Annotated in this window: 28 protein-coding genes and 3 pseudogenes (2 of these 31 cut by a window edge); 15 read left to right on the top strand and 16 right to left on the bottom strand. The window is 71.5% G+C overall.

Features of this window, described 5'->3' with window-relative positions:
• The 3 genes from PV734_RS03485 to PV734_RS03475 form a co-directional block, all read right to left on the bottom strand.
• Positions 1–2,032, bottom strand: partial view of a type I polyketide synthase gene (locus PV734_RS03485; RefSeq protein WP_319288728.1) — the 5' end (the start) only. 12,974 nt of this gene lie to the left of the window's left edge; the window shows 2,032 of its 15,006 coding nt (coding positions 1–2,032); the start codon lies at positions 2,030–2,032; its stop codon lies off the left edge, out of view.
• A 14-nt stretch (positions 2,033–2,046) separates the two neighbouring features.
• Positions 2,047–16,479: a type I polyketide synthase gene (locus tag PV734_RS03480; protein ID WP_319288727.1), complete on the bottom strand. Its 14,433-nt coding sequence runs from the start codon at positions 16,477–16,479 to the stop codon at positions 2,047–2,049.
• Between the two features lie 101 nt (positions 16,480–16,580).
• Entirely contained in the window at positions 16,581–25,169 is an 8,589-nt protein-coding gene (locus PV734_RS03475; protein WP_319288726.1) for a type I polyketide synthase, read from the bottom strand.
• Between the two features lie 277 nt (positions 25,170–25,446).
• Between PV734_RS03475 and PV734_RS03470 the strand changes: the two genes are divergently transcribed.
• The 3 genes from PV734_RS03470 (at position 25,447) to PV734_RS03460 (ending at position 30,362) form a co-directional block, all read left to right on the top strand.
• Complete coding sequence (locus tag PV734_RS03470) at positions 25,447–26,409, top strand: ACP S-malonyltransferase (RefSeq protein WP_319091998.1); 963 nt, start codon at positions 25,447–25,449, stop codon at positions 26,407–26,409.
• Positions 26,406–27,503 carry an arylcarboxylate reductase gene (locus tag PV734_RS03465; protein WP_319091997.1) on the top strand — a complete coding sequence of 366 codons (1,098 nt, stop codon included), beginning with the start codon at positions 26,406–26,408 and terminating at the stop codon, positions 27,501–27,503. The genes PV734_RS03470 and PV734_RS03465 overlap by 4 nt, the downstream gene beginning before the upstream one ends.
• 90 nt (positions 27,504–27,593) lie before the next feature.
• The gene (locus PV734_RS03460; RefSeq protein WP_319288725.1) at positions 27,594–30,362 is read left to right on the top strand and encodes an AAA family ATPase; all 2,769 of its coding nucleotides are present in this window, start codon (positions 27,594–27,596) and stop codon (positions 30,360–30,362) included.
• 99 nt (positions 30,363–30,461) lie between these two features.
• Here PV734_RS03460 and PV734_RS03455 read toward each other — a convergent pair whose 3' ends face one another.
• Together PV734_RS03455 and PV734_RS03450 are read right to left on the bottom strand one after the other, a co-directional pair.
• A complete protein-coding gene (locus PV734_RS03455; RefSeq protein ID WP_319288724.1) occupies positions 30,462–31,601 on the bottom strand; it encodes a hypothetical protein in 1,140 nt (379 codons plus the stop codon).
• 204 nt (positions 31,602–31,805) lie between these two features.
• Positions 31,806–32,345 (bottom strand): hypothetical protein, encoded by a 540-nt coding sequence (locus tag PV734_RS03450; protein WP_319288723.1) that lies wholly within the window; start codon positions 32,343–32,345, stop codon positions 31,806–31,808.
• A 299-nt stretch (positions 32,346–32,644) separates the two neighbouring features.
• Between PV734_RS03450 and PV734_RS03445 the strand changes: the two genes are divergently transcribed.
• From PV734_RS03445 to PV734_RS03435, 3 genes are all read left to right on the top strand, one after another.
• A complete protein-coding gene (locus PV734_RS03445; RefSeq protein ID WP_319288722.1) occupies positions 32,645–34,330 on the top strand; it encodes a ribonuclease J in 1,686 nt (561 codons plus the stop codon).
• 284 nt (positions 34,331–34,614) lie between these two features.
• Positions 34,615–36,231, top strand: a complete 1,617-nt coding sequence (locus PV734_RS03440) for a hypothetical protein (RefSeq protein ID WP_319288721.1) — start codon at positions 34,615–34,617, stop codon at positions 36,229–36,231.
• A gap of 216 nt (positions 36,232–36,447) precedes the next feature.
• Entirely contained in the window at positions 36,448–37,953 is a 1,506-nt protein-coding gene (locus PV734_RS03435) for an MFS transporter (protein ID WP_319288720.1), read from the top strand.
• A 235-nt stretch (positions 37,954–38,188) separates the two neighbouring features.
• Here PV734_RS03435 and PV734_RS45770 read toward each other — a convergent pair.
• Both PV734_RS45770 and PV734_RS03420 read right to left on the bottom strand, forming a co-directional pair.
• Positions 38,189–38,682 (bottom strand): annotated as a pseudogene (locus PV734_RS45770) (LLM class flavin-dependent oxidoreductase); the annotation flags it as partial.
• Between the two features lie 56 nt (positions 38,683–38,738).
• The gene (locus tag PV734_RS03420) at positions 38,739–39,083 is read right to left on the bottom strand and encodes a hypothetical protein (RefSeq protein ID WP_319091990.1); all 345 of its coding nucleotides are present in this window, start codon (positions 39,081–39,083) and stop codon (positions 38,739–38,741) included.
• Positions 39,084–39,353: 270 nt separating this feature from the next.
• Here PV734_RS03420 and PV734_RS03415 point away from each other — a divergent pair, with 270 nt between their 5' ends.
• Positions 39,354–40,115 carry a ZIP family zinc transporter gene (locus tag PV734_RS03415; protein WP_319288719.1) on the top strand — a complete coding sequence of 254 codons (762 nt, stop codon included), beginning with the start codon at positions 39,354–39,356 and terminating at the stop codon, positions 40,113–40,115.
• An 86-nt stretch (positions 40,116–40,201) separates the two neighbouring features.
• Here the strand turns inward: PV734_RS03415 and PV734_RS03410 are convergent, their stop codons facing one another.
• Complete coding sequence (locus tag PV734_RS03410) at positions 40,202–41,719, bottom strand: MFS transporter (protein ID WP_319288718.1); 1,518 nt, start codon at positions 41,717–41,719, stop codon at positions 40,202–40,204.
• 216 nt (positions 41,720–41,935) lie between these two features.
• Between PV734_RS03410 and PV734_RS03405 the strand changes: the two genes are divergently transcribed.
• Together PV734_RS03405 and PV734_RS03400 are read left to right on the top strand one after the other, a co-directional pair.
• Positions 41,936–43,852, top strand: coding sequence for an SMI1/KNR4 family protein (locus PV734_RS03405; protein WP_319288717.1), 1,917 nt, complete (start codon positions 41,936–41,938; stop codon positions 43,850–43,852).
• A gap of 156 nt (positions 43,853–44,008) precedes the next feature.
• Positions 44,009–44,447 (top strand): annotated as a pseudogene (locus PV734_RS03400) (DUF5063 domain-containing protein); the annotation flags it as partial.
• Here the strand turns inward: PV734_RS03400 and PV734_RS03395 are convergent.
• Positions 44,422–44,817 carry a hypothetical protein gene (locus PV734_RS03395; protein ID WP_307628471.1) on the bottom strand — a complete coding sequence of 132 codons (396 nt, stop codon included), beginning with the start codon at positions 44,815–44,817 and terminating at the stop codon, positions 44,422–44,424. The pseudogene PV734_RS03400 and the gene PV734_RS03395 overlap by 26 nt on opposite strands.
• Positions 44,818–45,194: 377 nt before the next feature.
• Here PV734_RS03395 and PV734_RS03390 point away from each other — a divergent pair.
• Positions 45,195–45,368, top strand: a pseudogene (locus PV734_RS03390) (transposase); the annotation flags it as partial.
• A gap of 73 nt (positions 45,369–45,441) precedes the next feature.
• On the opposite strand, the gene PV734_RS03385 reads toward PV734_RS03390, so the two are convergent.
• Entirely contained in the window at positions 45,442–46,560 is a 1,119-nt protein-coding gene (locus PV734_RS03385) for an endonuclease/exonuclease/phosphatase family protein (protein ID WP_319288716.1), read from the bottom strand.
• Between the two features lie 86 nt (positions 46,561–46,646).
• Here PV734_RS03385 and PV734_RS03380 point away from each other — a divergent pair, with 86 nt between their 5' ends.
• On the top strand, positions 46,647–47,342 hold the full coding sequence (locus PV734_RS03380) for a response regulator transcription factor (RefSeq protein WP_319288715.1): 696 nt from the start codon (positions 46,647–46,649) through the stop codon (positions 47,340–47,342).
• On the top strand, positions 47,335–48,465 hold the full coding sequence (locus tag PV734_RS03375; RefSeq protein ID WP_319091984.1) for a HAMP domain-containing sensor histidine kinase: 1,131 nt from the start codon (positions 47,335–47,337) through the stop codon (positions 48,463–48,465). Before PV734_RS03380 ends, PV734_RS03375 begins: the two co-directional genes overlap by 8 nt.
• Positions 48,466–48,484: 19 nt before the next feature.
• On the opposite strand, the gene PV734_RS03370 is transcribed toward PV734_RS03375, so the two are convergent.
• A complete protein-coding gene (locus PV734_RS03370) occupies positions 48,485–49,123 on the bottom strand; it encodes a nucleotidyltransferase domain-containing protein (protein WP_319288714.1) in 639 nt (212 codons plus the stop codon).
• Positions 49,124–49,248: 125 nt separating this feature from the next.
• Here PV734_RS03370 and denD point away from each other — a divergent pair, with 125 nt between their 5' ends.
• The 3 genes from denD to PV734_RS03355 all read left to right on the top strand — a co-directional run bounded on the left by denD (position 49,249) and on the right by PV734_RS03355 (position 53,649).
• Entirely contained in the window at positions 49,249–50,271 is a 1,023-nt protein-coding gene (gene denD, locus PV734_RS03365; protein WP_319288713.1) for a D-erythronate dehydrogenase, read from the top strand.
• A 407-nt stretch (positions 50,272–50,678) separates the two neighbouring features.
• Positions 50,679–52,349 carry an allantoin permease gene (locus tag PV734_RS03360; protein ID WP_319091981.1) on the top strand — a complete coding sequence of 557 codons (1,671 nt, stop codon included), beginning with the start codon at positions 50,679–50,681 and terminating at the stop codon, positions 52,347–52,349.
• A gap of 358 nt (positions 52,350–52,707) precedes the next feature.
• The gene (locus PV734_RS03355; RefSeq protein ID WP_319092030.1) at positions 52,708–53,649 is read left to right on the top strand and encodes a L,D-transpeptidase; all 942 of its coding nucleotides are present in this window, start codon (positions 52,708–52,710) and stop codon (positions 53,647–53,649) included.
• Positions 53,650–53,683: 34 nt separating this feature from the next.
• Here PV734_RS03355 and PV734_RS03350 read toward each other — a convergent pair whose 3' ends face one another.
• From PV734_RS03350 to PV734_RS03330, 5 genes are all read right to left on the bottom strand, one after another.
• On the bottom strand, positions 53,684–54,955 hold the full coding sequence (locus PV734_RS03350; protein WP_319091980.1) for a PP2C family protein-serine/threonine phosphatase: 1,272 nt from the start codon (positions 54,953–54,955) through the stop codon (positions 53,684–53,686).
• 216 nt (positions 54,956–55,171) lie between these two features.
• Positions 55,172–55,978 carry a PAQR family membrane homeostasis protein TrhA gene (trhA, locus tag PV734_RS03345; protein ID WP_415924140.1) on the bottom strand — a complete coding sequence of 269 codons (807 nt, stop codon included), beginning with the start codon at positions 55,976–55,978 and terminating at the stop codon, positions 55,172–55,174.
• Between the two features lie 74 nt (positions 55,979–56,052).
• A complete protein-coding gene (locus PV734_RS03340) occupies positions 56,053–56,385 on the bottom strand; it encodes a MerR family transcriptional regulator (RefSeq protein ID WP_319091978.1) in 333 nt (110 codons plus the stop codon).
• 275 nt (positions 56,386–56,660) lie between these two features.
• Positions 56,661–57,107 (bottom strand): ATP-binding protein, encoded by a 447-nt coding sequence (locus PV734_RS03335; RefSeq protein WP_319091977.1) that lies wholly within the window; start codon positions 57,105–57,107, stop codon positions 56,661–56,663.
• 151 nt (positions 57,108–57,258) lie between these two features.
• A protein-coding gene (locus tag PV734_RS03330) for a PP2C family protein-serine/threonine phosphatase (RefSeq protein WP_319288711.1) crosses the window boundary here: on the bottom strand, positions 57,259–57,671 show its end. It continues 781 nt past the right edge of the window; the window shows 413 of its 1,194 coding nt (coding positions 782–1,194); its start codon lies beyond the right edge, outside the window; it ends in the stop codon at positions 57,259–57,261.

Below are 57,671 nucleotides of genomic sequence, written 5' to 3'. Positions count from 1 at the left end.
CGACCTTGGCGCCGTCCTCCAGGGTGAGGGCCCCGGCGACGACGGCCGCGGCGATCTCGCCCTGCGAGTGGCCGAGGACGGCATCCGGCTCCACCCCGGCGGAGCGCCAGAGCGCGGCCAGCGAGACCATCACGGCCCAGAGCACCGGCTGGACCACGTCCACCCGTTCCATGGCCGTCGCGGAGGTCAACGCCTCGGTCAGGGACCAGTCGACGTGTGGGGCCAGAGCCTGTTCGCATTCGGCCATGCGGGCGGCGAAGACCGGTGAGGAGTCGAGCAGTTCGAGCGCCATGCCGGTCCACTGGGATCCCTGGCCGGGGAAGACGAACACGGTACGCCCTGCGGGTCCCGCGAGACCGCGGGTCACGTTGGCTGCCTCGCTCCCGGTCACCAGTGCGGTGAGTCCCGTACGGAAGGCGTCCCGGTCGCCCGCGACCACTACGGCGCGGTGTTCCATCGGCGTACGGCCGGTGGCGAGGGCCCGTGCGACGGCGCCGGGGCTCAGGCCGGGCTCCGCCTCGACAAGGGAGAGCAGCTGCCGGGCCCGCTCGGTGAGCGCGTCCTCTCCGCGCGCGGAGAGGATCCACGGCACCAGCGGCAAGGGGGCGCCGGTCTCCGGGACTTCGGCGGGGGTGCTGTCCTCGGCGGGCGGCGCCTCTTCCAGGATCACGTGGGCGTTGGTGCCGCTCACCCCGAACCCGGACACGGCGGCGCGACGGGGTCGGTCGGGGTCGGCGGGCCAGGAACGCTCCTCGGTCAGGAGTTCCACCGCGCCCGCCGACCAGTCGACCTGCGGGCTCGGCGCATCCACGTGCAGCGTCCGGGGCAGCACCCCGTGCCGCATCGCCTCCACCATCTTGATGACCCCGCCCACCCCGGCAGCGGCCGAGGTGTGCCCGACATTCGACTTCAACGAGCCCAGCAGCAGCGGCCGGTCGGCAGGCCGGTCCTGGCCGTACGTCGCCAGCAACGCCTGCGCCTCGATCGGATCCCCCAGCCGCGTCCCCGTGCCGTGCGCCTCCACCGCGTCCACGTCACCGGGCAGCAGCCGGGCGTCGGCCAGCGCCGCCCGGATGACTCTCTGCTGCGAAGGACCGTTCGGCGCGGTCAGACCATTGCTCGCCCCGTCCTGGTTCACCGCACTGCCACGCACCACCGCCAACACCCGATGACCGTTACGGCGCGCGTCGGACAGCCGCTCCACCAGCAGCACGCCGACGCCCTCGGACCACGAGGTGCCGTCGGCCCCGGCCGCGAAGGCCTTGCAGCGGCCGTCGGGGGCCAGGGCGCGCTGACGGCTGAAGGCGACGTAGGGGTCGGGGTGCGGCATGACGGTGACGCCGCAGGCGAAGGCGAGGTCGCACTCGCCGGAGCGCAGCGCCCGTATCGCGAGATGCAGAGCGACCAGCGAGGACGAGCACGCCGTGTCGACGGTCACCGCCGGGCCCTCCAGGCCCAGGGTGTAGGAGATCCGGCCGGAGATCACGCTGCCCGCGGTTCCGGTGTGGAGCAGGCCCTGGACGTCGGACTGGTCGCGTGAGCCGTCGCCGTAGCCGTTGGTCATGGCGCCGACGAAGACGCCGGTCGCCGTGCCCTTCAGGGCCGCCGGGTCGATGCCGGCGCGCTCCAGCGTCTCCCAGGAGGTCTCCAGGAGCAGTCGCTGCTGCGGGTCGGTGGCGAGGGCCTCGCGCGGCGACATGCCGAAGAACGCGGCGTCGAACTCCCCGGCCTCGTGCAGGAATCCACCGTGCCGGGTGTAGGAGGTGCCGGGCCGGTCCGGGTCCGGGTCGTAGAGGTTGGCCGTGTCCCAGCCCCGGTCGGCCGGCCACTCGGAGATGGCGTCGGTGCCGGAGGAGACCATGTCCCACAGCTGTTCGGGCGTGTCGGCGCCGCCCGGATACCGGCAGCTCATCGAGACGATCGCGATCGGCTCGTGCCTGGCGTCCTCCTCCTCGCGCAGCCGCTGACGCGCCTGTCCGAGGTCCGCGGTCGCCCGCCTGAGGTACTCAAGAAGCTTCTGTTCGTCCGGCATCGTCGCGACGCTCCTCAGGCCATTCCGAAGTTGTTGTCAAGAAGGTCGAACAGTTCGTCGGCGCTGGCCGAGCCGATGACGTCGGCGTCCGCCGGTCCGTCCTGCGGCGCGGTGCGCCCGGCCCAGACCCGTACGAGGTTCTGCAGCCGCGCGCCGATGTCGTCGGCGCCCCCGGCGCGGGGGTCGGCGGCCGTCAGAGCCGCCTCCAGCGCCTGGAGTTCGGCCAGCGCGGGGGTGGCCGGCCCTGGTCGGCCGTACAGACCGTCGTACAGGTGGTCGGCGAGGTCGGTGGGGGTGGGATGGTCGAACACCACGGTCGCGGCGATGGCGACGCCGGTCGCCGTGCGCAGCCGGTTGCGGAACCGCACGGCGAGCATCGAGTCGAACCCGACGGCGGAGAACGCCTGGTCGGCGGGGACGGCCTGGCGGCCGGTGTGGCCGAGGACGGCGGCGGCGTGGTCGCGGACCAGGTCCAGCAGCAGTCGGCGCCGGGCGGGTTCGTCCAGCGGTGCGAGGCGGCCCGCGAGTTCGGTGGCCGCGCCGTCCGACCCGTCGGCGGCCTCGCCGGAGGCGCCTGTGGCGGCGGTCGCCTCCGGCAGCTCGCTGAGCAGCCGGAGCGCGCGGGGGTCGGGCACGGCGGCCACGATGCGGTCCCAGCGGACGTCGGCGAGGATCGCGGCGGGTTCGTCGTGGTCCAGGGACCACTGCAGTGCCGCGGTGACCGTGTCCGCCTTGAGCGGGCCTTCCGCCGCCTCGGCGCCGACGGGCACGGGTTCCTGTCCGCCGAGTGCGAGGGTGACCCAGTGCTGTCCCTCGTCGCGGCGGCTGCGGGCAAGGGCTTCGAGGGCGGCGTACGCGCTGCCGGCGGCGCCCCTGCGGGCGGCCCCCCAGACGGCGCTCAGCGGGAACAGTACGGCGACGGAGTCCGGGGCCGGATGTCCGTCGAGCAGGGCGTCGAGGTCGAGCACCGGGCCGAGGGCGGAGCGCAGGGCCTTGTCCAGGTTCTCGGGGGTGAGTTCGGCGAGCGAGGCCCCGGGATCGCGGGCGCGGGCGAGGTGGACGACGGTCGTGAGCGGTGCGTCGTCGCCCCCGTCGGCCAGCGACGCGGCCAGTGCCTCCCGGCCGACGGGCAGCGTCAACTCGGCTCCCAGTGAGGCGAGTTCGTGACGCAGGGCGGTCAGGGAGCCCTGGTCCGGGGTCGGGTCGCCGTGCAGGACGATGCGCAGGGCGCCCCGCCGGGCCAGCCGGCGGGCGATGTCCGGGCCCAGTGTCCCGGTGTCGCCGGTGATCAGGGCGGTGCCCCCGGCCGGGGTCCGGTCGCGGCGTGTCGGCGCGTTCGTGGCCGGGGCGTGGACCAGTCGGCGCGCGTGGGCGCCGGTGGGCCGTACGGCGACCTGGTCCTCCTCGTAGCCGCCCGCGAGAAGGGCGGCGAGGCGGCGTACGTCGTCGGGGCCCGGAGCGGGGGGCAGATCGGCGATGCCGCCCCAGCGTTGCGGCTGTTCCAGCCCGATTACCCGGCCGAGCCCCCAGAGCTGGGCACCGCCCGGGCGGACGAGCCGTTCCTCGGGGCGGACCGCGACAGCGCCGCCGGTGACGCACCACAGCGGGGTGTCGATCCCGAGTGCGTCCAGAGCTCTCAGCAGTTCGAGGGTCGCGGCGGTTCCGGCGAGCACCAGGGACCCTTCCGCGGCCGGACGTTCGTCCAGGGCGAGCAGGGACAGCACACCGGAGGGCGGGAGGGGTGTGTCCGCGACGGCTGCGGCGAGGTCCTGCGCCGTACGGGCGGCATCGCTCGCGTCGACGGTGACCGTACGGGTCCGCGCGCCACCGAGGCGCAGCGCGTCGTGGCATGCGCCGACGAGCGGGTCGTCGGCGTACCGCTCGGGTACGACGAGGAGCCAGTCGCCGTGGAGGGGTGCGGGGGGCGGGTCGGCCACCGGCTGCCAGCGGACGCGATAGCCGAGGGTCTGTACGGCGTCCTGGTCGAGCCGGGCGCGGCGCCAGCCGGACAGCACGGGCAGGACCTCGCGCAGCGCCGGGGCGAAGCCGTCCGGTGTGCGGTCGGCGTCGGCTCCGAGGGCTGCGACGAGCCCGGCAGGGTCCTCGCTGTCCACCGCCGCCCAGAAGCGGTCCTGTGCGGCGTCCGTACGCCCGGCCGCGGTCGCCGTCCGCACGGTACGGCCCGGCGTGGGCAGCCAGAAACGGGTCCGCTGGAAGGCGTAGGTGGGCAGCGCGACGCGGCGGGCGCCGGGCACGGTCCGGTCCAGGACGTCCGGCCAGGTCACCTCCGCGCCGACCGTCCAGGCCTCGGCGAGCGAGGCGAGGAACCGCGCGGGGCCGCCGTCGTCGCGGCGAAGTGTCCCGACGGCGGTGACGGTCCGGCCGGCTTCGTCCGCGGTTCCCTCGACACCTGCGGTGAGGACGGGGTGCGGGCTCATCTCGACGAAGAGGTCGTATCCGGTGTCGAGCAGGTGGGTGGTGGCCCGCACGAACTCGACGGGTTCGCGCAGGTTCCGGTACCAGTAGTCGGCGGTCAGCAGCGCTCCGTCGAGGGGCTCGCCGGTCACCGTGGAGTACAGCGGTGTCCCGCCGGTGTGCGGCCGTACGTCGGCCAGGGCGGCGAGGAGGTCGTCGCGGACCCCGGCCACCTGGGCCGAGTGCGCCGCGTAGTCGACCGGGATGCGCCGGGCCCGTACCCCATCGGCCTCGCAGGCCGTGAGCAGGTCCGTCAGGGCGGCCGGTTCCCCGGCGACCACCACCGCGTCGGGTCCGTTCACCGCGGCCACGCACACGCGGTCGCCGTGGGGCGTCAGCAGGGCGCGGGCCCGGTCCTCGGAGACGGCGAGGGACACCATGCCGCCGGCCCCGGCCAGCGCGACGAGGGCCCGGCTGCGCAGGGCGACGACCTTGGCGCCGTCCTCCAGCGACAGCGCCCCCGCCACCACCGCCGCCGCGATCTCACCCTGACTGTGCCCCACCACCGCCGACGGCTCCACACCGCACGACCGCCACAACGCCGTCAACGACACCATCACGGAGAACAACACCGGCTGCACCACATCCACCCGGTCCAACGACGCCGCCCCGACCTCATCGCGCAGCACAGCGGTCAACGACCAGTCCACATACGGCGACAGCGCACGCTCACACTCCGCCACACACGCCGCGAACACAGGAGCGGAATCGAGCAGCCCCACCGCCATCCCCACCCACTGCGAACCCTGACCCGGGAAGACGAAGACAGTCCGGCCGCCGCTGCGGGCGTGCCCCTCGACGGCGCCGGACGCCGCCTGCCGGCCGGCCAGGTCGGACAGGGCGCCCAGCAGTTCCGTACGGTCGCTTCCGACGACGACGGCGCGATGCGGGAAGGCGGACCGGGTGCTCGCCAGGGAGTGGGCGACATCGCCCGGTTCCAGTTCGGGCCGTTCGGTGAGATGGGCGTGCAGCCGTGCGGCCTGCTCGCGCAGGGCCGTCGCCGAGCGGGCGGACAGGAGCCAGGGCAGCACGGGCGACGGCTGCGCGCCGCTCGGGCCGGCATCGGACGGGAAGCCGGAGGTACCCGGGGCGTCGGTCCCCGCGTCGCTCGGGTCGGTCGTCTTCGTTGACGCGCCCGGGACCACGACGGCCGGACGTGTACCGGTCGCTTCGGTGTCCTGCGGGGCGGCTTCCTCCAGGACCACATGCGCGTTGGTGCCGCTCATGCCGAATGCCGAGACCGCGGCACGGCGGGGGCGGCCCGCCGTCTGCCAGGGGCGGGCCCGGGTTAGGAGCCTGACGGCTCCTCCGGACCAGTCGACCCGGGTGGTGGGGTCGTCGGCGTGCAGGGTCCTGGGCAGCAGCCCGTGCCGCATGGCCAGCACGGTCTTCATCAGTCCGGCCACGCCCGCCGCGGCCTGGGTGTGGCCGAGGTTGGACTTCAGGGAGCCCAGCCAGAGCGGGCGGTCCGCGGGGCGTTCCCGGCCGTACGTCGCCAGCAGCGCCTGTGCCTCGATCGGGTCGCCGAGGACGGTGCCGGTGCCGTGCGCCTCGACCAGGTCGACGTCGGTGGTGGTGAGGCCCGCGTGGGCCAGCGCCTGGCGGATCACCCGTTGCTGGGCGAGGCCGTTGGGGGCGGTGAGCCCGTTGCTGGCGCCGTCCTGGTTGACGGCCGTACCCCGGACGACGGCGAGGACGGGATGCCCGAGGCGTCGGGCGTCGGAGAGCCGCTCGACCAGGATCATTCCGGCGCCCTCGCCCCAGCCGGTGCCGTCGGCGCCGTCGGCGAAGGAACGGCAGTGGCCGTCGGGCGACAGTCCTCCCTGCTTGCTGAACTCGACGAACACGTCCGGGGCGGCCATCACGGCGGCTCCGCCGACGAGCGCGAAGGAGCAGTCGCCGGAGCGCAGCGCCTGGCCTGCGAGGTGCAGCGCCACCAGCGAGGATGAGCAGGCCGTGTCGAGGGTGACCGCCGGGCCCTCGATGCCGAGCGTGTAGGCGATCCGGCCGGAGGCCACGCTGGTGACGTTGCCGCTGAGCAGATGTCCTTCGACTCCGTCGGACGGGGTGCCGGGACCGGTGCCGTAGCCCTGGGAGGCGACGCCGACGAAGACCCCGCCCCGGCTGCCGCGGACCGACAGCGGGTCGATCCCGGCCCGTTCGAGGACTTCCCATGAGGTTTCCAGGAGCAGCCGCTGCTGGGGGTCCATGGCGAGCGCCTCACGGGGCGAGATCCCGAAGAACCCGGCGTCGAAGTCGCCGGCGCCGTCGAGGAATCCCCCGCCGGAGGTGTAGAAGGTGCCCGGCCGGCCCGGGTCGGGGTCGTACAGCGCGTCGAGGTCCCAGCCGCGGTCGGCGGGGAAGGCGCCGATGGCGTCCACCTCGTCGGTGACCAGCCGCCACAGGTCCTCCGGGGTGCGCGCGCCCGCGGGGAAGCGGCAGGCCATCGCGACCACCGCGAGGGGGTCGTCGGCAGTCGTGGGCCGAGGCTCGGGGGTGTCCCGGCCGGCGGCGGGCCGGGCGGTGCCCGCGAGGCCGTCGCGGATGTGCCGGGCGAGGTCGGTCGCCGTGGGGTGGTCGAAGAGCGCGGTGACGGGCAGACCGAATCCGGTGCCGGTGACGAGGCGGTTGCGCAGTTCGACGGCGGTGATGGAGTCGAAGCCGATGTCGCGCAGGGGCCGGTCGGGGTCGACCCGCTCGGCCGAGGTGTGGCCGAGGATCGCCGCCGCCTCGGTGGTGATCAGTTCGACGAGGAGCCGGTCGCCCTCCGACTCGGGCAGGGCCGTGAGCCGGTCGCGCCACTGGCCGGCCTGGTCGGTCGACGCGGCCGAGATGTTCTCGGTGGGCGTCGCCACCGACGCCTCGGCGGCTTCGGGCAACGACCGCAGCAGTCGGCTGGGGCGCCCGGAGGTGAAGACCGGGACGAACCGCCGCCAGTCGATGTCGGCGACGACCACATGGGTGTCCCGCGCGTCCAGCGCCCGGCGCAGCGCGGTCAGCGCCTCCTCGGGTCGCAGGCCGACGAGTCCGTGGCGGCGCAGCCCGGCGCCGGCGTCGCCGTCGGCCATCCCGGTGCCCTCCCAGGGGCCCCAGGCAACGGAGAGCGCGGTGCGCCCGCGTGCCCTGCGCCGGGCGGCGAGGGCGTCGAGGTGGGCGTTGGCGGCGGCGTAGGCGGCCTGGCCGCCGCTGCCCCAGGTGCCGGCGATGGAGGAGAACAGGACGAAGGCGTCGAGCGGTTCGTCGGCGAGGAGTTCGTCGAGGTGGTCGGCGCCGTCGGCCTTGGCCGCCAGTTCCGTGCGGAGCAGTTCCGGTGTGCAGTGCTCGGTGCGGGTGTCGGAGACGGTGCCCGCGGCGTGGAAGACCGCGCTCGGGGTGTCCCCGGCCGCCCGGAGCCGGTCGAGAAGGGCGGCGATCTCGGCCCGGTCGCCGATGTCGCAGGCGGCCAGGGTTACCCGGGCGCCGGTCTGCTCCAGTTCGGCGGCGAGCGTCGCCGCCCCGGGAGCGGCGGGTCCTTGCCGTCCGGCCAGCACCAGGTGCCCGGCACCCTCCCGGGCCAGCCAGCGGGCGACGTGACGGCCGATTCCGCCGGTGCCGCCAGTGACCAGGACGGTGCCGTCGGGACGTACGCCGGTGACGGACCGTAGGCCGTCGTCGGGGGCGGCGGGGCCGTCCGCCCCGACAGAGTGCGCGCCCGCCGTGACGCGAGCGGCCGGGACCAGCCGTCGGCCGAACAGGCCGGAGGGGCGGACGGCGATCTGGTCCTCACCCGCCGGCCCGGCCGTGGTGTCGGCGTCGCCCGCGCTTGCCAGGCAGGCGCACAGCCCGCGCAGCGCGGCGGGGTCGAGCCGCTCGGGCAGGTCCACCAGGCCGCCCCAGCGGTCGGGATGCTCCAGGGCGGCGACCCTGCCAAGCCCCCACACACGGGCCTGGGCGGGGGTCGGCGGCGCGTCCTGTCCCGCCTGGACCGCGCCCGAGGTCACGCACCACAGGCGGGCCCGGCCATCGGTGTCCCCGAGGGCCTGGAGGAGGGTCAGGGTGAGCGCGAGTCCCGCGCCGAGCGGCTCGTGGTGCGGGTCGGGCCGGTCGGTGAGGGCCAGCAGGGAGATCACTCCGGCGGCCCCGGCCGGGAGCCGCTCGGCCAGCTCCACGCGCCCGGTGCCGGCACCGACTCGGATGACGGACACGTCGGCGCCGTGCTCCGCGAGGGCCCGCTCGACCGCGGCGGCCGTCTCGGTGACGGCGGGGTCGTCCGGCACCGCAAGGAGCCAGGTGCCGGACAGGCGGGGGCGGGCGGGCACCCCCAGGGGCTGCCAGTCGATGCGGTACCGGTGCCGGGCGGCGGCCGACTCGTCGTCCCGCCGCGCGCGCCAGGCGGACAGCGCCGGCAGTACGTCACCCAGTGACGCCGCCTCGTCGAGGCCCAGCAGCGAGGCGACCGAGGGGACGTCGGCGGTGCCGACCAGGTCCCAGAAGGTGTCGGAGCCGTCGGGGCCGCTCGTGCTCCTGCCTTCGGCCGGGCGCGGCCAGAACCGCTCGTGCTGGAAGGGGTAGGTGGGCAGGTCGACATGCGGGTCCGGCACCTCCCGGCGACCGGCGGACCAGTCGACGGGTACCCCGCGGACGTGCAGCCGGGCCAGGGCCGCGACGACGGCGGGCCCCTCCGGCTGCCGCTTGGGCAGCAGCGGGATCGCCGCCACGGCGGACACGCCGGGGCCGTCCGCCGGCAGACAGGCCGGCACCAGGGCGGAGAGCACTCCGCCCGGCCCGGCCTCCAGAAACGTCGTCGCCCCCTCGGCCACCGACTGCCGTACGCCGTCCATGAACCGCACCGTGCCGCGCACCTGCCGCACCCAGTAATCCGGGGAGCACAACTCGGCGGCGGAGGCGGGCGCACCGGTCAGGTCGGAGACGAGGGGGATGCGGGGCTCCGCGTAGGACAGGCCCTCGGCCACCTCGCGGAAGGCGTCGAGCATGCCGTCCGTCCGGGCGGAGTGGAACGCGTGGCTGACGGGGAGCCGCCGGGTCCTGAGTCTCTGGCGGCGGAACTCCTCGGCCGCGACCAGCACAGTCTCCTCGTCACCGCTGATCACGGTGGCCGTGGGGCTGTTGACGGCGGCGACGCAGGCCGTGCCGCTGTCGGCCAGGTCGCCGAGGACGCGCAGGACATCGTCCTCGCCGGCCTCGACGGCCACCATGGCGCCGCCTTCGGGTAGTTCGTCCATCAGCCGGCCGCGCGCGGCGACCAGCGTGCAGGCGTCGGCCAGGTCCCAGACGCCGGCGACGTGCGCGGCGGCCAGTTCGCCGACCGAGTGGCCGATCAGGAGGTCCGGTACGACTCCCCGGTGGCCCAGCAGCCGGAACAGCGCCACCTCCAGGGCGAACAGCGCGGGCTGGGTGTACCGGGTGCGATTCAGCAGCAGGGCCTGCTCGGTGCCCTCCGCGGCGAACAGGATGGCGCGCAACGGGACATCGAGATGAGGGGCGAGGTGGGCCAGTACCTCGTCGAGGGCGTCGGCGAACACCGGCTCGTCGCGGTACAGCCCAGCCCCGGCGGCGGCGCGCTGACTGCCCTGCCCGGGGAAGAGGAACACGGTACGTCCGGGCGTCGCGAGGCCGGTGACCAGTTCCGGGGCGGGTGATCCGGCGGCCAGCGCCGCCAGCGCACGGCGGGCGATCGTCTCGTCGTGCCCGGGTACCGCGGCCCGCTGCTCCAGCGCGGCCCGGCCACGGGCGAGGGCCAGGGCCACGTCGGGCAGCGGGGTGCCGGGGTGCGTGTCGAGGTGGTCGAGCAGCCGGGCGGCCTGGGCGCGCAACGCGGCGGGGGTGCGGGCGGAGAGCAGCAGCGGCAGCGTCCCGGCCCGGGACGGGCGGGCTCGGCCATCGGCCCCGTTCACGGGCTCGTCGGTGTCCGTCTCACGCCGGTCGGCCGTACCCGTAGCCGCACCGCCCGCGCCTACGCCCGTGCCCGTGCCCGTGCCGGAAGTGTCCCGGGTCTGCTCGTGCTCGTGCACGACCGGTGCCTGCTCGACGATCACGTGGGCGTTGGTCCCGCTGATGCCGAACGACGAGACTCCCGCCCGGCGTGGCCGGCCGGTCTCCGGCCAGGGGGTGGGCTCGGTGAGCAGCCGCAGGCCCGCCGTGTCCCAGTCGATGTGTGTGCTGGGGTCGTCGGCGTGCAGGGTCCGGGGCAGTTCGGCGTGCCGGATGGCGAGCACCATCTTGATGACGCCGGCGACGCCGGCAGCCGCCTGGGTGTGACCGATGTTGGACTTGACCGAGCCCAGCCACAGCGGCCCGTCGGCCGTCCGTCCGTTCCCGTACACGGCCTGGAGGGCCTGGGCCTCGATGGGGTCGCCGAGCCGGGTGCCGGTGCCGTGGGCCTCGACGGCGTCGATCTCGGCGGCCGTGACCCGGGCGTCGGTGAGCGCGGCCCGGATGACCCGCTGCTGTGCCGGTCCGCTGGGCGCGGTCAGGCCGTTGCTGGCGCCGTCCTGGTTGACGGCGGTGCCGCTGAGCACCGCGAGCACCCGGTGGCCGTGGCGGCGGGCGTCCGAGAGTCGCTCCAGGAGCAGCATTCCGACGCCCTCGGCCCAGCCGGTGCCGTCGGCGGAGGCGGCGAACGCCTTGCAGCGGCCGTCCGGCGCCAGTCCGCGCTGGCGGCTGAACTCCACGAACAGCTTGGGTGTGCTCATGAGGGTGACACCACCGGCCAGTGCCTGTGCGCACTCGCCGCGGCGCAGCGCCTGGGCGGCCAGGTGCAGGGTCACCAGTGACGAGGAGCATGCGGTGTCCACGGTCAGGGCGGGCCCGTCCAGGCCCAGTTCGTAGGAGATCCGCCCGGACATCACGCTGGCGGTGTTGCCCGTCATGATGTGCCCCTCGGACACCCCGGGCGCGCCGTCGAGGGTGGCGGGGTAGTCCTGGCCGTTGGTGCCGACGAACACGCCGACCGGACGGCCACGCAGCGAGGTCGGGGCGATTCCGGCGTGTTCGACGGTCTCCCAGCAGGTTTCCAGGAGCAGCCGCTGCTGCGGGTCCATGGCCAGCGCCTCGCGGGGTGAGATCCCGAAGAAGGCGGCGTCGAAGCCGCCGGCGTCGTGCAGGAATCCGCCGCGTCGGCTGTAGGTGGTGCCGGGCCGGTCGGGGTCCGGGTCGTAGAGGCCCTCGGTGTCCCAGCCCCGGTCCAGTGGCCAGTCGGCGATGACGTCTCGTCCCTCGGAGAGCAACTGCCAGTAGGCGTCCGGGCCGTGGACGGCACCGGGGAACCGGCAGCCGACTCCGATGATCGCGATCGGGTCGTCGTCGGCCGGCCCGGCGGGGAGGGCCGGTCGGTCTTCGAAAGCCCGTGCTTCGGGGCCGGACGGGGCGAGTTCGGCGAGGAGGTGGGCGGCGAGTGCCTGTGGTGTCGGGTGGTCGAAGAGCAGGGTGGTGGGCAGTCGCAGTCCGGTGGCCGCGCCGAGCCGGTTGCGCAGTTCCACCGCGGTGAGGGAGTCGAAGCCGAGTTCGGCGAACGCGCGGCCGGAGGCGATGTCGGTGGCGGCACCGTGGCGCAGGACCGTCGCGGCGTGGGTGCGGACGAGGTCGGTGATGTGGCGGGCCCGCTCGGCGGCCGGCAGCGCGGCCAGCTGTCCGCCCACACCTTCGTCCGGTTCGGCCCGTTCCGGTGCAGGTGTGCCAGGGGCGACGGCGCCCGGCAGGCTGCTCAGCAGTGCCGTGGAGCGCAGGCCGACGGCCGCGCGGTAGCGCTGCCAGTCGACGTCCGCGACGACACACAGCTCGTCGCGGTCCGCGAGGGCAGCGGTCATGGCGCGGACGGCCGCCGTGGGTTCCATGGGGCTGATGCCGAGGCGGCGCAGCCGGTCGGCGATCGCGTCGTCGACCATGCCGCCGCCCGCCCAGGCGCCCCAGGCGACAGAGGTGCCCGGCAGTCCCGCGGCCCGGCGTTCGGCGACCAGTGCGTCGAGGGCGGCGTTGGCGGCGGCGTAGTTGCCCTGGCCCGCGCTGCCGAGGACGCCCATGAAGGAGGAGAACATGACGAAGTCGGTCAGGCCGAGACCGTCGGTGACCTCGTGCAGGGCACGGGCCGCGGTGACCTTGACGCGCATCAGGGTGGCGAGGCGTGCCGGGTCGAGGGCGTCGAGAGTGCCGTCGTCGAGGACTCCGGCGGCGTGGACGACCGTGCTGAGGGGCTCCTCTTCGGGGATCGCGGCGACGACCGCCGCCAGTTGCGCGCGGTCGGCGGCGTCACAGGCGGCGACTGTCACCCGCGCGCCGAGCGCCGTGAGTTCGGCGCACAGCTCGTCCGTGCCGGGGGCCGCCGGTCCGCGACGGCTGAGCAGCAGCAGGTGGGTCGCCCCCTGTCCGGCCAGCTCCCGGGCGACCTGGGCACCCACTCCGCCGGTGCCACCGGTGATCAGTACGGTGCCACCGGCGACACGGCCTGCGGCACGGCCCCCGGGCTTCACCGGCAGCACACGGCGGCCGTACGCACCGGCGGAACGAACGGCGACCTGGTCCTCGTCGGTGACGGCGGCGAGCACCGCGCAGAGCCGGTCCCCCGCCCGCTCGTCGAGTACGACGGGCAGGTCGACGAGGCCGCCCCAGGTGTCGGGGCGTTCCAGCGCGACGGTTCGGCCCAGTCCGGCGACGGCGGCCTGCACGCTCTGCCCGGTGCGTTCGCCCCCTCCGACGGCCGCCAGGCCTCGGGTGGCGCACCACAACGGGACCTGCGTCCCGGTGTCGCCGAGCGCCTGTACCAGGGCGAGCGTCAGCGAGAGTCCGGCGGGCACGTCGGGTTGGGCGGGGTGCGGGCGGACCTCCTCGGCCAGCAGCGAGAGCACGCCCGCCACGGACTCCTCGGCCGACGCGGCACGCACAGCGGCGGCGAGCGATTCCCGGTCCTGGTCGAGGCCGGAGACGACGAGGGGGACCGGTTCGGCACCGGCCGCCGTCAGCGCGGCCAGTACGTCCGCGCCTGCGGCGCTGTCCGGCGCCGGGAGCGCGACGAGCCACCGCCCGGACAGCTGTGCCCTCGGGGCGAGTGTCAGCGGGCGCCAGCCGACGCGGTGGCGCCAACTGTCGGCGCGCTGTCCCCGTATCCGCTCGGTGCGCCACGCTGTCAGGGCGGGCAGCACCGCGCCCGCCGCGTCCGGGTCGACGCCCAGGGCGTCGGCGAGGGCCGCGGAGTCCTGGTCCTCGATCTCCTGCCACAGCGTGTCGTCGGCCGGGGCGTCGGAGCGCGCTGCCTGTGGCGACTCCAGCCAGTAGCGGCGGCGCTGGAACGGGTAGGTGGGCAGGTCCACCAGCTGGGCGCCGGTGTCCGCGTAGGCGGACTTCCAGTCGACGGGGAGGCCGCGTACGAAGGCCTCGCCGAGCGCGTGACGCAGGCGCCGCAGTCCGCCCTCACCGCGCCGGAGGGTGCCGAGTACGGCGGCGTCGTGGCCCGTCTCCTGGACGGTCTCCTCGATGGCCATGGTGAGGACGGGGTGCGGGCTGACCTCGACGAATCCGGTGTGGCCTGACTCCGCGAGGGTGCGGACGGCCGGTGCGAACGCCACGGTGGCCCGCAGGTTGCGGTACCAGTACTCGGCGTCCATCGTCGCGGTGTCCAGCCAGCCCCCGTCCTCCACGGTGGAGTACAGCGGCACTTGGGCGACCGTGGGCCGCAGCCCGGCCAGGGCGTCCAGGAGCGCCCCGCGGATCTCCTCCACATGGGCGGAGTGGGAGGCGTAGTCCACGTCGATACGCCGGGCCCGTACGCCCTCCGCGGCACAGTGCGTCAGCAGCGCGTCCAAGGCGTCGGGGTCTCCGGACACCACCCCGGCGGACGGGGCGTTGGCGGCGGCGATCGACAGCCCGGGCCGGTCGGCGAGGAGGTCCGTCAGACGGTCGTACGGGAGGGCCACGGAGACCATGCCGCCGCGTCCGGCGAGAACTCCCAGCGCCTGGCTGCGCAGGGCGACCACCTTGGCCCCGTCCTCCAGGGACAGCGCGCCCGCCACCACAGCGGCGGCGATCTCACCCTGCGAGTGCCCCACGACGGCGTCCGGTACGACACCGAACGACCGCCACACCTCCGCCAGCGACACCATCACCGCGAACAACGCGGGCTGCACCACATCGACCCGGTCCCACGCGCTGCCCGAGCGCACGGCATCCAGCAACGACCAGTCCACGAAGGGAGCGAGCGCCCGCTCGCACTCCCCCATCCGCGCCGCGAACACCGGCGACTCGTCCAGCAACTCCCCTGCCATACCGGCCCATTGGGAACCCTGACCGGGAAAGACGAACACGACAGGTCCGGTGGCGGTTGCCTCTCCCTCCACCACGTCAGCACCGGGCGCCCCGGTGGCGAGTGCCGCGAGCCCCTCCTCCATCGTGCGCCGGTCCCCGCCGACCACCGCGCGCCGGTCGAACAGCGAACGGGAGGTGAGGAGGGAGAATCCGAGGTCGCGCGCGGCGGGCCCGGCGGGGTCCCGGAGGAGGGGGAGCAGCCGGCGCGCCTGGTCGCGCAGGGCGTCCGGGGTGCGGGCGGAGAGCACCAGCGGCAACGGGAAGGCGTCGGGGGCGGGGCTCGCGGATGAGTCCGAGTGCGCGGCAGGCTCCGGGGGTGCTTCTTCGAGGATGAGGTGGGCGTTGGTGCCACTGATCCCGAACGACGACACCCCGGCCCGACGCGGACGCCCCTCGACCGCCACCCACTCCCGCTGCTCCGTCAGCAACTCCACGCCACCCGAAGCCCAGTCCACGAGCGGCGTCGGTTCATCGACGTGCAACGTCCTTGGCAACGCGCTCTGCTGAAAGGCCATCACCATCTTGATGACACCGGCCACCCCGGCAGCGGCCTGCGCATGCCCGATATTCGACTTCAACGACCCCAACCACAGCGGCCGTTCAACCGGACGCTCCCGCCCATACGTCGCCAGCAGCGCCTGCGCCTCGATCGGATCCCCCAACCGAGTCCCCGTCCCATGCGCCTCCACCACATCCACATCACCCGCCACCACACCCGCCGACGACAACGCCGCCCGGATCACCCGCTCCTGCGCCGGCCCACTCGGCGCCGTCAACCCATTGCTCGCCCCGTCCTGATTCACCGCACTGCCACGCACCACCGCCAGCACCCGATGACCATTCCGACGCGCATCCGACAACCGCTCCAAAACCAGCAGCCCCACACCCTCCGCCCACCCCGTCCCCCCGGCCGACGCCGCGAACGAACGACACCGACCGTCCACCGACAACCCCCGCTGCCGCGAAAACTCCACAAACGTCCCCGGCGACGACATCACCGTCACCCCACCCGCCAACGCCAGCGAACACTCCCCCGCCCGCAACGACGACACCGCCAGATGCACCGCCACCAACGACGACGAACACGCCGTATCCACCGTCACCGCAGGACCCTCGAACCCCAACGAAAACGCCACCCGACCCGACAGCACACTTCCCGCGCCACCCGTCAGCCGCTGGCCGTCGACGCCTCCGGCGGGTATGTGCAGCGGGGGTCCGTAGTCGTGGTACATGATTCCGGCGAAGACTCCGGTGCGGCTGCCACGGAGCGTGTGGGGATCAATGCCCGCCCCCTCCACCGCCTCCCACGCCGACTCCAACAACAACCGCTGCTGCGGATCCATCGCCAACGCCTCACGCGGCGAAATACCGAAGAACTCCGCATCGAACTCCGCCGCCCCATACAAAAACCCGCCATGCCGCGTATACGACGTCCCCGGCCGATCCGGATCCGCGTCGTACAACCCCTCCACATCCCAACCCCGGTCCACCGGAAACCCCGACACACCATCCCGCCCCGCCTCGACCAACTCCCACAACTCCGACGGCGAACCCACCCCACCCGGCAACCGACACGCCATCCCCACCACCGCCACCGGCTCACCCACACCGGCCTGGAGCTGACGGTTCTCGCGGCGGAGCCGTGCGGTCTCCTTGAGGGCGTCCCTGAGTGCCGCCACGACGGTCGCGTCAGGGGCGGGCGAAGGGGTCGACGACGAAGGTGAGGAGGCTGTCGAAGAAGAGGGCGTTCGGGTCATGAGCTTCCTTCTCCCGGTGCTGTTCAGGACTCGATGCCTTCGCGGGCCATACGGACCAGCTCCGCCACATCCATGGCGTCGATCAGTTCCTCCTCGGCGACCAGCGCCTCCGCTGCCTCCGCGCGGGCCCCTGTTCGCCCGTCCTGCGTGTCCGCAGCCGTGCCGGTGGCTGTGTCCGTGTCCGTGTCGGGGAAGAGTTCGGCCCGCAACCGCACGGCCAGCGCGGTGGGTGTCGGGTGGTCGAACACGACGGTGGCGGACAGCCGCAGTCCGGTCGCCCTGCGGAGCCGGTTGCGCAGTTCGACGGCGCTGAGGGAGTCGGCGCCGAGTTCTTTGAAGGTCCGGCGCGTGTCGACGTTCTCCGCGCGGTCGTAGTTGAGGACGGTGGCGGCCTCGGTCCGCACCAGGGCGAGCAGTTGCTTCTCCTGGGCGGTCGTGTCGAGTCCGACGAGCCGGGCCACCAGACGGTCGCCGGGGGCTTCGGCGGACGTGCCCGGCCCTGTCGTACCCGGAGTGGACGCCGGGACGAGCCCTCGCAACAAGGGGGGTAGGCCCGGTCCCGCGGTCCGTAGTGCCGCGGTGTCGAGGGCCAGTGGCACGGGGCAGGCGTCGCCGGATGCCAGCGCGGTGTCCAGGAGCCGCAGCCCCTGGTCGGGGGTGAGCGCGTGGATGCCCACGCGGGCGAACCGGCGGCGGTCGGCGTCGCCCAGCCCGGCCGCCATGCCGCCCTCCGCCCACGGGCCCCAGGCCAGTGAGGCGGCCGCGAGGCCACTGGCCCGCCGGTGGTGTGCCAGGGCGTCCAGGAAGGTGTTGGCCGCAGCGTAGTTGGCCTGTCCCGCGCCGCCGAGGAGTCCCTGTACGGAGGAGAAGAGGACGAAGGCGGTCAGGTCGAGTTCGCGGGTGAGGTCGTGCAGGTGCCGGGCGGCGTCCGCCTTCGGTCGGAGTACCGAGGCGAGGCTCTCGGGTGTGAGGGCGTCGAACACGCGGTCGTCGAGGACACCGGCCGCGTGCACCACGGCCGTCAGCGGGTGGTCGGCGGGCACGGTGTCGAGCAGTGCCGCCAGCGCCGTACGGTCGGCGACGTCACAGGCGGCGACGGTGACCCTGGCCCCCGACTCGGACAGCTCCGCTCGCAGTTCGGTAACGCCCGGGGCCGCGTCGCCGCGTCGGCCGACGAGCAGCAGATCACGTACGCCGTGCTCGGTGACCAGGTGACGGGCCACGGCGGCGCCCAGTGCCCCGGTCGCGCCGGTGATCAGTACGGTGCCGTCGGCCCGCCACGGTGTCTCGGCCGGCCCGGGCGTGGAGGCGCGGGTCAGGCGGGGGACGAGTACGCGTCCGGCGCGGAGGGCCAGTTGGGCTTCGCCCCCGGCTTCCGCGGTGGCGAGGGCTGCCGTCAGTGTCCGCCGGGAGGCGGGTACGTCGTCGAGGTCGAGCAGGGTGATCCGGTCGGGGTGCTCGGTCTGCGCCGAGCGGACGAGCCCCCAGACAGAGCTGTGTCCCAGGTCGGGCACGTCCTCGTCAGGCCCGGTGGCGATGGCGCCCCGGGTGACGACAACCAGACGGGAGGCGGCGAAACGCTCGTCGGCCAGCCAGCCCTGCGCCAGGGCCAGAGCACGCCCGGCCGCGTGCACGGCGTTCGTGCCGTCCGCGCGATCCGCACCTTCCGGGGCGGGGCCGGTCAGCGGGGCCAGGACGACGCTCGGGGCGTCTGCCTCACTGCCACTCCCCTCACGTCCCTCGGCCAGCTCGGTGAGGTCCTGGTACGTATCGGCCACCGTCGACGGTTCGATCAGGCCGGCCAGTTCCTGCGGCTCCCCGACGGCCGCCCACCGGCCCGGGAACACCTCGGGGTGGGAACCGACGGAGTCGGGCAGCGGAACCCACTCCACCCGGAAGAGCGGGTCGCGCCCACCGCGCCGAGCCGCCCGGAGCTGCTCCGCGGTGACGGGCCGCCGCGACAGCGTGCCGATCGACGCCACCGTACGACCGGCCGCGTCGGCGAAGGTGATGGTGACCGCGTCGGGGCCGGCGGGTGCCAGTCGTACGCGCGCCGCCGTGGCCCCGGCCGTGTCCAGGCGCACCGCGCTCCACGCGAAGGGCAGGCGGGTGCCCTCGCCACCGGGCAGCGCGCCGAGTTCGATGGCATGCAGGGCGGCGTCGAGCAGCGCGGGGTGCAGTCCGTACCCGGCCGCGGGGTCGACCTGCTCCTCGGGGAGGGCCAGTTCGGCGAAGACCTCCGTGCCACGACGCCACGCGTTGCGCAGTCCGCGGAACGCGGGGCCGTAGTCGAAGCCCTGGGCGGCGAGCGACTCGTACCAGCCGGTCAGGTCCACCTCCTGGGCATCCTCCGGGGGCCAGTTCGTCAACGCGTCGGAATGGGCGTCGGTCGGGGCGCCGTCGGCCCGGGCGAGCACCCCGCTGGCGTGCAGCGTCCAGTCACCGCCGTCCGCCTCTCCGCCGCCCCCGCGGGCCGGTGCCGCCGCGGGGCGGGTGTGCACGGTGACGGACCGCCGACCGTCGGCATCGGCGCCCGCCACCTGGACCTGAAGCTCGACGGCGCCCTCGTCGGGCAGTTCCAGCGGCGCCTGCAGGGTCAGTTCGTCCAGCAGTTCGCAGCCGGTACGGCGAGCGGCGTGCAGGGCCAGTTCCACGAGCCCGGCGCCGGGAAAGAGCACGGTTCCGAGGACGGTGTGGTCGGCGAGCCACGGATGGGTCTCCAGGGACAGCCGCCCGGTCAGCAGGAGCGTGTCGGAGTCCGCCGGTCGCACGGCGGCACCGAGCAGGGGATGACCGCCGGCGCCGAGCCCCAGCGCGGGCGCGTCCGAAGCGGTGAGCGGGCCGGCGGCCGGCCAGTAGCGCCTGCGCTGGAAGGCGTAGGTGGGCAGGTCGACGCGGCGGGCTCCCGTACCGGCGAACACGGCCGCCCAGTCGGGGCCGGTGCCTCGTACGTGGAGCCGGGCGAGTCCCTCCGCGAGGGTCCGGTCCTCGGGGTGGTCACGCCGCAGCAGGGGGACGAACTCCGCCCGCGTGTCCTCGTGTTCGTGTTCGTCCTCGGGGAGACAGTCCCGGCCCATGGCGGTCAGTACGGCGTCCGGTCCGATCTCCAGGAACGTCGTGACCCCGTCCGCCCGCAGGGCCCGTACGACGTCGGCGAACCGCACTGTCTCCCGGACGTGCCGGGTCCAGTGGTCCGTCTGCCGCGCGCCGTCCGGGGAAACGGTCTCCGGCCCGGCGCCGGCTCGCCCTGCCATGGCCGACAGGAGGGGTACGGCGGGTTGCGACAGGCCGAGGCCCCGGGCCACTTGGCGGAACTCGTCGAGCATGGGGTCCATGCGTGGTGAGTGGAAGGCATGACTGACCCGCAGCCGCCTGGTCCTGCGGCCGCGCGCCGCCAGCACGGCGGCGATCTCCATGACCGCGTCCTCGTCCCCGGAGAGTACGCAGGAGAGCGGGCCGTTGACTGCGGCGAGCGCGGCCTGCTCCTCCCTGCCGCGCAGCAGTTCGGCGATCTCCTGCTCGGGCGCCTGGACGGAGACCATGGCGCCGCCTTCGGGCAACGCGTCCATCAGCCGGCCCCGTTCGGAGACCAGTGTCACCGCGTCGGACAACGACAGCATCCCGGCGGCGTGAGCAGCCGCCAGTTCGCCGACCGAGTGTCCGGCCACCCGGTCCGGGTGCACACCGAGGTGTTCGACGAGCCGGAAGAGGGCCATCTCGACGGCGAACAGGCCGGCCTGGGTGAACACGGTGCGGTCCAGCAGGGTGGCTTCCGGCGAGCCCTCCGCGGCGAAGACGACGTCGCGCAGCGGCCGGCCGAGGCGGTCGCCGAACTCGTCGAAGATCTCGTCCAGCGCCTCGGCGAACACGGGGAAACGTGCGTGGAGTTCGCGTCCCATGCCCACACGCTGGCTGCCCTGCCCGGTGAAGAGGAACGCCGTCTTCCCGCCGTTCGGCACACCCTGCGGGACACGGGACGGCGGCTCGCCGTCCGCCAACGCCGTCAGTTCCGCGAGCATGCGGTCCGGGTCGTCGCCGACGACCACCGCACGATGTTCCAGGGCCGCACGTGTGGTGGCCAGCGAGAAGCCGACATCCGCGATCCGGGCCCGTGGCGTCGCGGTCAGGTGTGCGCTCAACCGCCGTGCCTGTGCCCGCAGAGCCTGCTCGGTACGGCCGGACAGCGGCCACAGGACCGTCCCGGGAGAAGGTGCGGGTTCCGCGTCGGGTATGGGGTCGGGGTCTGGGGGCGCTTCTTCCAGAATGAGGTGGGCGTTGGTGCCGCTGATCCCGAACGACGACACCCCGGCCCGACGCGGACGTCCCTCGACCGCCTCCCACTCCCGCTGCTCGGTCAACAGCTCGACACCGCCCGACGCCCAGTCGACATGAGGGGTGGGCTCATCCACGTGCAAGGTCCGCGGCAGCACCCCGTGCCGCATCGCCTCGACCATCTTGATGACACCGGCCACCCCGGCAGCGGCCTGCGCATGCCCGATATTCGACTTCAACGACCCCAGCCAGAGCGGCCGTTCAACCGGACGCTCCCGCCCATACGTCGCCAGCAGCGCCTGCGCCTCGATCGGATCCCCCAACCGAGTCCCCGTCCCATGCGCCTCCACCACATCCACATCACCCGCCACCACACCCGCCGACGACAACGCCGCCCGGATCACCCGCTCCTGCGCCGGCCCACTCGGCGCCGTCAACCCATTGCTCGCCCCGTCCTGATTCACCGCACTGCCACGCACCACCGCCAGCACCCGATGACCATTCCGACGCGCATCCGACAACCGCTCCAAAACCAGCAGCCCCACACCCTCCGCCCACCCCGTCCCCCCGGCCGACGCCGCGAACGAACGACACCGACCGTCCACCGACAACCCCCGCTGCCGCGAAAACTCCACAAACGTCCCCGGCGACGACATCACCGTCACCCCACCCGCCAACGCCAGCGAACACTCCCCCGCCCGCAACGACGACACCGCCAGATGCACCGCCACCAACGACGACGAACACGCCGTATCCACCGTCACCGCAGGACCCTCGAACCCCAACGAAAACGCCACCCGACCCGACAGGACGCTCGCCGCGCCACCCGTCAGCCGCCGGCCCTCGGAGGAGTCGGGGAGAGTGCCGCCGGTGCCGGAGTCCCTGAAGGTGAAGGTGCCTGCGAAGACTCCGGTGCGGCTGCCACGGAGCGTGTGGGGATCAATGCCCGCCCCCTCCACCGCCTCCCACGCCGACTCCAACAACAACCGCTGCTGCGGATCCATCGCCAACGCCTCACGCGGCGAAATACCGAAGAACTCCGCATCGAACTCCGCCGCCCCATACAAAAACCCGCCATGCCGCGTATACGACGTCCCCGGCCGATCCGGATCCGCGTCGTACAACCCCTCCACATCCCAACCCCGGTCCACCGGAAACCCCGACACACCATCCCGCCCCGCCTCGACCAACTCCCACAACTCCGACGGCGAACCCACCCCACCCGGCAACCGACACGCCATCCCCACCACCGCCACCGGCTCACCCACACCGGCCGGCTGGTGTGGGTCAGGGCCCGGTGTCTCGTCCTCGGCCGAGTTCCGCACGTACCGGATCAGTGCCTCGGGTGTCGGGTGGTCGTAGATCAGGGTGCTGGGCAGGCGTGTGCCGGTGGCCCGGCTGAGGAGGTCGCTCAGTTCGACGCCCATGACGGAGCTGAAGCCGAGTTCGTTGAAGGAGGCGCCGACCGGCACCGCGTCGGCGGAGTCATGGCCGAGGACGCGGGCGACGTGCGTACGTACCAGGTCGGCCGGTTCCGGGCGTCGGCCGGCGTCGGCCGTGGCCGGGCGGGCTGTCGTCGCGGACGCTGCCGGGACTTCCGGGGTTTCGGGGCCGCCGAAGGGGGTCCGGCCGTCGGACAGTTGCGGGAGCCGCGCGCCGTCCGTGTCCAGCCAGTACGGCCGCCGCTGGAAGGCGTAGGTGGGCAGGGCGACCCGACGGGCGCGTGGGGAGGCGAGCACCCGGTCCAGAACCGCGGGAACACCGCTGATGTGCAGCTCCGCGAGTGCGGTGACGAGGGTGGACACCTCGTCACGGTCCGCCCGGACGGCGGGCACGAAGACCTGGTCGGCGCCGTCGGGCGCGCAGTCGCGGGCCATGGTGGACAGCACCGCGTCGGGCCCGATCTCCAGGTGGAAGGTGATGCCGCGCGCCTGCAGGGTCCTGACTCCGTCCAGAAAGCGGACGGCGTGGCGGGCGTGGCGGACCCAGTGGGCCGGCGAGCGGAGTTCGTCGTCGGTGGCGGCCCTGCCGGTCAGGTTGGAGACGACGGGGATGTGCGTTGGCCGGTAGGTGAGGCTCTCGGCGACCTGGCGGAAGTCGTCGAGCATGCCGTCCATGTGCGGCGAGTGGAACGCGTGGCTGACGCGCAGCCGCCTGGTCCTTCGGCCCCGGTCGCGCCACTGCCGGGCGAGGCGGAGCACCGCGTCCTCGTCGCCGGAGAGGACGGTCGAGGCCGGCCCGTTGACCGCGGCGACGGCGAGCCGGTGCTCCCGCCCGTCCAGGTCGGGGCGCAGTTCCGCCTCGGACGCCTGGACGGACACCATGGCGCCGCCTTCGGGCAGTCCCTGCATCAGCCGGCCGCGGGCCGCGACGAGCGCGCAGGCGTCGGGGAGGTCCCACACACCGGCCGCGTGCGCCGCGACCAGTTCGCCGACGGAGTGGCCCAGCACGGCGTCGGGCTTCAGTCCCCAGTGCTCCAGCAGCCGGTGGAGGGCGCTCTCGAAGGCGAAGAGCGCCGGCTGGGTGTAGACGGTTCGGTCGAGCAGTGCGGCGTCGGGGGTGCTGTCGCCGGCGAGGATCAGGTCTCGCAGTGGCCGGTCGAGGAAGCGGTCCAGTTGCTCACAGGCCGCGTCGAAGGCGTCAGCGAACACGGGGTACGCGGCGTGGAGCGAGGCTCCCATGCCGGAGCGCTGGCTGCCCTGCCCGGTGAACAGGAAGGCGAGGCCCCCCGCGCGGGCGCTGCCTTCCAGTACGCGCGCCGCGGGGCGTCCGTCGGCGAGGGCCCCGATCGATGCGAGCAGGTCGTCCCGGTCCACGGCGAGGACGGCCGCGCGTCGGGTGAAGTGGGTGCGGGTCGCGACACAGGAGTACGCGATCTCACCGGGCGCGAGTTCGGGGCGCTCGACGAGATGGCGCAGCAGTCGGGCCGCCTGGGCGCGCAGGGCGGGTTCGTCGCGGCCGGAGAGGGTCACGGGGACGGGCAGCGTGGCGGTGGACGGGTCGGGCTCCACGACGGGTGTGCCGCGCCCGCACCAGTCCGACAGCACCAGGTGGCAGTTGGTGCCGCCCATGCCGAAGGAACTCACCCCGGCCGTCCGGGGCAGGTCGTCGTGCGGCCAGGGGGCGAGTTCCCGCTGGACGGTGAGGTTGAGGCGGTCCAGGGGCAGTGCGGGGGGCGCGGCGGTGAAGTTGAGGCTGGGCGGAAGGGCCTGGTACTCGATGGACAGGATCACCTTGAGCAGGCCCACTGCACCGGCCGCGGCTTCCAGATGGCCGACGTTGGTCTTGGCGGAGCCGACCGCCAGTGGCCGGCCGGGCGTCCTCGCGGTACCGAGCGCCGCGCCGAGGGCGGCCGCCTCGACGGGGTCGCCGGCCTTCGTCCCGGTGCCGTGCAGTTCGACGTACTGCACCTGGTCGGGTTCCGTCCCGGCCCGGCGGTGGGCAAGCTCGATCACCTCGCGCTGGGCGCTCTCGTCGGGCACGGTGAGCCCGGTGGAGGCGTTGCCGGCGTTGTTCACGGCACCGCCGAGGATCAGGCACCGGATGGAATCGCCGTCGGCGATCGCCCGGTCGAGGGTTTTGAGTACGACCAGTGCGCCGCCCTCTCCCCTCACGTAGCCGTTGGCCCGTGCGTCGAAGGTGTGGCACCGTCCGTCCGGAGAGAGGGCCCCGGAGCCGGCGGCTACGAGTGCGGCGTCCAGGGCGAGGTTGAGGTTGACGCCGCCGGCCACGGCCGCGGTGCAGTCACCGGCGCGCAGGCTCTCGCAGGCCAGTTGGACTGCCACCAGCGAGGAGGACTGGCCGCAGTCGACGGTCTGGCTGGGTCCTCGGAGCGCGAGAGCGTGCGAGAGCCGGTTGGCGATCATGGTGCGCTGCGTTCCGACCGCCGTGTGCCGCGTGATCCCTGCGGCGCCGAGCCGGGCGCGCAGGATGGCGTAGTCGTCGGCGGTGGCTCCGACGAACACGGCGGTCGAGCTGCCTGCCAGGGTGGCGGGGACGGTGCCGGCGTGTTCCAGTGCCTCCCAGCCGAGTTCCAGCACGAGACGCTGCTGCGGGTCCATGGCCGTGGCCTCGCGTGGGGAGATACCGAAGAAGGCGGCGTCGAAGAGGTCGGCCCGGTCGAGGAAACCGCCCCAGCGCACACGTTCCGCGTCCGGCGCGTCGGCGGCCGCGGCGACCTCGCCCGCGTCCCAGCGTTCGGGCGGCGCCTCGGTGATCGCGTGCCGACCCGCGGCGAGCAGCCGCCAGAAGGTCTCCGGATCGGGTGCGCCGGGCAGCCGGCAGGAGTAACCGATGACCGCAATGGCCGTCCGCGGATCGACTCCGTCCTTATAAGACATTTTCTCCACTTCCAGCATCCCGGCTTTCCATGTAATGGAAAACACCCGAGCCACGAGAAGAACTCTCCCAGCCCGGCATATCGTTTCGATAGCGCCGACCGCGACACTCGGGGCGACCGCACGGGGCCGAGAGAAGTTGACTCTTTTCGGATGGCCCGATTCGTGGGTACGGTAGTCGCGCGACTACGGCTCGTCGGGCTTCTATTGGCGTTGGCGGACCGGGAGCACTATGGCCTGCTTCATGCCTTTTTCGCTTGAGCTACATCGGGAGACAATGATGGCATTGGGCTTTCTGTTCGGCGGCGGCGTCGGCACCGAAGTGCACGGCCTGGAGATGTATCGGACCCATTCGGTGATGCGGGATCTGTACGAGCAGGTCTCGGCATGGACCGGCATGACGGTGGGGCAGATCCTGGAGGAGGAACTGCCGGAACCCCAGGAGGAAAGGCAGAGCGCCGGGACGGTCCGCGAGACCGCGCTCGCCCTCGGCATCCACGACGTACTGGCGGAGCAGGGGCTGAGTCCGGCGGTGCTCGGCGGGCTGAGCCTCGGTGCCATGACGGCGAGCTGTCTCGCGGGCGCCATCGGTCGGCAGGAGCTGTTCGAGATGCTCGTGCACGCCCGGCACACCCCCGAACTGCCTCCCGAGGAGCCGGAGCAGGGCCTCACCCTGGCGTTCTCGCCGACCGAGGGTGACCTGGTGGCCGCGTACCGCGGCGAGGGCCGCCCCGGCGTGTATCTGTCCGGGGACTTCGGCCCGACGGCGGACGGGGCCATGCGGATCCTGATGCTGTCGGGCGAGCGGGCGGCGCTGGACGCCCTGGCGGCCGACCTGCCCCCGGGTACCGTGGCCCCTCTGCCGGGCCGGCCGATCGCCGTCCACTCCCCGTTGCGCGGCCACTTCCGCGAGTTCATGGCGCCCTACATCGACGCGATGCCGTTCAAGGCGCCCGAGGTGCCGCTCGTTTCCTGTCTGGAACGCAGGACGCTGACCACGGCCGAGGAGGTGCGGGATCTGTTCGACCGCAATTCCACGGATCCCATCAGCCTGGTGGACGTCTGCGACGAGATGAAGGACCAGGGTGTGCGTCTGGGCCTCATCATGGGCGGTTCCATCCCTGACGGGATCCTCAGGTTCCCGTTCCCGGTGGTGCACGTCGACAAGCCGGAGCACATCCCGCAGGTGTTGAACAGCGTGTACGAGTTCGGCATAGACCTCTCGCCCGTGCAGGCCCGATGAGAGCCCCGCAGGCCGCGGCGCCGTCCGCCGCGCAGTGTGACGCGCTCGTCGACGGCTGGCTCGAAACCGACCTCGACGAGTGGACCCGCAAGGTGGTGGCGCGGCACTTCCACCCCGAGACGGGCTCCCCGTACTGGCTGCGGCGGGCCGCCGAACTCGACTTCGACCCGCGGGACATCACCCGATATGCGGAGCTCAGCGCGTTCGGCCCCTTCCCGGTGGACGTCCTGCGCACACAGGACCCGGCCGACCTGGTACCCCTGGGCGTGCCACGCCCCCTGACCGGCCGTGTCTGGGACACCGGCGGCACGACCGGTACGCCGTGCCGGCTCTTCTACACGCCCGCCATGCTGCTGCACCGGGGCGCCTGGCGTCGGTGGTCCTTCGTCACCGAGGGCTTCGAAGAGGGCCGGACCTGGCTCCAGGCGACCCCCACCGGTCCGCATCTGATCGGCAACGGCCTGTGGGAGGTGTCCGAGTTGTACTCGGGACAGGCCTACGCGGTCGACATGGACCCTCGCTGGGTCAAGCGGCTCATCCGGGGCGGGCGGCTGGCGGACGCGGCCGAGTACACCACCCACCTGCTGGAGCAGATCGCGGACGTACTCGCCCAGGGCAGGATCGACTACGTCAACACCACACCGGCGGTCTTCCAGGCGCTGGTCCGCCGGTACCCCGAACTGGCCGCGGCCCTGCGGGGTGTGCGGCTGAGCGGCACACAGATGAGCCCGGACATGTACCGGGACTTCGTGGCCGCGATGGGCGGCGGGATCTGCGGCCGCAGTTACGGCAACACCTTCGGCAACGCGGCGGGGCTTCCCGTCGAACAAAACGCCGAGCTAATGCCTTATGTACCGAATTATCCGCATGTGACGATGACGGTCGTACACAAGGCAGACTGGTCAGCGACCGTCGAATACGGCACAGTGGGACAGGTTCGACTAACCGTCCTGCACGAAGACCTGTTCATCCCAAACATTCTCGAACGCGACCAGGCCCTGCGTTACAGAACCGGCGAAAAATGGCCATCGGACGGAGTTGCCAACGTAACTCCGCTGCAAACCACTTCCGCGTCACCAGAGGGCCTCTACTAATCCACGACCTAACGATTAGTTGGCATCTCGTTGGCGAAAAAGCCATGTGCTTGCGAATAGTGTTCCCCCACGCCGCAGAAGAATACACGCATGATACTGATCGAGCGTCAAGAAGAGCTGTCCGCACTGCATGCCCAACTCTCCGAAAGCCGTCGCGGCAACGGACAGGTCGCGCTTGTCCACGGTGCCGCGGGCAACGGCAAGTCCGAACTGCTGTACGCCTTTGCCGAGGAGGCGTGCGCGGCCGGTTCCCTCGTCCTTGAGGCCGTCGGCCGCGAGGAGGAGCGCGACGTCCCTCTCGGGCTCGTCCGGCAGCTCGCCCGGGACCTTTTACTGCCTGAGTCGCTGCGCACCCGGATGGCCCTGCTGGAGAGCAGCCTGGCGGTCGGCCCGGGCGCTCAACAGGTGTCGCTCGCGCTGCAGGCCCGGGTCGCGCACGACCTGTGCCGGTCGCTGTTGCTCGCCGCCGGCGCGGGCGGTCTGCTGATCAGCGTCGACGACATCCAGCACGTCGATTCCGCCTCGCTGGGCTGCCTGCTGCAACTGGTTCCGCACACACGGTCAGCCCCCGTGATGCTCGTGTTCAGCCGACCGGACAGCGCCCGGCACTGCCCTCCGCGGCTGAGCGCCGAGTTGCTCCGCCATCCCCGCTACCGGCGCTACCGGCTGGCTCCCCTGTCACCGCGGGGGACCAGCGCGTTGGCGGAGCAGGCACTGGGCGCCGAGGAGGCACGGGTCTGCGGCCACGCCTACCACTCCGCCAGCGGCGGCAACCCCCTGCTGATTCGCGCGTTGCTGGGGGACCGGCGTGACCGGCCGGTGGATCGCGACGGCACCCAGTCCGCGATGCCGTTCATGGGAGAGCAGTTCGGGCAGGCGGTTCTCGCCTGTGTGCGCAGGGGCGAGCTGCAGGTCCTCGGTGTGGCCCGCACGATGGCCGTCCTGGACGACTGCGCCTCCCCCGCCCGCATCGGCCGGCTGCTCCGGATGAGCCCTGCCGAGGTGACCGAGGCGCTGCGGCATCTGGAGGCCGCCGGGCTCGTCGAGGGCCACCTCTTCCGCCATTCGGCGGCTCGGTCGGCTGTCCTGGAGGACATCCCGTCCGACCTGCTCCGGGAACTGCGGGTCGACGCGGCGGAGCTGCTGCACCACGAAGGAGCCCCGGCGCCCACCGTCGCCCGCCACCTTGTCGCGGAGGGAGACCCGCCACAACGCTGGGCCGTCGCGGTACTGACGGATGCCTCCGAACACGCGCGCCAGTGCGGCGACCTCGCCTTCGCCCTGCAGTGCCTGGAACTGGCGCTGACCGGTTGCGAGGACATGTGCGAGCGCGCGGCCATGACGATGATGATCATCCGGCTGGAATGGCAACTCAACCCCTCCACCGCGGCTCCCCGTCTCGCGGGGCTGACCGACGCGCTGCTCGCCGGCATCCTGCCGGTCCAACTCGCCGTCCCGCTCTTCCGGGCCCTGCTCTGGCACGGCCGTCCCAGCGAGGCCGCCAGGGTGATACGCGAGCTCGGCACGGACACACCCGGCTCCCCCGGCCTGTTCTCGGAATCCCGCGAATGGCTGCGGAACCGGTATCCGCCGATGCTCACGCTCCTGCCCCCGGCCCCGGACGGCTGCGACGACCACGGCATCCGGGAACCAGCGGTCAACAGGTCCGCGGTGCTCGCCGAAACAATCTTCGGATCGACCCTGCGCGGCGGGGGCAACGAGTCCACCGCCCGGAGCGCGGAGCAACTGCTGCGTTCCTGCCGGCTGGACGACTCGACTCTGTGCTCGCTGGAGTCCGCGCTGCTCTCGCTCGTCTACGCCGACAGACTCGACCGGGCCTCCGTGTGGTCGGGCAAGCTCCTCCAGGAGGCCACCGTCAGGCGGGTGCCCATGTGGCAGGCGAAGCTCACCGCGATACGCGCCGAACTCGCGCTGCGCCAGGGTGACTTGAACGAGGCGTACGCTCTCGCCCACTCGGCCATGACACATCTGTCGCCCCGGAGCTGGGGGGTCGCCGTCGGGGCGCCGCTGAGCGTTCTCGTCCTGGCCGCGACCGCCATGGGGGCTGACGACGTCGCCGAGGAACATCTGCGTCACTCGGTGCCGGACGCGATCTTCCAGTCCCGGTACGGCCTGCAGTACCTGTATGCCCGGGGCCACCACCACCTTGCCGCAGGCCGGCTGCACCTGGCCCTGGAGGACTTCCTGCGCTGCGGTGATCAGGCCCGGGCGTGGGACATGGACCTGCCCGCGATCCTCCCCTGGCGCAGCGGCGCGGCGGCTGCCCATCTGCGCCTGGGGCAGCGGGACCAGGTTCGCCGCCTCGCGGAGGCGGAACTCGCCCGGCCCGGCAGTGCCAAGTCCCGCAACCGTGGTGTCGCCCTGTGCCTGCTCGCCGAGATCGCCGAACCGCACCGCCGGACAAGTCTGCTGCTGGAGGCCGTCGGCATCCTGCGGCTCGCCGGGGACAGGCTGGAACTCGCCCGGGCACTGGCCGCGTTGAGTTCGACGCAACGGTCGACCGGCGAGGCCGAACAGGCACGGCGAGCGCTGTACCAGGCGCTGCAACTGGCCGATCTGTGCGGCGCGCGGCGGTTGCAGCGATCCCTGCTGCACCGCAGCAGCGAGGAGGGCCCGGCCTTCCCGGCCGTTCTCCCGAAGGACCCGCTCAGTGCGGCGGAGCGCCGGGTCGCTTCGCTGGCCGCCCTCGGCAACTCCAACCGTGAGATCTCGGATCAGCTGTGCATCACCGTGAGCACGGTGGAGCAGCACCTGACCCGCGTGTACCGCAAGCTCAATGTCGCCAGCCGGGCGGACCTGCCCAGCGAACTGCCGACGCTGACCGTCGGATTCGCCTGACCGACACGCGTCGTTCCCGCGTCGCCGGTGATGTCGGTCCGGCCCTCGGTGCCTGGCCGACATCACCAGCAGGTCAGGGCGTCGCTCCTGGGGACGGGTTCAGCGCGTCGAACGCTGGATCAGTTCGTACGTCGCGGCGGTGGACTCTCCGGTGATGAGGCTGTAGCTGCCGACGGACCAGAACTGTCCGGTGCGGCCTGTGGGCGCGAGCGCCTCGATCTCGTAGGCCTGGGTCTGGCCGCCGGGGACGGCGTCGCCCTGCACGGAGGTCCAGACGCCGCCGCGCAGGCGCCAGTAGAGGGCGGTGCCCTCGTAGCCGTAGGGGTCGCCCGAGACCCAGACGGTGCCCTTGCCGTCGCCGGTGACGGCATCGGCCCACAGTCCGTCGACCGGCCCGGTGACGTCGCGCCAGGTGCGGCCGTTCCAGTGCAGCACCTTGGTCTGCTGCGGTTCGTCCTCGTTGTACGGAGTGAGAGCGGTGATCCAGACACTGCGGGCGGACTCCTGGTACACGGCCGAGACCACGAGATCGCTGCCGGCCGGAGCGGTCTCGGTCCAGGAACGGCCGTCCCAGTGCATGAGCACGGACCGGCCGGGCCGGCCGGCGTAGGCGAACTGGCCGACCGCCCAGACGTCGTGGGAGGACCGCGCCTCGATGGCGTTGACGAAGACGCCACCCTTCAGGGGTGTGCTCTGCCAGACGCCGTGGGCGTACGAGTTGATCGCGGTGTCGCTCACCAGCCAGACCTTGCCGGGGACGGCGGCGAGCTTCGCGAAGCCGAAGGCCTGGTCCGCGGGCAGTGGCGTCCGCGTCCACCGCTTGCCGTCGTAGTGGGCCAGGGTCTCGCCCTGCTGGTCCCAGCCGTACGCCCAGACGTCGTGCGCGGACACCGCGTCCACGGCGTGCCACACGCCGGTCTCCGGCACGTCCGGGGTGGACTGCTGCTGCCAGGTGCTGCCGTCCCAGCGCAGGATCACACCCTGGCCGACCCCGTTGACGTACTGGACGCCCACCGCCCAGGCGGCGTCAGGACCGACCGACGCGATGTCGAAGAGCACGGAGTTGTCGGAGAGCGTCCCGGCCAGAGAAGTGCGCCAGGCCGGAGCCGAGATCTGATTCGGCGTCGCTGCGGCGGGAGCCGCGCCGTCCGCCACGGAGACCGCCGCCGGGGCGACGGTCACGGTGGCTGCCGTGAGCGCCGCGACGATCGCGATCTTGAGGTGTGTACCTGTCTTCATGCCGTCTCCCCGTCGTCCACGAAGGCACTGCGGAGGATCTGCTTGCGCGCCCCCGCCGATGCCTGCTCACTCATAGGACCCGCCTCCCGGCCGGACGGTTGTGCCGAAGCCCGCACGGAGTGCCCCTCGATCTCGGCGCGCTCGGCCCGGACCGACCGTCCGGCGGGGGAGGTGCCGGTCTCCTCCCCCGCCGTGGGCGTGGGATCAGCAGCGCTTGCTGGAGTAGCCCCCCACAGGTGCGGGGTCGCCGGCGGCACGCACGGTGCCCGATCCGGCCGTGCAGTCGTTCACGGTGCTGGTGCCGCTGGACCAGAACTCCTGGCCGTCGGTGTTCGTCCAGGAGTGCTTGCCGAGGACCTCGTCCTGGGAGTAGCTGTAGACGGCGGCGGTCACGTCGTAGTCCCCGACGGCGTCGCGGAAGCTCTGCCAGACCCAGACGTAGCCGTAGTTCTTGGCACAGGACGGCGAGTAGAACTGCTTGACGGACGCGGCGGTCCTGCCCCCACGTGTGATGTACCCGGTGGAACCGATCTGATAGGCGTCCGCGCACACCCCGGCCGCCCTGGCCCGCGGACTCGCCGGGTTGCCGTCGGCGGACGGCGCGGTGGGGGCCGCCGCAGTGGTGCTGGTGGTGGTGCGTGCGGTCGGTGCGGGCGCCGGGCCGGTTCCGGCGGTGGCGACCGCGGCCGGGATGAGAGCGAAGGCGCAGGCCAGTGCCGCAGTGATGGTCTTGAGATGACGCATGTGGTGTTTCCCCCTGCTCGTCGTGGTTGAGCCACATGTCATGACAGGTGCCAGGACATGTGCTGAGACGTGCTCCGAAGCGGGAGACACCGAAAAGGCACGCGTGGTCAGCGCGGGTCCCCGTGGCACGAAGCGGCCACCTCCGGACTCCCCGGAACACTTCGGACGCAAGATGAGACCCGTGTGCCCCTCAAAGGGTTGTACGCGGATCTCCCGCACCTCGCGAGGAGGCCGCATCGCGGTGAGAGATCGGCAGGGCAATGGATCAACCCGTCTCTCTCTCCGGGTACCGTCAGGGTATGAGTCATCCGCATCCCGACCTGAAAGCCGCCCCGCCCCTTCCCGAGGGAGGGCTGCGGGTCATTGCCCTGGGCGGCCTGGGTGAGATCGGCCGCAACATGACCGTCTTCGAGCACGCCGGCAAACTGCTCATCGTCGACTGCGGCGTGCTGTTCCCCGAGGAGACCCAGCCCGGCGTGGACGTGATCCTGCCGGACTTCACCTCGATCCGGGACCGGCTGGACGACATCGTGGCCATCGTGCTCACCCACGGCCACGAGGACCACATCGGCGGCGTGCCGTACCTGCTGCGCGAGCGGTCCGACATCCCCGTCGTCGGCTCCAAGCTGACGCTGGCGTTCCTGGAGGCCAAGCTCAAGGAACACGGCATCCGGCCGCGCGCGGTGCGCGTGCGCGAGGGCGACCGGCGTGGCTTCGGGCCCTTCAACTGCGAGTTCGTGGCGGTCAACCACTCCATCCCGGACAGTCTCGCGGTCGCGATCCGTACCCGCGCCGGGATGGTGCTGCACACCGGCGACTTCAAGATGGACCAGTTCCCGCTCGACGAGCGCATCACCGACCTGCGTGCCTTCGCCCGCCTCGGCGAGGAGGGCGTCGACCTGTTCCTCACCGACTCCACCAACGCCGAGGTGCCCGGCTTCACCACCTCCGAGCGTGAACTGAACCCGGCGATCGAGCAGGTGATGCGCACCGCGCCGCGCCGGGTCATCGTCTCCAGCTTCGCCAGCCATGTGCACCGCATCCAGCAGGTCCTGGACGCCGCCCACCAGCACGGCCGCAAGGTCGCCTTCGTCGGCCGCTCCATGGTCCGCAACATGGGCATCGCCCGTGACCTGGGCTATCTGAAGGTGCCGTCCGGTCTGGTCGTGAGCACGAAGGAGCTGGAGAAGCTCCCGGACCACAAGATCACACTGGTGTGCACCGGTTCCCAGGGCGAACCGATGGCCGCGCTGTCACGAATGGCCAACCGCGACCACATGATCCGTATCGGCAAGGGCGACACCGTCCTGCTCGCCAGCTCCCTCATCCCCGGCAACGAGAACGCCATCTACCGGGTGATCAACGGACTGACCCGGTGGGGCGCCCACGTGGTCCACAAGGGCAACGCCAAGGTGCATGTCTCCGGACACGCGAGCGCCGGTGAACTCGTCTACTGCTACAACATCGTCAAACCCCGCAACGTCATGCCCGTGCACGGCGAATGGCGCCACCTCCGGGCCAACGGTGACCTCGCCATCCGTACCGGTGTCGATCCCGAGCGGGTCGTCATCGCCGAGGACGGAGTCGTCGTCGACCTCGTCGACGGGCGCGCCACCATCACCGGCAAGGTGCCCGCGGGCAACGTCTATGTGGACGGCATGGAAGTCGGCGGCGCCACCGAAGCGTCCCTGAAGGACCGTCTGACCCTCGCCGAGGAGGGCGTCGTCACGGTCGTGGCCATCGTCGACGCGGACACCGGCGCCCTGGCCGAGACCCCGGACTTCCTGGCCCGCGGCTTCGTCCACGACGACGCCACCTTCGAGTCCGTCATCCCCGTCATCGAGAAGACACTGGCCACCGCGGCCCAGGAAGGTATCGGGGACGCACACCAGCTCGAAAAGCTCATCGCCCGCGCCGTGGCGAACTGGGCCTTCCGCACCCACCGCCGCAAGCCGCTCATCATCCCGGTCATCATCGACGCCTGAGCCACAACCCGTCAGAAGGATCCCCGGTTCCGGTCGCGGCCGGAGCCGGGGATACCGCCAGGCCGGCACCGATCGCCATCGTGGCGGAACTCCCCTCCGCGCCCACCGGTCCCACGACGTGCCGTAGTCCGTCGTCCCCTCGGGAGCGACGACCGAGCGGCCGTCCCGTGCCGCCGACACGCGCACTCCGGTCAGAAACTTCCTTTACTGGGACTGATCGTCCGCTATCCCCGATGATGGGGACTGCCTGAGGCAACGGATCAAGGAACACGGGGAGTACGCACATGGCAGTGGAGGCCGGCACTCAGCAGGACGAGCGCGTCGCGGGGCGGGTGTGGACGGTCCGTCTGGACCCGGACGGCCGCCCTGCCGCCGGCGCGGTGCGGCTCTCCTGCTCGCGCCAGACCTGCGCCGATCAACGCCTGCCCGGCGGCGCCGCCACAGGACGCAAGGCCGCGGTCGAACACATCAACATGCACCTCGCCCACGTCCGCGCGGGTGGCGGACCGCGCGCCGAGGCATGGTGCGCCTGCCGCGCCGCCGACTGCGCCTGGCACACCCCCGACCCCACAGCCGCACCGCGCGGCGGGGCACGGCCGGCGCCGGCGCCGGGGCGGTGCGGAGGACCGGTGGTCCTGACGGTGTACGCGGACCGGGCGGGGAGGCTGTGGCGAGTCGCGGAGACGTGCGCCCGGTGCGCGGCCACCATTCCCGACTGCCGTGTCCTGGACACCGCGCCGTCCCCGACCCGCACCATCCCGGCCCGGCCGGACCCAGGTGCGCCGAAGCCGGCCGGCGGCACGACGGAAGACCGTGTGACGGCGCTCTTCTCCGACCACGCCCCCTCCCCCACGACCAGTTCCGCGTCCGCACCGACCACCACACCCGCGTCGGTACCCCCTGCCCGCGCAGCCTCTCCGCGCAGGACAGCCCGGCGGCCGAAGCGGTGGGGGAAGATCGCGCAACGGATCGTGCCGCAGGACCTCGAACCCGATGTCCTGCGGATGGAACTCATCGAACTCGGGGACGAGTTCCGCGCCTACCAGCAGCGCCCCGAGCCCGACCTCGCCGTCCTCGCCGAACTCCACGACCGCAAGGCCCGCGCCTTCGCGCTGTGGGCCGACGTGAGTGGCGACGACTCCCTGCGTCAGGAGGCACACCGGGCCGAGACGGCCGCGCAGACCACCCGCGAGATGCACGCCAACCGCGGCGGACCGCCCGTCGGTGACCAACCGGTCGTGGAGCGGCTGCTGACCCGGCAACAGGCCGTGCACGCGCGTTCCGTGCTGGACCACGTCGCCACCCACTGCCCGCTTCCCGAGGCCGAGGCGCGGCTGGCCGTGCTGATGCTCACCCTCCGGTCCGCGCGCGCCGGCACCGGGAACATCACCGGCCAGGACCTCACCGGCTGGCTGGCGAACGATGCCGAACAGGTGCTTCAGCGGCTGGTCGAGGCCGACTGGATGATCCTGCCCGGCACCGTCGACGAAGTGATGGCCGCCCGTTCCGAGAACCCCGCCGCGATCACCGTCCCGGCGCTGCTGCCCGAGCAGGCCCGTCCGTTCACCTTCGGCAAGACCACCCGCGCGAAGTTGTCCGGGTGGGCCCAGAAAATCGTGGGTGACCGAAAGATCCGTAAGAAGAAGCTGGGTGCCGCCACCAGGCTGCTGGCCCTGTACGCCGCCGCCCACACCCGCCCCGACGGCCGCCTCGGAGACGCCGAGGACGACGGAATCCATCTGGACCGGGCCGCAGCGTTCACCGCTCTGACGCCCGATCAGATCGCCGAACACGCCCAACTGCTGGTCACCGCCGACTGGTTCACCGAAGCCGACACCGCCGAAGGAAGACTGCGCGGACAACTCGCCGAGCGCGTCCTGCCGCTGGGAGGACTCCTGTAGGGCGTTGAAGGCGTTGTCCAGGTCCGTCCTGCCCGGGGCATGATCACATGCCCCGGGGGCGGATTCCCCCGATGGGGGCCGTGTGTATTATCGGAGCACTGGAAGTAAAAACGTGTGTTCACTGCCGCGCATCGACCCCGGTTGACGGAGCGGCGAACACTCGCGCACACGCGGTATCGGACGATCCGCCACTTCTTCACGTCGAAGGAGTGCGCAGTGAATGTCCGTCGTCATGGAGTTGCCGAGGATGCCGGCGCCCTGAGTGAAGTCTCCCGTCCGCCGCGCTCCCTCCGTGAGGCGGGGGCAGCCCTCACCGGCCTGTCAGCGGTCTTTCTGTTCGAGATGCTCGACAACTCGATCCTCAACGTCGCGCTGCCCACCATCGGCCGCGAGCTGTCTGCGTCGACGGTTGTGCTGCAGTGGGTCACGGGCGTGTACGCCGTCGTGTTCGGCGGTTTGATGCTGGCCCTGGGCGCGCTGGCCGACCGCGTCGGCCGCCGCAAGGTCATGCTGGTCGGGCTGGTGCTGCTGGGTGTGGCGAGTTCGGCGACAGCGTGCGTCACCTCGGCGGAGCAGCTCATCGCCATCCGTGCGGCAATGGGTGTCGCCGCCGCGATGACGACGCCGGGCTCGCTCGCCCTGGCGTTCCGGCTGTTCGACGAAGACACCCTGCGCGTGCGTGCGACGACGCTGATCTCCACCGTGGGCCTCGTCGGACTCGGGATCGGGCCGACGGTGGGCGGCTTCGTACTCACGTTCGCACCGTGGCAGGTGCTGCTCCTGGTGAACGTGCCCATCACCGCACTGGCGTTCGCCGGGATCCGCCGGGGCATCCCCGCCGACAAGGCGGACGAACTGCACCGCGACCCGATCGACGGCCTGGGCGCAATGCTCGGTACGGCCACGATCGTGCTCGCGCTGGTCACACCGACGCTGTTCCTCGACGCGGGCACCGCCGCGCCTCTCCCCTGGCTGACGATGGCGGCGGCTGTCGTGACGGCGGTGATGTTCGTCGTCCGCGAGCGTTCCGCCCGCTGTCCGCTGCTCGATCCCGCACTCGTCGCCCGTCCACTTGTGTCGAGTGGTCTGGCGTTCAAGGCCGCCGCGGGCCTCGCGACCGCCGGCCTCGGCTACCTCGTGACCCTCCAGCTCCAACTCGACTGGGGCTGGACGCCGGCCCGAGCGGCGCTGGGCCTGCTGCCGCAGGTGGTCGTGCTCATCGCCGGCGGGGCTCTCATCGCGCCGCTGGTCACGCGCGTGGGTCTCGACAAGGCCGCGTGGCTCAGCGCCGGAGCTGTCGTGTGCGGACTCGCCGTCTACGGGCTGCTGGGCCGTTTCGGATACGTGTGGGTCGCCCTCGCACTCGTGCTCGTCGCCGCCGGTATGCGTGTCGTGGGTGTCGTCGCCGGGACCAATGTGATGCGTGGCCTCCCGGCGAACCGCACCACCGTCGGAGCGGCGCTGGTGGACACCGCCGGCGAGGTCACCACCGGTATCGGCGTCGCCGTCAGTGGAACCGTCCTCGCGGCGCTCTTCACCGGCGACATCGCCACGACGAACTGGAGTACTGGCCAGACCGCCGAGTTCCGCAACGCGGTCACCTGGGCCGGCCTCGTGCTCACGGGCCTGGCCGCGGCGCTGGTGGGATGGGGAATCATCCGTGCGCGGCACGCCGCGGACAGCTCGGTGCCGTCGCCCGCGGACGATACGGACGGCGGGTAGGCGCGAGGACGGAGGCTCTCCGCCGACTCCCCACGGTCGTCGTGCTCGTCGGCCGACGCGGGGAGGGCGGGAGGGCCGCCGGGCCCGCGCCTCCCCGTCGTGACGAGGCTGGCCGACCCGATCCCCGCCACGGGTCCAGGTCGGCGAAGACGCCGGCGTCCAGGTGTCCGAGGAGATCGGCGGGATCGCGGTACACCTCGCGGGCGCCGGCCGCTTCCAGGTCGGCACGTGGGATTCCGCCGGACAGCACCGCCACGGGGGCCACCCCGTCCCGTACTGCGGACTTCATGTCCCACACGGTGTCGCCGACGAACACGGCTCGTTCGCTCGGCACCCCGGCCAGTTCCCTGGCCAGCCGGACGGGGTCGGGCGCGGGTTTGCCCTCGGACACGTCGTCCGCACCGGCCGCTCCGAGGATGACGTCGTCCGCGCCGATGGCCCGTCGCAGCGCGGCGAGTTCCGCCCCGCCCGCCGAGGTCGCCAGGACGATTCCCCAACCCCGCCCGGCCAGGTCACGTATGTCATCAGGGGAATGCGTTCGGTGGCCTGCGCGGCGGCACCGAGCACGCTCCACGCGTAGGGGGCGTGCCCCTGGGACTTCAGCCAGGGGAAGTAGTGGTCGGACGTGACCGAGAAGTCGAAACCGGCGCGTTCGGCGCCGACCACATGGCCGACGAGCTCGCGCGGGCCGGCCTGCTCGGTCATCATCGTGTACCCGATCCGCACCATGCCGCTCTTCTCCTCGTGGGTCGACCAGGCGTTACGGTTTCCTGGCTCGTCACTCGTCACCTCTTCGTCCCGAGCCGCAGGTCGACCTCCTTCTCCTGGTCTCCCGACGCAGTGCCCCGCTCCTGCACGTCGAACGCGGTGCTCAGCGCCTCGCGGAGTCGGTCCACGGCGAGGTAGCCGCCCTGGATCGTGGCGGCGACCGAACCGTCCAGCGGGGTGGGCCCGGTCGGAATCCACTCCTGGGTCGGCTCGAACTCCGCCGTCCACACGGCGGAGCGGTCGCCCGGCTGCCCCTGGGGCACGTCCTCGGCGGGACGGTCGGTGGGAAACGCGGTGCGCAGCACCTCGAAGACGGTGGCGGAGTCCTCCTTGGAAGCTCCGGTGAGAGACACGGTGGCCATCGGGGTTGCTCTCCTTCGGGTAGGGGCGCCGGTGAAAGATCGGCGCCCGTTCGTCGGTGTCGGGACGAAATGCCGGGACAGGCGTTCGATTACTTGGGATTCACGGTTGTCGCCTTCTCGGGCAGAGATGGTGCGAGGTCCGCGTACCCAGGTGGCCGACGACGATGCGGGCGATCTCGCTCCCCGGCGGCCGATCAGTGGTTGCTGCATGCGAGGCCTTCGCCCGGCAGCCTCGGTTGACGGCCAGTCGTCGCGGGTAGGCCGGTCGGCATGGCTGATGGCGTTCAGGCTGGACTGTGGGGGCTGGTGGCGGGCTCGGCGCTGCTGCTGGGTGCCGTGCTGGGGTACGGGCTACGGGTGTCGCAGAAGGTGATCGCGACCGTGATGGCCTTCGGAGCCGGTGTGCTGATCTCAGCGGTGTCCTTCGAACTGGTCGGAGAGGCGTACGAGCAGGCAGGGCTCGCTCCCGCGGTCGTCGGCACTCTCATCGGCGCCCTCGCCTACACCGGGGGCAACGTGTGGCTGGCCCGGCGTGGCGCGCGCCACCGCAAGCGCTCCGGTCACCAACGGACACAGGCACAGCCCTCGGAGGCCGAACAAGGGGGCTCCGGGACCGCGCTCGCACTGGGCGCGCTGCTCGACGGTGTGCCGGAGTCCGCGGTCATCGGCGTCAGCCTGCTGGACGGCGGCGCGGTCAGTCTGGTGACGGTGGCGGCGGTGTTCATCAGCAACGTTCCCGAGGGACTGTCCAGTTCCGCGGGGATGAAGAGGGCCGGCCGTTCCAAGGGGTACGTCTTCGGTGTCTGGGCGGCGATCGCCGCGGCCGGCACGGTGTCGGCCGTTCTCGGTTACACGGTGGTCGGTTCCTTCTCCCCCACCGTGATGGCCGCGGTGACCGCGGTGGCGGCCGGGGCGATCCTCGCCATGATCGCCGACACGATGATCCCCGAAGCGTTCGACGAGGCCCATCTGGCCATCGGACTGATCACCGTCAGCGGCTTCCTCGTCTCCTTCGCCCTCTCCCACACCTGACGACGACCTTGGGCACGACCGCGGCATCGATGTCGCAGGGGTCCGGCAGCCATCGGCCGGACCCCTGCCTCCTGCCCGAGCGACACCTATGCCTGAGCCGAGGGAGCCGAGTTCGCCCCCTCGCCCCTGACCTTCGCCGAGGCCGACGCCACCGCCGACAGGGGTTTGGCGATGTCCTCCAGCGAGCGGCGTTCGGCGTTCACCGCGAGGAACGCGGCCACTATCCCGGCGGCGCACATGAGCCCGGCGCCGATCTGGAAGGCGAGCACCGTGTCCCCGACCACGCCGGACGCGGTGAGGTCGGCGAAGACCAGCGGTCCGGTGATGCCACCGGCGGCGGTGCCGAGGGCGTAGAAGAAGGCGATGGACATGGCCCGCGTCTCCATCGGGAAGATCTCGGAGACCGTCAGGTAAGCGCTGGAGGCGCCCGCCGAGGCGAAGAACAGCACCGCGCACCAGCAGGCCGTCAGGGTGGTCGCGGTCAGCGAGCCCCGGTCGAACAGCCAGGCCGTGCCGAACAGCAGCACTCCGGAGAGCAGGTACGTCGAGGAGATCATCACCCGGCGGCCCACCGTGTCGAACAGCTTGCCGAGGAGCAGCGGGCCGAAGAAGTTGCCGACCGCGATCACTGCGAAGTAGTAGCCCGTGTTGCCGCTCGGAACGTCGAAGAACTTCGTGAGGATCGCGCCGAAGCCGAAGGTGATCGCGTTGTAGAGGAACGCCTGGCCGATGAAGAGAGAGAAGCCGAGCACACTGCGCTTGCGGTAGGTCGCGAAGACCGTGCGGGCGATCTCGCCGAAGCCCACCGTCCTGTGCTGCTGGATGGTGATCTCGTTCTCGGGTTCGGGAAGCGGTTCACCCGTCTCGGACTCGATCTTCCGCTCGATGGAGGAGACGATCTCCTCCGCCTCCCGTTCCCTGCCGTGGATCAGCAGCCAGCGTGGACTCTCGGGCACATGCCGTCGTACGACGAGGATGACCAGGCCGAGAACCACGCCCAGGGCGAAGGTCAGCCGCCAGCCCACGTCCGCGGCCAGGAGGTCGGTGTTCAGGGCGACGATCGACAGCAGGGAGCCACCGACCGCGCCGATCCAGAAGCTGCCGTTGATGATGAGGTCGACCCGGCCGCGGTAGAACGACGGGATGAGTTCGTCGATCGCGGAGTTGATGGCCGCGTACTCCCCGCCGATGCCGAAACCGGTGAGGAAGCGGAACGCGAAGAACCACCAGGTCGAGAAGGACACCGCGGTCAGCGCGGTGGCGACCAGATAGACCGCCAGAGTGATCATGAACAGCTTCTTGCGGCCGAAGCGGTCGGTCATACGGCCCCAGAAGAGGGCGCCGACGCAGGCGCCGGCCACGTACAGGGCGGCAGCGAGACCGGTGACCTGACCCGAGGTGATCGGCAGCCCGCTGCCGGGCTCCGAGAGCCGGGAGGAGATGTTGCCGACGACCGTGACCTCCAGGCCGTCGAGGATCCATACGGTGCCGAGACCGATCACGATCGTCCAGTGCCAGCGTGACCACGGGAGGCGGTCGAGGCGGGCAGGGATTGAGCTGGTGATGGTACGGCCGGATCCGGCCGGTGCGCCGGCGCTGGACATGGGCTCCCTCCTCGTCGGAACCTCGTCGAACGAACCACCTTCGGGTGCCCCTGCCCTGCGGTTCTACGCTCCGGCGTGGATGGGAGGTCCCGCCTCACGGGGTGGCCCTCGCCCGTCCGCCGGGACGCGACCAGGCCGTCAGCCAGCTACAGAACCACGGCCACCGGCACCTGAGTACCGGCAAGAATGTCAGTGGTGGGTGGCAGCATCGGGCCCATGACTGACACCACGGCGTTCGACTGGCGGTCCTTCCTGCTCAGATGGAGTGAGGAGTGGGCGCGTCATCTGCCTGGCGGGGAGACACGGGGCGAGGACGACGAGGTCGCGCGGCGGGCGGGCTGGCTGGGGTTCCCGTCCGCCTCCGAGGAGCGGATCGCAGCCATGGAGGAGCGCCTCGGCCGAAGGATGCCCGCGTCCTACCGGGAGTTCCTCAAGGTCAGCGACGGATGGCGGCACGCGGGGGGCTTCGTGTGGCTGCTGGCCGGGACCGAGGGCGCGCGCTGGCACAACGACGAGTCGGGACTCGCGGAAATGTTCGAGGAGTACCTGGACGAGGACGCCGGGCCCGAGGAGCGGCAGGAGGTGGACCTCTGGCGGCGCGGGCTGCAGCTCGACGTCGAGGCCGACGCCATCTACGTACTCCTGGATCCCGAGGACATGGACGAAGACGGTGAGTGGGCCGTGTACACCTGGGCGGGCTGGCGGGCCTCGGCGCCCAAGCGGTACGCGAACTTCCTTGAGTTCATGCAGGACATGCACCGGGAGTTCCACAGCCTGCGAGCGGGCCGGGGCGACGAGGAAGCCGTGTTCGCCAACGACACGACGCGAATGCTGGACGCCCTGGTGGAGGAGGCCCGGCTGGAGGCGCTGCGCGGCGGCTGGGAGCACGCCCTGAAGACCCTTGACGAGGCCAAGGCGTACGGCAGACCACGAGCCGCGGCGCTGGGCGACCAGATACGCCGTCTGCTCGGCCAGACCTACATGGTGTACTTCGACGGCTTGCTGACGGACCCGCGATACGCCCCCGAACTCCTGCCACCGCTGGTCGCCGAGCACGCGGTGCACTCGTACCGTGACGACTCCACGTTGATGTCCCACCTGCGGGGCGCCGATGACGACCTGGTGTCCCTGGCTCACGTGACGCTGGATCAGGTGCGGAACGGCACGTATCGGTACTCGGCGGCCGGACCGTTCGGGGACGCGGTCGAGCGGGCGCGGCAGCTGGCGCGGTGGGGAGACACCGACGGGGCCTGGCGGACGCTGACTGACGCTCTGCCTTTGTGGGAGCCGCTGGGACCGGACCATTTGGCGCCGCTGGGATGGGTGGCCGACCCCTTGCTGGGGCAGCTGCTGACCCCGGAGCGGGGACGTGAGCTGCTGTCCACACCGAGGAGCGGGCAGGCGGGTGAGGCGCCGACGCCGACAGCGGGGCTCGACCCGGGGGGCCTGGCATGGCTCGCGGACCCGGACCCGGGCAACAACCGCACGTCGTACCGGTTCGTCCTGGTGGAGGGGGTGGAGCCGGAGGAGTTGCCCGGACGTCTCGCCGACAAGGACAAGGGCGGGGACGGGGGTAGGGACGGCACTGTGCTGAGGAAGCCCATGACCGTGTGGGAGGCGCACCGGAGTTCGCTGCACGGCAAGAGGGAGTTCTCGTCCTTCGACGACCGGGCGCTCATGGCGGTCGGCCGGGCCGGTCCCGGCTGGAGTTTCGCGTTCGACGGCGAGCCCGCCCCGTTCGACCGGCAGCGGTTCGTCTCCCCGGCCACGGCCGCCAGCGAGGGCACGCGTGCTGTGGTGGTGTGGAGCGGGCTGAGGACATGGCATGGGGAGCCGTTCTTCCACCTGTCAGTGGCACAGGACGGCATCGAGCAGTACGCGTTCACGTACGCGGGCGGAGAGATCAGGCAGAGCGGAGAAGTGCCGAAGGCGCTGGATGCGAGCCGGTTCCTCGAGGCCCTGGAGGACGGAGCCTCGGCGGAACGGCCGTTGCTGGAAGCGGTGGCCGAGCAGTTCGGTGCGTCGCTGCCGACGCGAGCCATCACCAACGGGCGGTTGCACACCTTCACCACCCGTTCGTGGACCCGGCCACCAAGGGACGGTGAGACGTACGCGGTGATCCGCATGGGATGAGAGCCTGTGTCCTATCCCCTGATATGGATCTTCAGTCGGGTCCGGCCTGGTGCGGTGTCCGGGTTCGTCGGGCGGCCGTTTCAGCGGTGCTGCCCGGTGTGTGACTCTCCGCTGGAGGTGGGGGCCGCGCCGAGGGCGGTGTACTGGAACCGCTAACTGCTCCTGACCGGCGGCCGCCTGGGCGCCCACGAGGACATCGTCCCCGACGAGCGCTACGAGCCCGATCTGGGCCCGGAACCGGACGTCGACGAACTCCGCGAGAACTTCGCCCGCCTCCTGGAGCCGGTCGACGTCTACTCCGAGGTCTTCGACCCCTACGAGCCCCGTAAGGCCCCCGTGCCCGCCGCACCACCGGGGCCCTGTGGTGGTGGCAGTTCTCCTACTTCTCCAACTGGGGTTCCACGGCCTCGGCGACGCTCAGGGCCTTGCAGTCGGTGGCCGCCCATGTCCGCCTGAACCTGCCCCTGGAGGAACTGGACGGCCTCGACACCGACCAGGCCATGGGGGACGAACGCCGGAGTTCGAGGCGGACCGGGTGATGGCGGAGGAGATCGCGGGACCGCTGGGAATTACCGGTACAGGACGATCGAGTTGATCGGAGTCAGGTTCAGGTACTCCCCGTAGCCGGGACCCAGCACTTTGCTGCAGTCGCCGGTGCCGTTGTAACCGGTGCACAGCTTCACGTACGCGTCCTCGAACGGGCCGTTCTGGTTGTTCAGGACCCAGTGCTGGTTGACCTGGTTCGACAGGTTGTAGGTGCCGTAGCGGAAGTACTTGTTGGTGACGTCGCCGGCGCCGATGTTGCTGTAGCGGCCCTCGGCGTAGATGCAGACGTTGCCGTCCGGGCAGCCGGCCCAGTCCGCCTGAGCGGCGGCGGAGGCGCCGGTCGCGCCCGTGAGCACGGTGGTGCCGGTCGCGGCGGCGACGGCGGCCACGGCCAGCAGGTTGCGGAGCTTGTTCCTCATGGTGGTTCCCTTCCTGGCTCTGTTTGACATGCTGCATGCCTACCAGGGGGCGTTGCCGGGCGGGTACCTGACAGATGTCAGGGTGGAAATGCCCGCCTGGGCCCTGCCGGGCGGCGGCCTCCCGCATGATGGTCGTGTGGCGAGTTCGGTCAAGGGCATGGGTGTGGACGGGAATCGGCCTCTTCGTCGCCGGGGCCGTGGGACTGGTCGTCGGGGGCCTGCTGGGTCGACGCGGCGGATCCCTGGGCGAGTGCGGCCGGGGGCACGGCGGAGCTCCTCGGGCCGGCGCTGACGGTGCTGGCGATTCGTGAAAACGGCAGGGGCCGCTCCTCGCCTCAGTCATCTCATTTGGCTGCCTGGGTAGGCTGTCGGTCGCGGTGGGGATCGTTGAGCGGCTGGCGCCGGATGAGTTGTGGGAGCTGTTCCAGCGAGTGGTGCCGGAGGCGCCGGTGCGGCCTCAGGGTGGTGGCCGTCGTCGGCATGGTGACCGGGAGGTGCTGGCCGCGATCGTGTTCGTGGCCACGTCTGGCTGTACGTGGCAGCAGTTGCCGGCGGCGTCGTTGCGAAGGACTGGCGAGAACTAGCGGTGATCAGTGTCCGCAGGGACACGATGCAAGCCGGAGTTCACCAGCTGATCGCGGCAGCCACCGGCAGGTGGTCGCTTCCGGTGGTCGGCAGCACCCACGAGCTCTCCGGCTTCACGCCCCGCACCAGGATCTGGTCGATCCGCGCCACCGGGAACCTCGCCGGCCAGGTGAAGCCGAAGCCGTCCCCGGCCGCGTCCTGGGCCGAGTGCAACCGCGAGGTGAGGCCCGCGAACGCCCGGTCGTCCAGGGTGCCGTTCAGGTCGCCGAGCAGCACCACCCGCTTGTACCGCTCGGCGGCGACGGCCTCAGCCAGCGCCTGCGCGTTCCTGTCCCGCGAGTCCGTCCAGAAGCCCGCCCTGGGATTCACGCGTACGGACCCCAGGTGAGCCACGTAGACCGCCAGTGGCCCGTGATCCGTGGCCACGGTGGCCCGTAGCGCCCGGTTGTAGGACATCCTCACGTCAGTCGGTTTGGTGTCCGCCAGGGGCCCGTAGTCCATCTTGGTGTCGACCGGTTCGGCGTCCGACAGCGGCAGCTTGCTCCACAGGCCGACCGTGCCCTGGATCGTGTGGTACCGGTACGTCTTCGCCAACTCCTTCTCGTACGTGCCCCTCGCCTGCTGGGCAAGCTCCTCCAGTGCCAGGACGTCCGCACCGGAGGCGGCGAGTTCGCGGGCGGTGCCGACCGGGTCGGGGTTGTCGGCGCCGACGTTGTGGCCGGCCACGGTGAGGTCGCCGCCCGGGTGGGACTTGTCACTGAGCAGGCCGCCGAAGAGGTTGAGCCACACCGTGACCGGCAGGAGCAACGCGGCCACCGCGGAGGCGGAGCGGCGCCAGAGCGCCCCGGCCAGCAGCAACGGGACGAACAGTCCGAACCAGGGCAGGAAGGTCTCCACCAGGCTGCCCACGTTCATGATCTGGTTCGGGATCATCGAGTGCAGCAGCATCAGCAGACCGAGCAGCAGCGCCAGCGCCACGAGCACCGGCCCGCGTTTCCAGGGCTCCGACCGGAAGCCGGCACGGATCGCCCGGCGAATGTTCGCGCGCCGACGCCCGACGACGGTGCCCCGGCTGATACCCGCGCCCTGGAGACCGGAGTCGGCACTCCGTTCGTCGCGGCGGATCCCTGTTCGTACCGGCGGTGGGGTTCGAGTCATTCCGCCAGTCAAGGCGGCCCGGTGTCGCAGGCACGTATCCGGTTTTCGATACGCCGACGACAGGCCTCGGCTCGTAGCCTCGGAGGATGCGTGTACTGATCGTCGAGGACGAGCCCTATCTGGCGGAAGCCGTCCGCGACGGCCTGCGACTGGCAGCGATCGCGGCCGACGTGGCGAGGGACGGTGACACCGCTCTGGAACTGCTGAGCGTCAACGCCTACGACATTGCCGTTCTCGACCGCGACATCCCCGGACCGTCCGGAGACGACGTCGCCGAACACATCGTGGCCACCGGAAGCGGTATGCCGATCCTCATGCTCACCGCCGCCGACCGGCTCGACGACAAGGCCTCCGGGTTCGCGCTCGGCGCCGACGACTACCTCACAAAACCGTTCGACCTGCAAGAGCTCGTTCTCAGGCTCAGAGCTCTCGACCGCAGACGCGCGCACATCCGGCCGCCCGTGCGGGAGATCTCGGGCCTACGACTGGATCCGTTCCGCCGCGAGGTCCACCGGGACGGCCGCTACGTCGCGCTGACCAGGAAACAGTTCGCCGTGCTGGAAGTCCTCGTCGCCGCCGAAGGCGGTGTCGTCAGCGCCGAGGACCTGCTGGAACGCGCATGGGACGAGAACGCCGACCCGTTCACCAACGCCGTGCGCATCACCGTCTCGGCACTGCGCAAACGGCTCGGCGCACCCTGGATCATCGCCACCGTGCCAGGCGTCGGCTACCGCATCGACACATGGCCGGAGTCCCGACAGGAGGGAGGCGAACGTGGATAGGGCACCCGGGTTGAGTGTTCGGGTCAGACTCACCCTCAGCTACGCGGGGTTCCTCATGCTCGCCGGCGTCCTGCTGCTGGCGGCGGTGTGGTGGTTCCTGCTGCGTTACGTTCCCGACCGCGCGATGCTCATCAACCCCGATGTCAGGCCCGCGAACGGTGTCTTTCCCATCCGCTCCGCCCTCCTGAGCGTCTTCGCTCCGAGGGCTGCCGCGGTACTCGCCTTCCTGCTCGTCCTCGGTCTCCTGGGAGGGTGGATCCTCGCCGGCCGGATGCTCGCGCCACTGACCCGCATCACCGATGCCACCCGCACGGCCACGCACGGATCGCTGTCCCACCGGATCCAACTGCCGGGCCGCAAGGACGAGTTCCGTGAACTGGCCGACTCCTTCGACGTGATGCTCGCGCGGCTCGAAGCGCACGTCGCCGAACAGCGGAGGTTCGCGGCCAACGCCTCCCACGAGCTGCGAACCCCGCTGGCCGTCTCGAAGACGCTGCTCGATCTGGCCCGCACCGACCCCAACCACGACACCGGTGCGACCATCGACCGTCTGCACGCCGTCAACGCCCGCGCGATCGCGCTCACCGAGGCCCTGCTCCTGCTCGGCCGCGCCAACCAGCGGTCCTTCACCGCGGAACCCGTCGACCTGTCCCTCCTCGCGGAAGAAGCCACCGAAACACTCCTCCCCCTCGCGGAGAAGCACGGCATCACCATCGAGACCGACGGCGGGCTCACCCCCACGGCCGGCTCGTCGGCGCTTCTGCTGCAGCTGACCACGAACCTCGTACACAACGCGATCGTCCACAACCTGCCTGGGGAGGGCAGTGTGTGGGTGAACACCGGCGTCCGCCGCAACAGCGTGGTACTCACTGTCGAGAACACCGGCGAGAGCATCTCCCCACTGCTCGCCGCCACGCTCACCGAACCGTTCCAGCGCGGCACCGAACGCGTACACACCGGCCACGCGGGCGTCGGCCTCGGCCTCGCGATCGTGAGAACCATCGCCCAGGCTCACGACGGAACGCTCACCCTCACCCCACGCGCTTGTGGCGGGATCCGCGTCACCGTGGAACTACCCGCGACATCGCGCGCGCCGACAGCACGCGAGGACTCGGCGCACTGACGGGCGACCACGCCCGTGGCTACCGCAGCAGCTCCGGCAGCCACGGGTGACCGGGGTGCACGCGCTCCAGCCACCCGGCGAGAACGACCCGCCGCGCCCGGCCCAGTAGCGGCAGCACACTGTCGAAGTCCGCCTGGTCCTTGGACCGCGGGGCCTTCGCTTTGAACAGGAGCACCAACTCCGGCGCCAGATAGGGGATCCCGTCCTCCGTCCGCTCGACGATCGCGTCGTACGGCAGCCGCAGTCTCTCGTCGCGTCGGCAGATCCACGTCCCGCCCTCGTGCGGCTCACGGAAGACGTCCAGCAGGAACCGACCGCTCGCCGGGTCCCGCAACCACGTCTGGTGCGTGGCTGCCAGCGCCTCAGCTCCCGCCTCCGCCCAGACGCGCCCCGAGCCCACCGCGTCGAACACGCCCTCGGGAAAGCGGCTTTGGATCTCGGGGAACGCCGCCGCGGGCACCGCGATCTCCACGTCGCCGTGCGGTCGCGACTGCCTCCCCCGGAACAGGTCCAGGGCCCACCCCGCCGCGATGCACCAGGGCGCCGCGACCCCTTCCAGCCGCTCCGCGACCTGTTCCGGCCGCCACGCGTCCGCCCACCGGGCACTCAGTTCGTCCGCGCCGAGTACAACGCCACCGGCCGGCAGGGATTCGGTCACCGGCACAACCTACTGCCGCAACCGTCGACGAGCCGGGCCGGGCGGGTGAATCGGCTGCGCACACAGCCCCTGTGCCTGTACGAACGAGAGGTCCGCCGACTCAAGGCTGCCGAGGAGAGACACGTATGAGGATCGTCATCACCGGTGGCTTCGGCTTCCTGGGACAACAGGTCGCCCACACCTTGCTCAAGCCGCGGACCCTGTCCGGTGCTCCCGTCGACCGCCTGGTGCTCGCCGACCGGATCGTTCCCGCCCGGTCGCCTCTGACGGCCGACCCGCTGGTGGAAGTCGTGGAAGGCGACCTGCGCGAGCACCTCGACGAGATCTTCGTACAGCCGGTGGACACCCTGATCCACCTGGCTTCGGCGGTCTCCGCAGAGTGCGAGGCCGATTTCGACCTCGGAATGAGCGCCAACCTCGACACCACCCGCGCGCTGCTCGAAGCCACGCGCGCGCAGTCGGCGACCGGCGGGCCGATCCCCCGGCTGGTGTTCTCCAGCAGCATCGCGGTCTACGGTTCCGCCCCCGCGCTGCCGCTGCCGCCCGTGGTCAGCGAGTCGACGCTGCCGACGCCCGAGTCCAGCTACGGAACGCAGAAGCGGATCTGTGAGCAGTTGATCGCCGAGTACACCCGCCGGGGCTTCGTCGAGGGACGCGTGGCACGCCTGATGACCGTGTCGGTGCGGGCGGGAAAGCCGAACGCGGCTGCCTCCGGCTTCCTGTCCGGCATCGTCCGCGAACCGCTCGCGGGCCTTCCGGCGACCTGCCCGGTCAGCCCCGATCTACGGGTCGCCCTCGCCTCTCCTCGGCGTACCGTCGAGGGCATCCTCCGCATGACCGAGGCCGAGCGCGGCCCGGGCGGGTTCGCGGGCGCGCTTCCGGTCAATCTGCCGGCGCTCACGGTCACGGTCGCCGAAATGCTGGACACGCTGCGCCGGGTCGCCGGCGACGCCGTCGCCGACCTGGTCACGGTCGCCCCCGACCCGGCCGTCGAGGCCATCGTCGGCTCATGGCCGGCCGACTTCGACAACACGCGTGCCACGGCACTCGGCCTCCGGCCGGACGGGAGCTTCGAGTCGGTCGTACGTGCCTACATCGAGGACCATCCCGAGGCCGTCGCGGCCGAGGCGATCGGGCTCGACGGATGAACAGCCGCGCGTGTTGGTCAAGGTGAGCGGTCGCCTACAGACCGATCGAGTGCGGGCCGGCAGATCCCGTCCGCACCTGGCCTGCGGGGCCCCACCGCCGCGCCCTGCGCAATTTCCGAAACATCTCCTTCATCTGGGAAGCAATCAGGGGCAATGACCGGCTCTTAGCGTCCCCGTCATGGACACGACGGTCTCTACGCGCCCGGACTCCCGCCGGAATCCCACCAATGCCGCCACAGCGCACGGGTCCGCGCGCTCACGCGTGCGTCGTTCCTGAAGCGAGCGGATCACCCGCCCCACGGGCCCCGCCCAGCTTTCCTCCCGCCCCGCTCCCCCCAGCACTCACCTCCGCCTCCGCCACGAGGCGCCCCCACAGCTGTCCCCAACCCGCAGCAAGGAGGCACGGAATGAGCACCGAGCCGAAACTGGCAGAAGCGACCGAACCAGGACCGGCGCAGCAGTCAGCGCCGAGTGCCGACCAGGCCGTCAAGGAGACCCTGGAGGACTACACCCTCCGCTTCGCGCCCCGTAGTTACCGCCGCTGGACGCCGATGGTCGTGGCGACGACCGCGCTCGGCGGTATCGCGTACATGGCGGACTTCTCCATCGGCGCCGGCATCGGCCTGGCCCACGGCACCGGCAACGCGCTGATCGCGATCGCCGTCGCCGCGGTTGTCATCTTCGTCACCGGTTTCCCGCTCGCCTACTACGGCGCCCGCTACAACATCGACCTGGACCTGATCACCCGCGGTTCCGGCTTCGGCTACTACGGCTCGGTCCTCACCAGCGTCATCTTCGCCAGCTTCACGTTCATCTTCTTCGCCCTCGAAGGCTCGATCATGGCCCAGGGCCTGAAACTGGGCCTCGGACTGCCGCTCTGGCTGGGCTACGCCGTCTCCACTCTGATGGTGATCCCGCTGGTCATCTACGGCATGAAGGCGCTCAGCAAGCTCCAGGTGTGGACCACCCCCGTCTGGCTGGTCCTGATGGTCGCCCCGCTCGTCTACCTCGTCTCCACCGACCCCGGCACGATCGACCGCTTCCTCTCCTACGCCGGCACGGGCGGCGAGGGCGGCATCAACACCGCGTCAGTGCTCCTGGGCGCGGGGGTGTGTCTGTCGCTCATCGCGCAGATCGGCGAGCAGATCGACTATCTGCGCTTCATGCCGCCCAAGACCGAGGCGAACAAGCGCACCTGGTGGACGGCCGTGATCATGGCCGGCCCCGGCTGGGTGGTACTCGGCGCACTGAAGCAGGCCATCGGTGTCTTCCTCGCCGTCTACATCCTCGCCAAGGTCGGCGCGGACGCCGCACCCGAGCCGATCCAGCAGTTCAAGGGCGCCTTCGACGCGATGATGCCGTCCTGGCTGGTCCTCCCGCTGGCCGTGGCACTCGTCGTGATCAGCCAGATCAAGATCAACGTGACGAACGCCTACTCCGGTTCGCTCGCCTGGACCAACTCCTTCACCCGGGTCACCAAGCACTATCCGGGTCGCATGATCTTCGTCCTGGTCAACCTGGGCTTCGCGCTCACCCTGATGGAGGCCGACATGTTCAGCTTCCTCAACGACATCCTCGGCTTCTACTCGAACTGTGCCATCGCCTGGGTCGTCACCGTCGCCACCGACATCGGCGTCAACAAGTACCTGCTGAAGCTGTCCCCGCTCCAGCCCGAGTTCCGCCGGGGCATGCTCTACGCGGTCAACCCGGTGGGAGTGGTGGCCTTCGTCGTCGCGTCCGGGCTGTCCATCGCCATGTACTTCCACGCCCTGGGGGACACCCTCCAGCCGTACTCCCCCGTGGCCGCGGCCGTCATCGCCTTCGTCCTCACCCCGCTCATGGCGGTCGTCACCAAGGGCAAGTACTACCTGCGCCGCACCGACGACGGCATCGAGGAGCCGCTGCTCGACACGGACGGCAACCCCAGCGCCGTCACGTACGAGTGCCATGTGTGCCGACAGGAGTTCGAGCGCCCTGACGTGGCCGCCTGCCAGACACACGACGCCGCCGTCTGCTCCCTCTGCCTGAGCACCGACAAGGTCGGCGACCACGTGCTGTCGGCGGCGCCCGCTGTCTGACGCCCCTCTGGTCCCGGGTGACACAGACGGAGCCGCCGACCGCGTCACCTCGGCCGCCCCGAGGGTAAGGGCCGTATGCCGTGCGTCAACGGTCGGCATACACGCGGGGCGACCGGGTAGACGGGGCCGTAGGGCCGTGGGTGCGACAGCAGGCCGGGGGCGGCGGTGTCCTCGAAGTCCCCGGTCAGGCGGTGCGTGTCCAAGCCTTGAACCACGCTTTACGCGGTATACGCAACCGCGACACTCGCCGCCACTGTCTGACAACACGTCGGGCCCGTCAGGGCCGAAGAGCGAGAGAGCGGGGCAGTTCGTGCGACGGCACAAAGGCGGCATAGGGATCGCACTCGTCACAGGTGTGATGCTGGTGGGCGCGAGTGCCTGCGGCGGGGGCGGCAGCGACAAGGCGAGCGGCGGCGACGACGCGAAGGCGTCGGGAAAGCCGAGTGCGAGTTCCTCGCCGTCACCGACGAAGCCCGCGGGCCCTCCCATGCTGCTGGAGACCATCACCCCTCAGACGGGAACCACGGTGGGTGTGGCCATGCCGATCTCCGTGGTCTTCACCAACCCGGTGGCGGCAAAGGCCCGGGCCACGGTGGAGAAGCACATGAAGGTGAGCGCCTCGCAACCGGTGGACGGCGCCTGGCACTGGTTCGGCGACCAGCGCGCCGACTGGCGCCCGAAGACGTACTGGCCCTCCGGCACCACGGTGAAGATCGACGCCGACATGAAGGGCGTCAGCAACGGCAACGGCCGCTTCGGCGTGCACGGCTACACGCACACCTTCAAGATCGGTGACGACGTCCGCGCGGATGTCTCGGTGACCGGCCACACCATGAAGGTGACCCGGAACGGCGCGCCGGTGCGCACTCTGTCGATCAACGCGGGCAGCGCCCAGTATCCGACGTGGAACGGCACGATGGCCGTCATCGACAAGCAGGAGAAGGTCCACATGACCTCCTGCAGCGTCGGGATCAGCTGCGACAAGGGCAGCCCCGACTACTACGACCTGACGCTGCCGTGGGACGTCCACCTGACGCAGTCCGGCACCTACGTGCACTACTCGACCGGCGACCCCGATCCGGGCACCGGCAGCGCCCGCGGCTCGCACGGCTGCGTCCACCTGTCCATGTCGGACGCCAAGTGGTTCTACGGCCAGGTCAAGCAGGGCGATCCCGTCACCGTCACCGGCTCACCCCGCGCCAAGGCCTCGGCCGACAACGGCTACGCGGCCTTCAACCTGGAATGGGACCAGTGGCTCGCGGGCAGTGCCTCGGGAGAGGCCACCACCGCGACCCTCTGACACGCCGCGGTCGCCGCGCCGACGACCGGACCGGTCACCCACCACCCAGGCTCGCCGGCCGACGGGATGCCCCCTCGGCGGTGGTCCGTCCCGTTCTTGACGGGCGTGAGGCGTCGGTGAGGTCGGCTCCGGTCGCGGCGTCACGCTGGGAGTGTGCGGTGCCGCGCCAGTCCAGGCAGATGACGGTCGCGTCGTCCTGCAGGTGGCCGTGATTGGCGTCGACGACCGCCGCGATGAGGGAGCGGGAGGCTTCACGGGGATGCAGCGCGCGGGTGCGCACGATCAGGTCGGACAGATCGAGGCTGCCCGCGTTGCGCTCCAGCATGCCGTCGGTAAGCATCACCAGCCGGTCACCCGGGCGCAGGTCGAGCGACTGGACCTGGTAGGTGCGAGGGTTGGGGAAGCCGAACGGCGTGTCGATCTTCGGAGCCAATTCCTGAACCTGGCCGTTCCGCATCCGCAACGGCCAGGGGTGGCCGGCATTGATGAACTCGGTCGTGCCGTCGGACAGGCCGATGCGGAGCAGTTGGCCGGTGACGTAGCCCGTGCGACCGTGCTCGCGCACTGCCTCGTCGGCCTGGCGGGCCTGTTCGGCAAGGCCCGCGCCTGCTCGCCGCGCCCGGCGCAGGGCGCCCACCAGGAGGGTGGCCAGCAGCGCGGCCTCGACGTCGTGCCCCATGGCATCGGTGACGGAGAGCTGGACGGTGTCCCGGTCGATCACGTAGTCGAAGGTGTCACCGCCGACGTGATCGGCCGGCTCCAGCGCCCCGGCGACCGCGAACTGCGCGGCCTCGCACGCGAGCGACGAGGGCAGCAGCCGGTGCTGGATCTCCGCGGCCAGGTTCAGCGGAACAGTGCGGCGGCCCCACTGGTACACGTCGGTGAAGGACCGGTTCGCGATGACGATGTACGCCAGAGCGTGCGCGGTCTCGCCGATCTCCCGCATCACCCCGGCGTCCGGCGCGGCGGGCAGGAACAGTTCGAGGAGCCCGATGGCGTCCCCTCGGTTGGTCACCGGAGCGACGACCCGCACCGGCCCGCTCTCACCGCTGTCCTCCACGCTCGGCCGCTGGGTACGGATCACGTCGTCGTACAGGGTCCCCCGCAGCATGATCCGCCGGGCGGTTTCGCCGGTGTCGACGCTGCCGGCGGCCCCCAGCCGTACGACTGAGCTACCGGTGAAGTCGGTGATGAGGAACGACACCGACACGGCCCCGAGGTTTTCCCTGAGCAGGTTGGCGACCACGTCGAGGGACTCCACCGGCGCCGCGGCCTCCGCCGCTTCCAGTGTCTCCGCCAAGGTCATCGTCCTGCCTCGGCGGCCCGCGCCCTCGGGTGGACGAGTGGCCCACCCACCGTCAGGCCCTTGTGTGGTCACAACGACTCCCCTTGCTCGATGACGCCCGGGACCTGACCCCGGAAGCACGGAAGGCCCGTGCCTGACCCGGTGCCGGACAGGTCACATTGCACCACGCGACGTGACCCGCCCCGGAAACCGCGTTTCGGCATGCCACGGACGCGCTCAGGCGGCTGCCAGGAGGATGGCGGTCCAGTGCGAGGTGAAGGCCGCGATGGTCAGGGCGTGGAAGACCTCGTGGAAGCCGAACCAGGCCGGGGAGGGATCGGGGCGCCTGAGCCCGTAGACGACGGCGCCCGCGGTGTAGAGGAGACCGCCCACGATGACGAGTACGACGACCGCGGTGCCACCGGTGTGCGCGAAGTCGGGCAGGTAGAAGACCGCCACCCAGCCCAGGACGATGTAGCACGGCGTGTACAGCCACCGGGGAGCCCCGATCCACAGGATGCGGAAGGCGATGCCGGCGAGAGCGCCCGCCCATACCACGGTCAGCAACACCGGTTGCTGACGCGCGGGCAGCAGGAGTACCGCCAGCGGGGTGTAGGTGCCGGCGATGATCAGGAAGATGTTCGCGTGGTCCAGCCGCCGCAGGACCGCTTCCCCGCGCGGCCCCCATGTGCCGCGGTGGTAGACCGCGCTGGTGCCGAACAGCAGGCAGGACGACACCGCGTACACCGAGCAGGCACCCACTGCCGCCGCCGAGCGCGAAACGGCGATCAGGACGAGGCCGCCGATCAGCGAGAGCGGAAACACGCCCACGTGCAGCCAGCCGCGCATTCGCGGTTTCAGTGCGGCAGCCGCGCGCTCCGCCCCACCTCTGTGGCCGCCGGCCGGCTGCCCTTCAGGTGGCGGGCCGGGTATGTCGGAAGGCGCGTCGACCGCCCGGGGGCGCGGGGCGTCGGACGTGGCGCCGGGGCCAGGACCGGAGGGGGACTTCCCTCCGGGCGTCGGCTGAATGTCGTCGGCGGTCATTCGCTCGTGTTCTCGAAAATCGGCGGCTTGACATCGACGGACCGCGGCGACCTCGCGTCACCGCGGACCGGGAGTCAGATGCTCGCCGTGTGGCGGGATGCGGCATGGCGGTACTCGGCGTTGATGCGCTGGGCCTCCTCCAGCTGGTCTTCGAGGATGATGATGCGACAGGCGGCGTCGATGGGGGTTCCCCGATCGACGAGTTCCCGGGCGCGAGCGGCGATCCGCAGCTGATAGCGGGAGTAGCGGCGGTGCCCGCCCTCGGAGCGCAGCGGGGTGATGAGGCGGGCTTCACCGATGGCGCGGAGAAAGCTCTGCGTCGTACCGAGCATCTCGGCGGCCCGGCCCATGGTGTAGGCGGGGTAGTCATCGTCGTCGAGCCGGTCGTAGGAATCCTCTGCTGTCACTGACACCTCTCCGTCGAATCCGTCGAACCTGTGGAGGAGCCCTGACACCGTAAGGCGCCGAGGCCCGAAGTACTGCTTCACCGCCGGCTGCTACAACGGTGCTGTCGCCGTGCGGCGGTTCGCGTCCACCAGTCCCCACTGCCCTCCCGGGGGACGGAAGAAACCGTAACCGGGCCACCGCCTGATGTCTATTTTTGTCACTATAGATTTTCTGTGCGCACGACGGAAATAACTGTGACAGATCGCGCCGTGAGCCAGGCCTGCCCTCCACCGCCCTAGGACGGCGAGAGGGCGATGCGGGCCGTGATGCGCTTGCCGACCGGCTCCTGCTCGATGAAGAGTGCCTCGGCAATGGCCTTGACGATCTCCAGGCCGTGCTGGCCGACCCTGCCGGGATCGGTGGACCGGGCGGCGGGAACCGTGGGTTCGCTGTCCCACACGACGACGTCCACGGCACTCGCGTTGACACGCAGTTCCAGTAGGACGGGACCGGGTGCGTACTTACGGGCGTTGGTGACCAGCTCGCTCACCACCAACTGGACGAGATCCCGCACACGTGCGGGCACGGACAGCTGATGCTCGGCGTGGGCCCGGTCGAGGAAGGCGACGGCATGGTGACGGGCGTCGGCGATACAGCCGTCGTCCCCGCCCAGGGCGTAACCGGCGCGCATCAGGAACACGTTCGGCGTCGTACAGCCGTCACCGTCGGCATGGGATTCCACCTGTTCGCCCTCACTCCCCCCGTTCACGTGCGCCGGTACCCGCGCCTGCGCCATACATGCCACCACATGTGTCCCAGGTGCGCAGGCCTCCCCCAGGACGAACGGGAGCGGCCGGCTTCGCGCGCCGTCTCGGGAGGAAGGGTGTCACGGGTCATCGCCGCATGTCGGGTCTCTCCTCGGCAGGTCGGCGCCGGTTGCCGTGCCAGTCCAGGACCAGGACCGTGGCGTCGTCCTGGAGGTTCCCGTCGCAGACCTTGAGGACCGCGGCCGTCAGGCTCCGGACAGCTTCTCGCGGGTGCAGCGCGCGGGTGTCCCGGATGATCGAGGGCAGGTCCGCGGCAGAGGCGCCACGTTCCTGCATTCCGTCGGTGAGAAGGATCAGACGGTCTCCGGGGATCAACTGGAGTTCCTGCAGACGGTAGGCGCTGGGCGCCGCCACCCCGAAGGGCAGGTTGACGGCGAGGTCGACCTCTTCGACGATGCCGTCCCGCAGCCTCAGCGGCCGGGGATGACCGGCGTTGACCAGTTCGCACAGGCCCGTCTCGAGGTCCACGCACAGCAACT

The sequence above is a fragment of the Streptomyces sp. AK08-02 genome (assembly GCF_033795085.1).
Classification (GTDB): domain Bacteria; phylum Actinomycetota; class Actinomycetes; order Streptomycetales; family Streptomycetaceae; genus Streptomyces; species Streptomyces echiniscabiei.
This window is presented reverse-complemented; position numbering and strand designations above follow the sequence as displayed.

What these genes read in the sequence shown, in the direction of transcription:
- PV734_RS03410 (WP_319288718.1), bottom strand. Translation starts at nt 41,719, where the DNA reads ATGTCCAGCGCCGGCGCACCGGCCGGATCCGGCCGTACCATCACCAGC.
- PV734_RS03460 (WP_319288725.1), top strand. Translation starts at nt 27,594, where the DNA reads ATGATACTGATCGAGCGTCAAGAAGAGCTGTCCGCACTGCATGCCCAA.
- PV734_RS03445 (WP_319288722.1), top strand. Translation starts at nt 32,645, where the DNA reads ATGAGTCATCCGCATCCCGACCTGAAAGCCGCCCCGCCCCTTCCCGAG.
- PV734_RS03450 (WP_319288723.1), bottom strand. Translation starts at nt 32,345, where the DNA reads ATGCGTCATCTCAAGACCATCACTGCGGCACTGGCCTGCGCCTTCGCT.
- PV734_RS03405 (WP_319288717.1), top strand. Translation starts at nt 41,936, where the DNA reads ATGACTGACACCACGGCGTTCGACTGGCGGTCCTTCCTGCTCAGATGG.
- PV734_RS03380 (WP_319288715.1), top strand. Translation starts at nt 46,647, where the DNA reads ATGCGTGTACTGATCGTCGAGGACGAGCCCTATCTGGCGGAAGCCGTC.
- denD (WP_319288713.1), top strand. Translation starts at nt 49,249, where the DNA reads ATGAGGATCGTCATCACCGGTGGCTTCGGCTTCCTGGGACAACAGGTC.
- PV734_RS03360 (WP_319091981.1), top strand. Translation starts at nt 50,679, where the DNA reads ATGAGCACCGAGCCGAAACTGGCAGAAGCGACCGAACCAGGACCGGCG.
- trhA (WP_415924140.1), bottom strand. Translation starts at nt 55,978, where the DNA reads ATGACCGCCGACGACATTCAGCCGACGCCCGGAGGGAAGTCCCCCTCC.
- PV734_RS03385 (WP_319288716.1), bottom strand. Translation starts at nt 46,560, where the DNA reads ATGACTCGAACCCCACCGCCGGTACGAACAGGGATCCGCCGCGACGAA.
- PV734_RS03350 (WP_319091980.1), bottom strand. Translation starts at nt 54,955, where the DNA reads ATGACCTTGGCGGAGACACTGGAAGCGGCGGAGGCCGCGGCGCCGGTG.
- PV734_RS03475 (WP_319288726.1), bottom strand. Translation starts at nt 25,169, where the DNA reads ATGTCTTATAAGGACGGAGTCGATCCGCGGACGGCCATTGCGGTCATC.
- PV734_RS03415 (WP_319288719.1), top strand. Translation starts at nt 39,354, where the DNA reads ATGGCTGATGGCGTTCAGGCTGGACTGTGGGGGCTGGTGGCGGGCTCG.
- PV734_RS03455 (WP_319288724.1), bottom strand. Translation starts at nt 31,601, where the DNA reads ATGAAGACAGGTACACACCTCAAGATCGCGATCGTCGCGGCGCTCACG.
- PV734_RS03470 (WP_319091998.1), top strand. Translation starts at nt 25,447, where the DNA reads ATGGCATTGGGCTTTCTGTTCGGCGGCGGCGTCGGCACCGAAGTGCAC.
- PV734_RS03465 (WP_319091997.1), top strand. Translation starts at nt 26,406, where the DNA reads ATGAGAGCCCCGCAGGCCGCGGCGCCGTCCGCCGCGCAGTGTGACGCG.
- PV734_RS03420 (WP_319091990.1), bottom strand. Translation starts at nt 39,083, where the DNA reads ATGGCCACCGTGTCTCTCACCGGAGCTTCCAAGGAGGACTCCGCCACC.
- PV734_RS03395 (WP_307628471.1), bottom strand. Translation starts at nt 44,817, where the DNA reads ATGAGGAACAAGCTCCGCAACCTGCTGGCCGTGGCCGCCGTCGCCGCC.
- PV734_RS03440 (WP_319288721.1), top strand. Translation starts at nt 34,615, where the DNA reads ATGGCAGTGGAGGCCGGCACTCAGCAGGACGAGCGCGTCGCGGGGCGG.
- PV734_RS03355 (WP_319092030.1), top strand. Translation starts at nt 52,708, where the DNA reads ATGCTGGTGGGCGCGAGTGCCTGCGGCGGGGGCGGCAGCGACAAGGCG.